Source organism: Octadecabacter algicola (genome assembly GCF_021532625.1).
GTDB lineage: Bacteria > Pseudomonadota > Alphaproteobacteria > Rhodobacterales > Rhodobacteraceae > Octadecabacter > Octadecabacter algicola.
Genome location: NZ_JAKGAR010000003.1, coordinates 453,718 through 510,675, shown reverse-complemented (window position 1 = coordinate 510,675; position 56,958 = coordinate 453,718). Strand labels below are relative to the sequence as shown.

Genomic DNA, 56,958 nt, shown 5'->3' with positions numbered 1-56,958 from the left:
CCGGCACCATTTGGTGCGACCGCGGTAATCGTTCCGTGCTCAAGTCCAGTGGGGATCGCTTTCCACGAGGTTTTTCGGGTCGTCAGTTGTTCAACGATCTCGGTTGTCACATCCGGCAAAGCGTCCGTACTTAGGTCAACATCCGAAACCGCCCTTTCTAACACCGTGTCCCGCACACACCCGCCAACCGCATAGATCTTGTGTCCTTGATCTTCGAATGCCGCCATCAAAGTTTGCAAAGCTTCGTCCACCAACCAACGCGGCTGCCCGATGTTCGTTAACGCGCCAGAGGCGTCCCAAAACGATTGCTTTCCATCGCTCATTTAGCACCCTCCGCCAAACCTCGAAGAATGCGCGCAGTTGCTCCCCAGATGTAATATGGCCCAAAAGGCACCACGTAATACTGACGTTTTTGTCCGCGCCACCAACGACCCTCGACTGAATAGTTGTCAGTATTCAGCACATGAACCAGTGGCACGGTAAAAACCTCGGCCACCTCTCCTGGTTCTGCAACGAAGTCTAAGGCTGATGGAACCAAACCTACAACCGGGGTTATCGCATAATTTGTCACGGTCTCATGATTTGGCAGTGTTCCAATCACTTGGACGGACTCCGGCCTAAGGCCAATTTCCTCATGGGCCTCCCGCAGAGCAGTATGTGCCAAGTCGCGATCGGTGTCGTCCTTACGCCCCCCCGCAAACGCGATCTGCCCAGCGTGATGTTTCAGCTGGGCAGATCGTTTTGTCAGAATGAGTTGGCCATCCATGCTTACCGCCACCAAGACAGCAGCAGGTTTTAAGATGCGCGCTTCAGGCGACGCCAGTTCCGGATTAAGATCAAAATCCGAAGACGCTTGCCGCACGTTTTCGACTGCACGACGAAGCGAATGTTCTAGAGCGTCAGGATTTAGCATCTGGGCCTTCGGTCGCCTCGAACCCCAGCGTGTTTGGCTGGAATTCGTAGTGGGCACCGCAAAACTGGCAGTCCGCAGTAACGGTATTCTCGTCCGTCGTCATATGAGCGATATCTCGAGCCGAATAGATCGACAGTGATTGGCGCACCTTTTCGGGCGAGCAGGAACATCCGAATTCGACGGGCTGCGCGTCAAAGACCCTTGGTTGATCTTCGTGAAACAATCGCACCAACAGCTCCGTAGGCTGCACACTTGGGCCGATCAGTTCCAGCTCTTCCGCTGTTCTCAGATGGGTCGTAGCGCGGTTCCAGTTTTCGCCTTCGTCTTCATCTAAGATGTCGGTTGCGCTTAGCAATCCTTCTTCGCCTGTTGCATCATCCGCAACCGATGGGGAGGCCTTAGGCATGGATTGCAGCATGATCCCACCCGCACGCCACGACTCTTGGCCGCCCGGCACGGAAGACTTGCCGTACGTAAGTTGAAACGCCGTAGGCAGTTGCTCGCTTTGTGCAAAGTACGCTTCCGCACAAGCAGACAGAGACCCACCAGCGATTGGAGTAATCCCTTGATACGGTGTCGTCCCCTCACCTTGATCGATGAGAATAGCAAAGTAGCCCTTGCCGATTTGCGAGAACGCGTCGCCCGTTGGGTCAATCTTGTCTTTATCGTAACTCGCGTACGCGCGGATTTTTCCGGGTTTCCCATCTTTCGTAGGGCCATAGTAATCCGTCGCAATTAATCGCGCTGGGCCATCGCCGCGGACTTGTAGTGATAGCTTCCAACGCAGTTTGATCGTTTGGCCGATCAACGCGGTAAGTAAAGCCATTTCTGCAACCAAGGCTTCAACGGCTGGAGGATAATTATGTTGGGAAAGGACTTGATCCAGCACACCATCGAGACGGGCCACACGACCACGAATGTCAGAGTCGTCGAGCTGGAATGGCAGGACGGTATCGTCCCAAGCAATTTTAGATGCAGTGTTCATAGGGCTTTCCTAACAAGTCGAGGATTGGCATACCGCGTCCATATAGGTGCCACAAGACAGGCAAAAAGGGTAAGATGCGAAGATACGGCGATCGAGTTGACCCCGCTATGCGCTATAGGCCGCGCCCAGGCGCATATGTGATCCTTCAAAGAGGGAATGATTTACTGCTAACAGAGCAAGATGGCGCACGCCTTAAGCACCCTGAAATACAGCTGCCTGGTGGCGGAATCGATGCGGGTGAACATGTTATTCCAGCTTTGCACCGTGAAGTGATGGAAGAAACCGGTTGGCGCATGACGCGCCCAACGCGGATTGGCGCATACAAACGCTTTGTTTACATGCCGGAGTACGACATGTGGGCGGAAAAGATTTGCGCGATTTATTGGGCCGAACCGACCTATTGTTATGGCCCGCCATTGGAAGAATTGCACACCGCCATTTGGGTCCCAATGCGTCAAGCCCCTACCCTTCTAAGCAATGAAGGCGACGCTGACTTCGTAGCCAGCTTGCTCTAACCCAGAAATCGGAGTAACCCGCTGGCGATCAACGCTTAGGAGTTCTCCAATGTCTGCACCCAAAAAAGTCGTACTTGCCTATTCAGGTGGCTTGGACACGTCAATCATTCTGAAATGGCTGCAAACGGAATACGGCTGCGAAGTCGTAACATTTACCGCCGACCTCGGTCAGGGCGAAGAACTGGAACCCGCCCGCAAGAAAGCGTTGGACATGGGGATCCCTGAAAAAAACATCTACATCGAAGATGTTCGTGAAGAGTTTGTACGCGATTTTGTCTTCCCAATGTTCCGTGCAAATGCCGTCTACGAAGGCCTTTACCTTTTGGGTACGTCAATTGCGCGCCCTTTGATTTCAAAGCGACTGGTTGAGATCGCTGAAGAAGTTGGTGCGGACGCCGTGGCGCATGGCGCGACGGGCAAAGGCAACGATCAAGTGCGCTTCGAGTTGGCCGCATATGCGCTGAACCCAGATATCAAAGTGATTGCGCCATGGCGTGAATGGGATTTGTCCAGCCGTACAAAACTTCTGGAATTCGCTGAAGCGCATCAAATTCAAGTGGCCAAAGACAAACGCGGCGAAGCGCCGTTTTCCGTTGATGCAAATCTGTTGCACACATCTTCCGAAGGCAAAGTTCTGGAAGATCCTGCTGAGATCGCGCCGGATTACGTTTATCAACGCACAGTTGCGCCTGAAGATGCACCTAACGATCCTGAGTTTGTTGAGATCGGTTTTGAAAAAGGCGACGCAGTTTCAATCAACGGCACCGGCATGTCACCTGCCGAAATCCTGACCAAACTTAACGAACTTGGCGGCAAGCACGGATGTGGTCGCCTTGATTTGGTTGAGGGCCGTTTCGTCGGCATGAAATCTCGTGGAGTCTATGAAACACCAGGCGGCACGCTGCTTTTGGAAGCACACCGTGGCATCGAATCGATCACGTTGGATCGCGGCGCGGCACACCTGAAAGACGAGCTTATGCCTCGTTATGCGGAACTGATTTACAATGGCTTCTGGTATTCGCCAGAGCGTGAAATGCTTCAGGCCGCAATCGACAAGTCACAAGAACATGTGACCGGAACAGTAACGCTGAAGCTCTACAAAGGCTCCGCAAAAACCGTCGCACGTGCGTCTGAGTTCAGCCTCTATTCCGAAGCACATGTTACGTTCGAAGACGATGCAGGCGCATATGACCAGAAAGATGCCGCGGGATTCATTCAGTTAAACGCGCTGCGCCTGAAACTACTCGCTGCACGCGACAAGCGTACAAAATAAGCGCTAGCAGAGCGATCAACATTCGTTAGATCGCTCTGCTGGCCCAGTTTGAGCCCTGCTGGAAAGTTGCGAGTGGTAAACTGCGCGTGAGCACACGCTGCAGTGAATTGCGCACGATCACCTTTGCCGCGATTGTTACTGGCAAAGGAGATATTCCATGATGACGACGTCACGAAAATTAAAAACAATCGCGTTGGCCGCGGCCATCGGTGCTGCAACGTTGATGCAAGCCGGCAGAGTCGAAGCACGCGACATGCAAACGATTACTGTCGCGGGCGGGTGTTTCTGGTGCGTCGAAAGCGACTTTGAAAAAGTTCGTGGCGTGGCAGAGGTGACATCAGGCTACACTGGCGGTTCGACAGCGAACCCAACATATCGGCAAGTAACTGGTGGCGGAACCGGTCATTATGAGGCGGTCGAAATTCGCTATGACGCTGATCAGGTCAGCGCACGGCAGATTTTTGATCTGTTCTTTCGGTCTGTAGATCCAACGGATGCAGGTGGACAGTTTTGTGATCGCGGCGATAGCTATCGGACCGCAATTTTCGTCTCTAACACTGCAGAACAGCAGATCGCAGAGGCCGCACTCGCGTCTGCTCAATCTGCTCTTGGTCAGCGAATAGTGACCCCGATCCTACCATTGTCCGCGTTCTATGATGCGGAAGAGTACCATCAAGATTATTACAAAGGGCAAAATCGAGTTATCACACGCGGTGGCATTAAAACTGAGGCCGAAGCTTACGCATTCTACCGTGAGGCATGCGGCCGTGATGCGCGGGTCGAAGAGCTTTGGGGCCGCAACGCTCCGTTTATCAACCACTAAACGCTTGGACATCCGCCAGATCAGGGATCACGTCGGCAGTGCCACGCCGCGTGACCATGATTGCCGCAGCCTTTGATGCGAACTGCATTGCTTGAAGGATGGGTTGACCGCGGTCGAGCCCAGCCAGAACATATCCAGTAAAGGTATCGCCCGCCCCAGTGGTATCAACAGGTGTCACTTCAAACGACGGAACATGAACGGGGCTTTCTTCGCCGAACCACTTCGCACCCTTTGCGCCTAGCGTCACAATGATGTCTTTGACTGGCAGATCTTCTGGTCCCTGCCCTGTCGCGTCCCGCAACTGATCAGATTCGATTTCATTTAGAATAAGAAAATCAAGATGAGGCAGAAGCGACATGGTGACCTCTGCATCAAATGGCGCCGCAGCATAGGCCGTTCTTAAACCCATCTTTTTGGCGAGCTTCACGGCATCAAGCTGCATGTTCACTTCGTTCTGTGTAACAAACCAGTCGCCTGTTTTTGCCAGTGTTAGAGACTGGTTCAGAGTTGCCTGAGGGATCTCGCGGTTCGCACCAGGGTAAACAACAATACCATTCTCACCATCATCTGCGACAAAGATCATCGCATGGGCTGTTTCAGTTTCTATGAATTTTATGGCGCGTGTATCAACGCCATACTCCATCAATCTATCAACCGCCCAGCGCCCATCAGGCCCAACAGCACCAATATGCGCAACATGTGCACCCGCTCGCGACGCCGCGACGGACATGTTTGCCCCCTTACCGCCCAAGAATACCTGTCGTGACACGGCGTCCAACGTTTCACCTGGCGCCGGTATATGTGGCACTCCATAAACGTAGTCCGCATTGATTCCACCAAGGTTCCAAATGGTCATTGTTATGTCGCCGTGCTCGACGCAAGGACAGCCATGTTCAAAATGTCGTTCACCGTGCTGCCCGTAGAACATATCTGGATTGGTTTATCGATGCCCGCCAAAATCGGCCCAATCACCGTCGCACCAGCCATTTCCTGCATCAGCTTGACCGAGATCGAAGCAGAGTGACGAGCCGGCACAACCAGAATGTTGGCTGGTCCAGTTAGACGGCAAAACGGGTAGTGTTCCTGCGCCTTGGCATTCAACGCAACATCGACGGTCATCTCGCCATCGTACTCGAAATCAACGCCGCGAGCGTCAAGTACGTCCGTTGCAAGGTGCATCTTCTCTGCTCTTTCAGATACCGGGTACCCAAAAGTCGAAAAAGAAGCGAACGCAACGCGAGGTTCAAGACCAAGACGACGCGCGATATGGGCACTCTGTTCAGCGATATCCGCTAGTCCATTTTCATCGGGCCATTCATGAACAAGCGTATCAGAGATAAGAACAATCCGGCCTTTGTTAAGCACGGCGGTAACGCCAACTGCACCATCTTGGGGACCCGCATCAAAGACGTGGTTAATCAACTCAAGAACATGGGCAGATTTACGCGTCGCACCAGTTACCATTCCGTCCGCATGACCATGTGCAAGCATCAAAGATGCAAAGACGTGACGATCACGCGATGCCAGACGATGAATATCGTGCCGATCATAACCTTTGCGCTGCAAACGGTCGTAAAGATAGGATTTATAGCTGTCCAGGTGCTCAGTGTTTGCTGCATTCACAACACGCAATTCACGTACCGCATCCCCAAGGCCAGCTGCGATGAGCTTCTCTTTCACATCATCTTCTCGCCCGACCACAAGAGCACGCCCAAAGCCTGAGCGTTGATATTGAACAGCCGCCCTAAGAACACGCGGATCGTCGCCTTCAGCAAAGACAATCGTATGTTGGTTCGCACGAGCACGCGTGTTGATCCCACGTAGAATACTTGCCGTTGGATCCATGCGAGTCTTGAGAGATTCCTCATACCCTTCGATGTCGACGATAGGGCGACGCGCAACACCAGTATCCATCCCTGCGCGCGCAACGGCTGGCGGTACAACATGGATCAAACGGGGATCAAATGGCGTTGGGATGATGTAATCTCGTCCAAAGGTTAGCTTCTTACCATATGCCATCGCCACTTCGTCTGGGACGTCTTCGCGGGCGAGCTGGGCAAGCGCATGAGCGCAAGCGATCTTCATTTCATCGTTGATCGCTCTTGCGTGGATGTCGAGAGCGCCGCGGAACAAATACGGGAAGCCCAACACGTTGTTTACCTGATTGGGGTAATCACTGCGACCTGTCGCAACGATCGCATCGACCCGTACAGCGTGAGCTTCTTCCGGTGTGATCTCTGGATCAGGGTTCGCCATCGCAAAGATGACTGGATTATCAGCCATATCGGCAACCATTTCCGGCGTAACAGCGCCCTTGGCCGAAACGCCCAGAAACACGTCCGCGCCTTTCATCGCGTCTTCAAGACTGCGTAATTCAGTTTTGACAGCATGGGCGGACTTCCATTGGTTCATGCCGTCGGTACGACCCTGATAGATCACCCCCTTTGTGTCACAAACGATACAATGCTCGTGTTTGGCACCCATGGACTTCAACAACTCAATGCATGCGATACCCGCAGCGCCTGCCCCATTGAGCACGATCTTAACGTCCTCAATTTTCTTGCCCGAGATATACAAGGCATTGATCAAGCCAGCAGCGCAAATCACTGCTGTTCCGTGTTGGTCATCATGAAAGACTGGGATGTCCATTTCTTCCTTGAGCCGTTGTTCGATGATGAAACATTCCGGCGCTTTGATATCTTCGAGGTTGATGCCGCCAAACGTCGGCCCCATGAGGCGGACCGCATTACAAAACGCATCTGGGTCTTCAGTATCGAGTTCAATGTCGATCGAGTTCACGTCAGCGAACCGTTTAAACAGAACCGCCTTACCTTCCATCACTGGCTTTGAGCCCAGCGCGCCTAGATTTCCAAGGCCCAAAACAGCCGTTCCGTTCGAAATCACTGCAACTAGGTTGCCTTTGTTGGTGTAGTCATATGCCAACTCAGGATTCTCGGCGATGTCTTCACATGGAACAGCCACACCCGGAGAATACGCAAGTGATAGATCACGTTGAGTGGTCATAGGAACAGTCGCGTTGATTTCCCATTTGCCCGGTGTGGGTTCCAAATGGAACGCTAGAGCGTCCTCTCGTGTGATCCGATTGCTGGCCATGTTTCTCTCCCTTAAGTCTGAGCCTTGATAGGGGGCGCGAATGTTCCCCGCAATGGGCGGATTTTGGACTTTCGTCGCTAACATATGGCCATTAGGTTGCATCAGCGGCCATTGGGGGGACACATGAGCAGCACTGTGACGCCGATGATGGCGCAATATCTTGAGATCAAAGCCGACCATCCGGACGCGCTGCTGTTTTATCGTATGGGCGATTTCTATGAATTGTTCTTCGATGACGCTGTTGCAGCGGCTGGGGCGCTCGATATTGCTCTCACGAAACGTGGAAAACACTTGGGCGAAGACATCGCGATGTGTGGCGTACCGCATCATGCCGCCGAAGGGTATTTTCTAACTCTGATCCGCAAGGGACATCGGGTTGCAGTTTGCGAACAACTTGAAAGCCCCGCTGAAGCAAAGAAACGCGGTTACAAATCCGTCGTTAAACGCGGTGTAACGCGGGTCGTTACGCCCGGAACTTTGACTGAGGATGCATTACTTGATGCGCGTCGACACAACTTTTTAGCAGCCTATGCTGATGTGCGCGGGGAAGGGGCCTTGGCTTGGGTTGATATCTCTACAGGAGCGTTTTCAGTCCTGAGCTGCAAAGCGTCCGAACTTGGGCCGGAATTGGCGCGTTTGGGGCCCAAGGAAGTACTTCTGAGTGAAGCTGGTGAAGACGAATTCAGTTCGATCATCGAAGATTCTGGCGCTGCTGTCACGACCTTGGGTAATGCGGCATTTGATAGCACGAATGGTGAAAAGCGCCTTATTAGTGTCTATTCTGTCGGATCTCTGGAAGGTTTTGGGGCTTTCGACCGCGCCGAAATCGCAGCGATGGCAGCAATTGTCGAATATCTTGAGATCACTCAAAAAGGGAAACTGCCGCTGCTACGTCCACCAATCCGTGAAAAGCGCGAAGCTGCTATGCGGATCGACGCAGCGACGCGTAAATCTTTGGAGTTGGTCCGTGGGATGAACGGTGGGCGAGCAGGGTCATTGCTATCCGTAATTGACCGTACATCAACGTCAGCAGGGGCACGACTGCTGGAACGTCGACTTTCCTCGCCCTCTCGCGATTTAGGCCAAATATCCGCCCGCCATGATGCAATCTCGTGGTGCTTGGAACGGGCTGACGTCGGTGCTTTGCTAGAAGATCGGTTGCGCGAAGTTCCCGATCTGGATCGTGCATTATCACGCCTTTCCCTTGAGCGCGGCGGACCTAGAGATATGGCAGCCGTACGCAACGCAATCAGCCAAGCGGGGCTGATTTCTGACGCACTACCCTCCGAAATGCCCGATGTCTTGGTGCAAGCTGCCAAAGATCTAACAGGGCAGGAGCCATTGTTGGATTTGCTAGACTCCGCACTCGTTGCCGAACCGCCACTGCTTGCCCGCGATGGTGGGTTCATCGCGACAGGGTACGACACAGAACTGGATGAATATCGTTCTTTAAGGGACGAAGGCCGGTCTATTATTGCCGGTTTGCAAGGGCGCTATGCCGATGAAACAGGCGTCTCTGCACTGAAAATCAAACACAACAATGTTCTAGGCTACTTTGTCGAAGTGACAGCCACCCATGCGGAAAAGATGCTCTCTGCGCCGCTGTCAGAAACCTATATTCATCGGCAAACCACAGCAAACCAAGTTAGATTCACCACGATCGAGCTGTCAGAATTGGAAACCCGGATCCTGAACGCTGGTGGCCGGTGCTTGGAAATCGAAAAACGGCTCTATTCCACCTTAAGTACCGAAATACTCGGCCAATCTGCGCCGTTGTTTACTTTGGCCCGTGGTTTGGCGGAATTTGATCTTAGCGCGGCACTGGCACGACTGGCACGAGAAGAAAATTGGGTTCGTCCGATCCTGACAAACGAACGGGAATTCACGATCTCCGAAGGCCGTCATCCGGTTGTAGAGGCAGCACTTGCACCCAGCGGTACTCCGTTCGTGGCGAATGATTGTAACCTTAGTGATGAATCTATCTGGCTGCTCACCGGTCCGAACATGGCTGGTAAATCGACTTACCTACGGCAGAATGCGGTGATCGCGATCCTTGCGCAGATGGGGGCATTCGTTCCAGCAAAGGACGCCAAAATCGGAATTGTTAGTCAGATTTTCAGCCGGGTTGGCGCGTCCGATGATCTGAGCAAGGGACAATCGACATTTATGGTAGAGATGGTTGAAACCGCAGCCATTCTCAATCAGGCAGATGACCGCGCATTGGTGATCTTGGACGAAATCGGCCGTGGCACGGCAACGTATGATGGCCTGTCGATCGCATGGGCAACACTAGAACACCTGCATGAAGTAAACCGGTGTCGCGCTTTGTTTGCGACACACTATCACGAAATGACTGGGCTGTCTGACAAGCTAGACAACGTAGCCAATGCGACGGTGACGGTGAAAGAATGGGAAGGCGACGTAATCTTCCTACATGAAGTCAAACGTGGCACCGCAGACCGATCCTACGGTGTACAAGTCGCCCGTTTGGCTGGCCTACCCAAAACTGTTGTCGACCGCGCGAAGGTGGTGCTTGAAGCGTTGGAAAAAGGCGAGCGTGAGGGACAGCAAAAAGCAGTCATCGATGACTTACCCTTATTCAGTGCGACTCCAGCACCTGTTCCACAAAAAACCGCGCCATCCGAAGTGGAGGCGCGGCTTAAAAACGTGTTGCCAGATGATCTTTCGCCCAAGGATGCCTTGGATTTGATCTACGAGCTTCGTGGGTTGATTAAGACTTCGGAGTAGAAGACACGCCAACCTGTGCAGGACGCAACAAGCGGTCATGCAACATGAAACCAGTGTTTGCCACTTGGATGATGTCGCCAGCCTTAGTGCCGGGTAGGGGGGCTTCGAACATTGCTTCGTGGAACTGTGGATCAAACTTGTCGCCGACTTCCGGGACGATCGGATCAATGCCGTGCTTCTTAAAGACGCCAATCAGTTCGCGCATTGTAAGCTCAACGCCTTCCAGCAAAGCCTTGTCGCCTTCTTTGCCGTCTTCTTTCGCCATCTGAAGCGCGCGCGTCAGGTTGTCATAAACCGGCAGCAAATCGCGAGCGAGGCGAGAACCGCCGTAGTTTTCAGCTTCGCGCCGATCGCGATCAGCCCGCTTGCGCGAATTTTCTACATCAGCGAGGGCCCGCATATACCCATCTTTGAGCTCAGCGATTTCAGTCTTTAGAGCTACAATATCGTCACTCTCGGCGACCATTTCATCCAAGGTCATTTCGTCTTCTGGACCGAGATCGGTTTCCGCCATGATGTCATCAAGAAATTGGTCGTTGTTGTCTTTGTCAGCCATAATCCAGCATTCCCTATCCGCGGTCCTGAATCAGTTTCCCGACCAGCTGCGCGGTATAATCCACGATGGGCACAATGCGCCCGTAGTTGAGGCGGGTGGGTCCAATGACACCAACCGCGCCGACGATCTTTCGATCAGCGTTCATATAAGGAGAAACCACCAAAGATGAACCCGAAAGTGAGAAAAGTTTGTTCTCCGAGCCAATGAAAATGCGAACGCCTTCGCCTTGGTCCGTCAATTCAAGGAAATCAGCGATATCACGTTTGCGTTCGAGGTCGTCAAACAGGGTACGAATCCGGTCGAGATCGGCTTCATCCTCGTCTGTGATCAAGTTTCCACGCCCACGAACAATAAGTCGTTCGGTTGATTCGCCCTTGTTCTCCCACATCGCAGCACCCGTATTGATGAGCTCGCGAGCTAAAACATCGATTTCTTGGCGTCTATTCTGCACTTCATGGGCAATTGCGTTGCCGAGTTCAGACAAAGTTCGGCCCTCAGCTACGAAGTTAATAAAGTTCGCTGCTTCTCGCATTGATGAGGGAGTCTGCCCAGGTGGTGGAGTGAAGACACGGTTCTCAACATGTCCATCAGCGAACACCAAAACAACAAGCGCACGGTCCGCGGCAAGACTTACAAATTCGACGTGCCTAATTGGGGCTTCGTGTTTTGGGGTGAGAACCAGACTTGCGCCGTGAGTCACCCCAGAGAGTGCCGACCCAACGCGGTCAAGCAAGGTCCCAACGTCGTCATCATTACCGCCAAGTGTTTGATCTATTTTAGCACGATCATCACCATCCATGTCACCGACCTCAAGAAGACCGTCAACAAACATACGTAGCCCTTGTTGAGTAGGGATCCGACCAGCACTGATGTGAGGGCTGTCTAGTAAGCCTAAGTGTTCAAGGTCTTGCATAACATTGCGAATGGTCGCGGCGCTGACTTGTTCAGAGAGGCTTCGCGTTAGCGTTCGTGAACCTACCGGCAGGCCAGATTCTAGATAACCCTCAACAACACGTCGAAACACCTCGCGAGAGCGAGCGTTCATGTCATCAAGATTGGGCAATTGATCAGACATCGTGGCAATCCTTGGGGCGAGGGTAGTTAGACCCCTGTGCGCGACAAAGGTCAATCGGGGTTGGAATTACGAGCGTCGCGGCGTATCCGATGAGAAACCTAAGAAAGGACATGCAATGCGCCCCTCCGGAAGAAAAATCGACGAAATGCGGAAAGTTTCGATCGAAACGAATGTTACACGCCATGCGGAAGGGTCCTGCCTTATTAAATGCGGCGACACTCATGTGCTTTGTACTGCTTCAATTGATGAGCGCGTTCCATCATTTATCAAGAACTCTGGCCTTGGTTGGGTCACGGCTGAGTATGGGATGCTGCCTCGTGCAACGAACACTCGGATGCGACGTGAAGCAAAGAACGGTCAAAGCGGTCGAACTCAGGAAATTCAGCGTTTAATTGGCCGCTCATTGCGGGCAGGTGTGGACCGTGTTGCATTGGGCGAACGGCAAATCGTTGTCGATTGCGATGTCATTCAAGCAGATGGCGGAACGCGTTGCGCATCAATTACGGGTGGTTGGGTTGCTTTGAAATTGGCCGTAAACAAGTTGATGAAGGCGGGTGATGTTACATCGGATCCATTAGCGGTGCCTGTAGCGGCAGTGTCTTGCGGTGTTTATGCGGGTCAGTCAGTTCTTGATTTAGACTATCCAGAAGACTCAGAAGCTGGCGTGGATGGAAATTTCGTCATGTCGAGCGACAAGCTCATCGAAATTCAGATGTCAGCTGAAGGTTCAACATTCAGCCGTGATCAAATGAATGCGATGATGGAACTGGCAGATAAAGGCATTGCTGAATTGAGTGCGGCCCAGATTGCGGCAGTCAGCTAATGAGAAAGTTCAACGGAACCGAGCTTCTGATCGCGACACACAATCAGGGAAAGCTGGAGGAGATTGCCGATTTGTTAAAGCCCTTTGGCGTTTCGGTTTCTTCAAATGCGGACCACGGGCTTCCAGAACCAGAAGAGACGGAAACCACTTTTACCGGAAACGCGCGGATCAAGGCTCGTGCTGCGGTTGCTGCAACTGGATTACCAGCCCTTTCGGATGACAGCGGGATTACCGTTGATGGCTTAGGTGGAGCACCAGGAGTCTACACTGCTGATTGGGCCGAAACGCCCAACGGCCGTGATTTTGTTATGGCAATGACTCGAACTTGGAATGAACTGGAAGAGCGCAAAGCGTCGTTTCCACGGTCCGCACAGTTTCGTTGCTGTTTAGTTTTAGCTTGGCCAGACGGACACGATGAAGTCTTTGAAGGCGTAATGCCTGGTCAGCTCGTTTGGCCAATGCGGGGCGATCAAGGCCACGGATATGACCCGATCTTTCAACCCGACGGTTACGACATTACGTTTGGAGAAATGGATCGTTGGGAAAAGAACAAGATCAGCCACCGTGCCGACGCGTTCAAGAAATTGATCGAGGGCTGTTTTGCCTGAAGGTGGCTTTGGCCTATATATCCACTGGCCATTCTGCCAAGCGAAATGCCCGTATTGCGATTTTAATTCCCATGTAGTGGCATCGATAGATCAAGTGCGATGGGCGGCAGCCTTCGAAACAGAGATCGATCGTGTTGCAGCGCTTACCTCGGATAGAGTTTTGAACTCTATCTTTTTTGGCGGTGGCACTCCAAGCCTCATGGATGTTTCGACGGTTGAGCGAATTCTGAACCGCGTCCGGAAACATTGGAGGCTCGCCAATGACCTTGAGGTCACCTTAGAGGCCAACCCGACATCCATCGAGGCCGACCGGTTTGCAGGTTATCATGGAGCAGGGGTGAACCGCGTTTCAATTGGCGTACAAGCGCTAAACGATCCGGATCTTAAGGCCCTTGGGCGACTACATTCAGCCGACGAAGCCTTGTTAGCCATCGACCTCGCTCGAAACATTTTCGAGCGCGTTAGCTTTGACCTGATTTACGCAAGACAAGGGCAATCAGTTTCACAATGGGAAGAGGAGCTTTATCGCGCCCTTAGTTTAGATCCCGACCACTTGTCGTTGTATCAATTGACCATCGAGGACGGCACAGCATTTGGAGATCGGTTTAAGCGTGGTTTGCTGCGTGACTTGCCAGACGAAGATCTTAGTGCCGATCTTTGGGATACCACACAAGGGATTTGTAATGCTGCGGGGCTTCCGGCGTATGAGGTGTCTAATCATGCGAAAGAAGGTCAGGAAAGTCGGCATAACCTCATCTATTGGAACTCCGGAGATTGGGCCGGAATCGGGCCTGGTGCCCACGGTCGATTGACCGTGAATGGCGATCGTTTCGAGACTGTTTCAGCCAAAATGCCCGGAGACTGGATTGGACGCGTCGAGACTGGATCCGGCGGCGACTTGATCAATAACCCTCTGTCTTCAGAAGCGATTACAGAAGAGCGTATCTTGATGGGATTGCGGATGAGCCAGGGCATCGTGTTACCTGAGTCATGGATTCATGAAAAAACAAACCTAATCAATGACTTAAAAGAAATTGGTCACCTAGATTGTAAGTCGAACCGGCTAACCGTAACAAATCAAGGTCGGCCAGTTCTGAACGCAATTATTGCCAACCTTTTGTCGGATTAGCTTCCTGACAAAAGGCGGAGGAGATCATCTAGTTGCTCAAGGTTCCGGTAGTTCAAGACAATCTGCCCGTTTTCTTTTCCGTCAGCGTGAGAAATGCTGACCTTCATACCGAGATTCGCTCCAAGTTCGTTTTCAATCTGCACCGTGTCTGCATCTTTAGGCGCAGGTTTTTTGCGCGCTGGCATTGTCAGCTTTGACTTGTCTTTCTTACTCAATCTTTCTGCGTCGCGTACTGAAAGGCCCTTTTTGACTATCTCCGCAGCAAGAGCGTCTGCGTCCGGGTGACCAACCAGTGCCCGTGCATGCCCAGCAGATAATCGGCCGTCTTCAAGAAATGCTTGAACGCTACTTGGTAAGGTCAACAAGCGGACAGAATTCGCGATGTGGCTCCGGCTTTTCCCAAGAGCTTTGCCCATCTCGTCCTGAGTTCGTCCAAACTTCTCCATCAATTGCTTATATCCAGCAGCTTCATCGATGGCGTTAAGATCAGAGCGTTGGATGTTTTCAATGATGGCAACCTCAAGGACCTCCACATCATTGAAATCACGAACAATTACAGGGACTTCATGAAGCTTGGCACGCTGGGCTGCACGCCAACGTCGCTCACCAGCTACAATCTCATAGGCGCCGCTATCGGAATCTCTTTTACGTACGATGAGAGGTTGAATAATCCCTTTCTCGGCGATCGAGGCTGTCAGATCGGACAGGGATTCCTCATCAAACGTGCGTCTAGGCTGATCTGGATTTGGATAAACTTGATCGATCGGCAACGATTGTTCTGACCGCAGTGGGCGATCAGAAGGAGCATCATGTGTTTGATTAACATCGGACATCAATGATGAAAGACCTCGTCCAAGGCCTCGATTTGGGGACTTTGGCTTGTTCATTTCGATCTCCTAGTTTTCAGGGGCGTTTCTTTGGCGATGATTTCCGCCGCGAGAGCGAGATATGCGACAGAACCTTTTGAAGTAGGGTCATAATCGATCACGGATAACGCGAAAGAAGGCGCTTCACTCAACCGCACATTTCTTGGAATTACTGTATTAAACACGAGTTCACCTAGATTTTCACGCGCGTCAGCTTCGACTTGTTGGCATAAATTATTGCGCTTATCGAACATTGTCAGGACAACACCCTCAATACGTAGGTTCGGGTTTGCCGTTTGCCGGACCTCGCGGACGGTCAGCATCAGCTGCGAAAGTCCTTCTAGGGCAAAGAACTCGCTTTGAAGGGGCACAACGACGGAGTTAGCCGCGATCATCGCATTTACAGTAAGAATGTTCAGCGATGGCGGGCAATCTATCAGTATGTAGTCTACATCAAGCTGATCTAAATCTGGGTGATGCAGCGCATCGTGCAGCATGTAGCTGCGTTTCTCATTCGACATCAAGCTAATATCCGCAGAACTTAGATCAGTTGTTGCTGGAATAATAAGTAGGTTGGAAACTTCTGTTTCTTGTGCACACTCGGTTGGAAACGCGTCACCGGTTAACAGATCGTAAGTTGTTATATTTCGATCTGCGGATTCTACTCCCAATCCAGTTGAGGCATTTCCTTGTGGGTCAAGATCAATCAACAAAACTCGACGTCCCGCCTGTGCAAGTGCCGCTCCCAAGTTTATTGTCGTTGTTGTCTTGCCGACTCCACCTTTTTGGTTAGCAACCGCAATGATTTTTGGCTGGGTTGTACGACTAAGATTCACTGGGGCGTATCCTTGAAATTTCGAGAATTCTCGCATCTGCGTTAGTTTCGCTTTGATGAGCCGACACGTCAAAATGCCAACCTTGTCGTGCTAGGTCTAGCTCTTCCTGATAGCGCGCTCCCTTAGAAAAAAGGGCTATACCATCGGGTTCAAGGAGTTTTTCGGCAAAAGACAACAATTCTGAAAGCGGCGCGAGGGCGCGCGAACTTAGAACTGACGCATGCTCAATCTGAACTTGTTCAATCCTGTCATTTAGCACATTCAGATTTAGTGACAACTCTCGACGTACTGTATTGAGAAAGAGGCATTTTCGTTTATCGCTTTCGATGAGTGTCATTGGGCGATCTTCAGGGTCCAAAATTGCAATTACCACCCCAGGCAGACCCCCACCGCTTCCCATGTCAGTCCAATTGCGCCATCTGGGAGGAGCATATTGAAGGATTTGCGCGCTATCGGCGATGTGACGCGTCCAGATCTCTGATACCGTATTCGGTGCGATGAGATTGATGGACTTAGTCCACTTTTCAAGTAGCATAGAAAAATGGTCTAGCTTCTCCATTGTTTCACGTGAAACATCGAGGTCAGCAATTACCCTGCCAGACTGTGTCATGATGCCTTATCCAGTTTTTCCAAACGCTTGACCTCAGCTGCAACCAGCATCAAGGCCGCTGGCGTAATCCCATCGATCCTAGCCGCTTGTGCCATATTATCCGGCATCGCCGCCTTTAGTTTGGCTTTCAATTCATTGGAAAGGCTGGTTATGACGTCATAGTCCAAGTTGTTCGGGATAACTTTTTCTTTGTCACGGTTCAAAGCCGCGACGTCATTACGCTGACGATCAATATAATGGGCATAAAGAGCATCTCTCTCCAGCTGAACAGCCAAATCTTCTGGTATTTTCAGTAAAGATTTATCCAATAAACCTAACTGCTTAACTTCTGTACCCGCAATAGTTAGTGCTTCGTACAAACTACGCTTGGGGCCATCAACGCTGATCTTGACGCCAGCTTCATTTAGCTGACGGGACGAAAACGAGCTGACTTTCAGCATTTCTTTGTATGTCAAAAGCGATTCCTTCTTCTCACTGAAGGCTTGCCACCTGACAGCTTCAACGCAGCCGACTGTATTTCCGAATTCCGTGAGACGCTGATCAGCATTATCCGCACGAAGGGAAAGTCTGAATTCCGCACGAGATGTAAACATTCTGTACGGTTCGGATACTCCACGAACGGTCAGATCATCGACCATGACCCCAATATAAGATGTTGACCTATCAAACTGCACCGCCGCTTTCTCTTGAACAACCGACGCAGCATTCAGTCCGGCCACTAGCCCTTGTGCAGCTGCTTCTTCATAACCAGTAGTACCATTGATCTGCCCGGCAAGATAAAGTCCCGGTAGCTTCTTAAGCTCCAAAGCCAAGCTCAGACTACGCGGATCTACATAATCGTACTCAATCGCATAGCCAGGCTGGAGAATCTCAGCTTGTTTAAGCCCTTTTATAGATCGAACATAATCTTCCTGAACGTCAATCGGCAGAGACGTAGAGATACCATTCGGATAAATTACGTCGTCTGAAAGGCTCTCTGGCTCAAGAAATATCTGATGTGAGCTCTTGTCTGCGAAACGGACAATTTTGTCCTCAATTGACGGACAGTATCTCGGTCCAACCCCATCGATATGGCCACCGTACATCGCAGAGCGAGATAGGTTCTTCTCAATTATATCATGGGTTTGAGGGTTCGTGTGGGTGATGCCGCAGGAAATTTGTTTCGCAAACGGACCTCTGTGTAAAAAAGAAAATAGCTCTGGTTTTTCGTCTGCGCCTTGTTCCTCTAGCTCAGACCAATCAATTGTTCGTCCATTCAAACGAGGAGGCGTACCAGTCTTTAGGCGCCCCATAGGTAAATCTAGCTCCGCAAGCCTTTCAGCCAATGCGATAGATGGCCTATCTCCCATCCGACCACCGGAACTAGAAACATCTCCAATATGAATTACACCACGAAGGAATGTGCCCGATGTTAGAATAACTGCTTGTGCGTTAACCTCCGACCCGTCCTTAAGGACAACACCAGCTATCCTACCAGCATCGATCGACAGATCTACGACTTCATTCTCCGAAACGGTCAGATTGGACCGATTCGCGGTTAAGTCCTGCATAGATTGCCGATAAAGCGCGCGATCCGCCTGAGTTCTAGGTCCCTGTACAGCTGGGCCTTTTTTACGGTTAAGCAACCGAAACTGAATTCCAGCATGGTCAGCCGCGCAACCCATTACACCATCTAGAGCATCAATTTCTCTAACTAGATGCCCCTTACCCAATCCGCCGATCGCTGGATTACAAGACATAACACCAATATCGCTCGCGCGCATGGTTATTAATAGAGTTCGCACACCCATTCGGGCAGAAGCATGGGCAGCTTCTGTTCCGGCATGTCCACCGCCAACTACAATTACATCAAAATCCGAGTGTTTCACGTGAAACAATCCTTACTTTCCGATACAGAAACTTGAAAAAATCTCACCTAGAACGTTTTCTACATCAATCCGGCCAATGAGGCTATCCAAAGAACGGATAGCGACACGAAGATCTTCAGCCAACAAATCCACTGGCTTATCACCAGCTCCTAATGACCTCGAAACATCAACAAGAGCACCCGCAGCAGCTGTCAGCGCTTTTTCATGACGAGAACGAGTCGCGACACCGGCACCCGCAATCAGGTTACCTAAATATAACGAAACCTGCTCTAGTAGCTCATCGACACCTTGTCCGGTCACACCGGAAATGCCCAAGATAGACGGCTCATCAGCGCAGCTATCTACCTTAGATAAAACAAAGATGTCCAAACCATCGGACCCTGATACCCGTTCGGAATCGCTCGTCTCAAGGAGATGGATTCGTACATCTGCTGCCGCAGCCCGTTCCCGACCACGCGCAATTCCAATCTCTTCCAATTCATCATCCGACGAACGTAATCCAGCCGTATCCAAGACTGTTAAAGCCAAGCCATCCAGATCCATTCTTACTTCGATCACATCACGCGTTGTGCCGGCTATATTCGACGTTATTGCAGCCTCTCGACCGGCCAATCGGTTAAGTAATGTGGATTTTCCTGAGTTTGGCGGTCCAACCAATGCAACTTCGAATCCATCACGGACCCTTTCACGAACCCGCACCCCAGATGCTTCGTGCTGTACTTCTTTGGAAACCGAGTCGACCAACTCGTTCACCTCAGGATAAACATCAACAGGGACCTCTTCATCGACAAAATCAATTGTCGCTTCCAGTAAAGCCGCTGCTCGCAACAGCTTTTTGCGCCATCCATCAGCGAGGTCACCCAATGCGCCATTGAACACACGAACCGCTTGACGCCGTTGGCTCTCAGTCTCTGCATCAATCAGATCAGCTAACCCTTCAACTTGAGCAAGGTCCAATTTCTCATTATCTAAGGCCCGCCGTGTAAACTCGCCAGCTTCGGCCTCTCTCATTCCAAGTTGAGACAAGCGAGACAAAACGGCTGCAACTATAGCCGGAGAACCATGTGTTTGCAGTTCTACAACCTGCTCACCTGTAAAGCTGCGCCCTTTTGCAAAGCTAATGGCAAAAGCCTGATCAATTAGGACGCCATCTGCCGCGACTAATTTAACAAGTTTTCTATCATGGGTACCCAACGTCGCACCCATCTTTGCACAACCCGTTAGTGCATCTGGGCCAGACACGCGAATGATTGAAACGCCAGCTTTACCGGCTGCTGATGCAAGTGCGAAAATCGTATCCATCATATTAACCCATTGTTTATAAACAATAAGTTACGTGTTCATAGAGTCAAAGAAGTCCGAATTTGTCTTAGTTTGTTTCAACTTCGAAATCAGGAACTCGATAGCGTCAGTTGTTCCCATCGGGTTTAGAATCCGGCGCAGCACGTAAGTCTTTTGCAGATCAATTTTGTCGACCAAAAGGTCTTCTTTCCGCGTACCAGATTTCAAAATATCCATCGCTGGGAAGACACGTTTATCGGCAATCTTACGATCTAATACGATTTCGGAGTTACCGGTCCCTTTGAATTCTTCAAAGATCACTTCGTCCATCCGGCTACCTGTATCGATCAATGCAGTCGCAATAATAGTAAGCGATCCACCTTCTTCAATATTTCGCGCAGCACCAAAGAAGCGCTTAGGACGTTGTAAAGCGTTAGCATCAACACCACCTGTCAGAACCTTACCAGACGAGGGAACTGTCGTGTTAAAGGCGCGACCAAGGCGCGTGATTGAGTCCAGCAAGATAACAACGTCCCGCTTATGTTCTACCAAGCGTTTTGCTTTCTCGATCACCATCTCGGACACAGCAACGTGACGGGACGCGGGTTCATCAAAGGTAGAAGAAACAACTTCACCCTTAACCGAACGCTGCATGTCCGTAACTTCTTCGGGGCGTTCATCAATAAGCAGAACAATCAAATAGCATTCTGGGTGATTTGCCGCGATCGAATGCGCAATATTTTGCAAAAGAACCGTCTTACCAGTCCGAGGCGGCGCAACGATCAAAGACCGCTGACCTTTACCAATCGGCGCAACCAAATCGATAATTCTCGCAGAACGATCTTTGGTCGTAGGATCTGCTGTTTCCATCTGCAGACGTTCATCTGGATAGAGAGGTGTCAGATTTTCAAAAGCGACTTTATGGCGAGCCCGCTCTGGATCTTCAAAGTTGATCTTCTCAACCTTAGTCAACGCAAAATAACGTTCAGTATCCAATGGAGCCTTTATTACGCCCTCAACCGTGTCGCCTGTACGCAGGGCATGCAAACGGATCATATCAGGAGAAACGTAAATATCGTCTGGGCCGGGTAAATAGTTTGCTTCCGGAGATCTTAAGAATCCGAACCCGTCTTGAACCACTTCCAAGACACCGTCACCGCCGATAACCCAGTCATCCTCAGCTCTCTCTTTGAGGATCGAAAACATCATGTCGCCCTTGCGCATGGTCGACGCGTTTTCGATTTCCAGCTCTTCAGCCAAAGCCAGCAAGTTTTTTGGGCTCTGCGCTTTGAGATCAGCGAGATTCAAGCGGTCAGTAACCACTGTTTCAGATATGACGTCATCTGACATAAACTAAGTCTCCGACCACTATCATGGTCTTTTTAATATTGGCTTGGAAAAACACTCTTCGAATGAAGGTTGAACCGTTGCTAAGCTTTCTCAGCCTCTCTGTCAAATCCGCTGTTCGGCTTGATGAGGCTGGGTGTAACGCTCGTTTCACTTACTCTTAAGAAAGATTCTTAAAATAGATGATAGTAGCAGTAGTACTGGGGACAACTCAGAAAACTGCAGTCATCCACATAGTTGTCCACGGTTTTCAGGTAAAAAGTGCTACTTTCAAAACTAGAAAGTGACACTTAAATTATTGATAATAAACATTTATATTACTGTTCTGGCTATTGAGAAATTTTGAATCCTGAGTCCAACACAACTTCATCCACAAGTGCGATTCTTCCTTATCCCTTATGGATAAACAATCTGGCTGTAGGGACAGGCTGCATAACTTTTGTCTGGAAGGGCAGGTGTTGCTCTTACTCGGAAATCATCCCATGACGTGTGCACGTATTCATTCACGGGGATATCCACATGTCTGACCGCATTATCTTGGCTTCAACATCGGAAATTCGAGCCCGATTATTGCGAAATGCAGGTGTCGACTATGACATCATACCAGCGCGAATCGATGAAGATTCGATTAAAGCCGCATTAGAAGCTGAAGATGCGCCTCCACGTGATATCGCGGATACACTTGCTGAGATGAAGGCTCGTAAGATTGCCGATAAAGGGCAAGAGGGTTTGGTTCTGGGATGTGATCAGGTTCTTTCCTTCAAGGGTAAGGTTTTGTCCAAGCCAAAAAGCCAAGCCGAAGCTCTCGCTCAACTGACCGAGCTGCGGAATGAAACCCACCAACTTCTTTCCGCTGCCGTCATTTATGATGGTCAAAAACCGGTATGGCGACATGTTGGCGTTGCACGTTTGGCTATGCGAGATTTTTCCCAAACCTATTTAGAGGATTACCTGACACGCAACTGGGACAGCATCCAAACGTCTGTTGGCGGTTATAAGATAGAAGAAGAGGGCATTCGCCTGTTTCGTATGATACAAGGCGATACCTTCACGATTCAGGGACTGCCCCTTTTGGAACTCCTATCTTATCTCGTTTTACGCGGAACACTGCCCCAATGACTGACCAAAACATCCCTCTTGCTGCTGTCCTTGGCCACCCGATTGTGCAATCGAAATCACCCAAGCTGTTTCGTCATTGGTTGAAAACCTATGATCGAGCCGGACATTACGTTCCCATCGACGTCTCTGAAGCAGATTTTCAATCTGTTGTCAGAACAATGCCAAAAATGGGATTTGTTGGCTGTAACGTAACAGCCCCGCATAAACTCGCTGCATTGGAATTAGCCGATCTTGCGACAGACCGTGCAACTCTGATCGGTGCCGCAAATACTCTTATTTTCCGCAAAGATGGGAAAATCCACGCGGATAACACTGACGGCTACGGGTTCATTGCCAATCTTAAACAAGGTGCACCAGGTTGGGCTCCTTCGATAGGGCCAGCAGCTGTTCTCGGCGCTGGTGGTGCAGCACGTGCTGTAATTGCGTCCTTGATTGAAGTGGGCGTTCAAGAGATTCTTTTGAGCAATCGGACACGCCCGAACGCCGAAGCACTGAAATCCTCGTTTGGTTCTAAAGTAACCGTCGTTGATTGGGTGCAAGCCGGTAATATGCTTGAGAATGCTGCCACAGTGATCAACACGACATCACTGGGCATGCAGGGCAAACCCGAACTACGTGTTCCACTCGATGGGCTGCGGCGCGGTACAGTTGTGACCGATCTGGTTTATGCGCCGTTGAAAACGCACCTTCTTCAAGAAGCGGAAGCTGCAGGCTGCGTCGTCGTCGATGGCTTGGGTATGCTGCTTCATCAAGCCGTGCCCGGATTTGAACGTTGGTTTGGTGTGCGCCCAGAAGTAGATGTGAATACGCGAGCGGCAATTTTATCATGACCTTCGTTGTTGGACTTACTGGGTCTATTGGGATGGGTAAATCTACGACAGCTCAGATGTTTTCGGACATGGGCGTACCGGTTTGGGATGCTGATGCTGTGGTACGTGGATTGTACCGTAAAGGCGGTGCGGCGGCCGATTTGGTTCGGTGCCACTATCCTGAGGCCATGGAGGCTGGCGCTGTTTCCAGAGACAAACTTCGGGAATTAATCGCAGCGGATCCAAAAATTCTTGATCACATCCAATCCCTTGTTCATCCTCTCGTGGCTGAGAACCGAGCAGCTTTTCTGAAAAACCCTAAAAACGAGATAGTCCTGTTAGATATTCCACTGCTTTTTGAAACCGGAACCGACGCTGAGTGTGATGCTGTCGTCGTTGTGACTGCACCCGCTGACATTCAAAGGCAGCGCGTTCTTGATAGGGGTGAGATGACCGAGAAGGACTTTCAATTGATACTGTCCCGTCAGTTGCCCGACAGTCAAAAGCGCGAACGCGCGAAGTGGGTCATTGAAACCTTGTCCATGGACGCGGCGCGCCAATCGGTCAAAGATATCCTTGCTGAGATTAAACAGGAATTGGCACATGCGTGAGATTGTTCTCGATACCGAAACCACAGGGTTTGATCCGGGGGAAGGTGATCGGCTTGTTGAAATTGGCGCGGTCGAACTTTTCAATCACATGCCAACTGGTCGCACGTACCACCAGTACATTAACCCAAAACGTGACATGCCTGCTGGCGCGTTCGAAATTCACGGTATCGGACCTGATCTTCTTAGCCCTCCGCAAGACCCAAAACCGGGGCAAGTCATCCTGAAAGACAAACCTGTCTTCGCTGACGTTGCTCAGGCGTTTCTTGATTTCATTGGCGATTCGATATTGGTCATCCACAATGCGGCATTCGATATGAAATTCCTGAATGCAGAACTCGGATGGCTTAATCGCCCGCCACTGCCAATGGATCAGTCGTTGGATACGCTTGCGATAGCACGGAAAAAGTATCCGGGTTCGCCAGCGTCTTTGGATGCGCTTTGTCGTCGTTTTGGTATCGATAACTCGAACCGAGCTCTGCACGGCGCGCTGCTCGATAGTGAGATTTTGGCCGAAGTTTATCTGGAGCTTATCGGCGGGAGGCAGCCAGACTTGGTGCCAACTTCGCAGGATACAACCAAGACGAAGACAACAGCGTCCAGCAATTGGCGTCCTAGCCCACGCCAGACACCACTAGCACCAAAAATAAATGCGGCGGAAGCCGAAGCCCACGCCGCATTCATTGAAAAACTGGGCGAAGATGCCCTTTGGAAGAAGATTTAAGCGTCAGCTGTCTTCTGCTGCTCAGCTTGCTGTTGCGCACGTAGCGCAAGCTGCTGGCGGTAGATCGCTACGAAATCAATCTGTTCCAAGTTCAGTGGTGGGAAACCGCCATCACGTGTCACATCGCTAACGATGCGACGGATGAACGGGAACGTCATGCGTGGGCATTCGATCATAAGGTAAGGGTGCATTTGCTGCTCTGGTACGCCTTCGATTTCGAAGATGCCGGAGTATTCCAGCTCAAGCAGGAACAATGACTTGTCGGATCCAGCATTGGTGGATGTGACCTTCAGCTTTGTGATGATCTCGTACTGATTATCAGCACCGCGTTTACGCGCATCAAGGTTCACCTCAACTTTGATTTCAGGCTTCACTTCACCATCAACGCCTTTTTGCGCCATGATGTTTTCAAATGAAAGGTCGCGAACAAACTGGGCAAGGATACGCTGTTTGATTTGTGGTGCAGCTTCTGCTGCGCCGTTTGGAACTGTGTTTTCTTCGGCCATTTGGCTCTCCGGATGTCAGTAATTTTATTGTTCAATCTGGTCGTGTGTAGCAGGGCTGAGACGGGGCCTCAATCTTTAGTCCAGCCAGATGGACCACGCGCCTCGGAATTTTCAGGATCGACCTGTTCGAACTCCCCATCAATGACGTGATCGTCGGTTTGGCTTCTACTCTGGCGCATATCCGGACCCATTTGAAAACTCTGAACATTAACGCGACTGCGCATGTAGCCGTAAACAGCGGTCCGCACAGCGGGAACGAGGAGCGAAAAGCCGATAAAATCGGTGAAAAACCCAGGTGTCAGTAACAGTGCCCCCGAAAACAGGATCATCGCCCCGTGGGCAAGATGTTCAGTCGGGTCCTGCAGGTTGGAAAAGGAACCACGCAAGTTTGTCATCGCTTGGGTACCTTGGGAGCGTACCATGTAAGCCCCAAGTACTGCTGTTGCGACCACAATAAACAGGGTCCAACCCAAACCAATTGCACCGCCAACTTGAATAAACAACGTTATCTCAAGCAGTGGAACGCCAATAAAAAGCAATAGAAGTAGCATGATCTCTCCGAATTTATCGCGGTAAGGTGGACTTGGCCCATCCCCAACCTTACATAAGGCTGGCAGGTGGTGTTTACCACTTGTACGGCCCTTATTCGGAAAGAAACCCACATGAATTCGCCTGTTATTCAGCTTTTGGTTCTCGCAGGTATTGCGATATTCCTCATCTTGCGCTTGCGCAGTGTGTTGGGGACTCGCGAAGGATTTGAAAAACCGCGTGTGCAATCATCCCAAGCACCATCGCGTCGTTCTGCACCGGACCTTGAGGTCATTGATGGTGGCCCAGACCCAGATATCACTGATTATGTTGATGCAGACAGCGAGAGCGCGAGCGCATTGGCTGCCATGAAATCTGCTGATCGTAGTTTCAACGTCCGTGAATTTGTCCGTGGCGCGCGCGGTGCTTATGAGATGATCTTGACTGGGTTTGAAAACGGGGACCTATCCGAAATCAAGCCGTTCCTGTCAGACGACGTCTACGAGGCCTTTGCTGGTGTTATTGAATCCCGTGAGAAAAGCAATCTGAGCGTTGATTTCAATTTCATCGGAATTTCTGAGACCACATTGGTGGACGCTGACTATGACGCGACATCAAAGAACGCAGAAGTCTCCGTTCGATTTGTGAGCGAAAGTACATCCGCCGTTTACGATAATGGTGGGGATTTGATCGAAGGATCACCAACGGACATCAAAAAGCAACGCGATGTCTGGACATTCGGCCGAACAATGGGAACTGGCGACCCGAATTGGTTCCTTGTCGCCACGGGCGAATGAAACTGAAAGCGGCCGTCGTCGGGCTGTCGCTCTTCACCGCGGAGGGTGCGATGGCAAACCCGACCTATCAACTGTTGAATTTCGATGATCTTTCGGGTTGGTCAGATGATGACCATTCTGCTGCGATGGATGTTTTTCTCAGCACTTGTGGCGACATGAAGGATCCAAACTGGGCATCGCTTTGCGCAGTTGCAGGTTCTGGACAAAACCCCAAAGCATTTTTCGAGCGGTTTTTTACGCCGGTGATGATCGATGACGGAAACGACGCGCTGTTTACGGGTTATTTTGAACCAGAGCTAAGAGGGTCACTGAATCGTGGTGGGCCATATCAGTATCCACTTTATCGGCTGCCCCCGGTTCCTGGCCAGATGTCACGACGGGAGATCGAAGAAACCAATGCCTTTGATGGCATGGGCCTTGAAATCGCGTGGATCGATGATCCGGTAGACGTGTTCTTTTTGCAGGTACAGGGTTCTGGCCGTGTGAAACTCGATACCGGTGACGTCATTCGTGTTGGTTATGGCGGCGCAAATGGCCGAGAATATTCTTCCGTAGGGATGGAGCTTGTTGCACGTGGGATTTACCAACCTCACCAGGTTTCCGCAGATGTGATCCGCAATTGGGTTCGCAACAATGGCGAAGAGGGTCGCCAACTTTTGTGGGCAAATGAAAGCTATGTCTTCTTTCGAGAGGTCAATGAAGTTCCACCAGAGCTCGGACCACTAGGCGCTATGAACCGAAGTGTCACGCCAATGCGAACTGTTGCGATTGATCCCAGTTATGTCCCATACGGCGCGCCGGTCTGGATTGAAAAGAGTGGTGATAATCCACTGAACCGTCTGATGGTTGCCCAAGATACGGGTTCCGCAATCAGAGGCGCGCAACGGGCTGATATCTTTTTTGGGACTGGCGATCAGGCAGGCCGTGATGCTGGCCGCATCAAAGATGGCGGACGCATGATCGTTCTTATGCCTATCCAAACCGCAAATGCGCTTTTGCCGGACATTATCGAATGAAAAAAGCCAGAAACGTGTCGGCTGAAGAACGCGCGCTTTGGGAAACTGTCGCGAAACGTACAGAGGCCCTGCAAAAGCCGGTTTCCAAATTGGTGCGCGCTGCACCGATCAAACCTATGCCAGAAATAAGTAACCGAGCGCCGCGCCCGATACCCGCGTTCAAGGTTGGTCAATCCGTAGATCACAAGGGCGACCATGATTTGTTGCCGTCGCTTGGGCAGCAGTTACGTTCCGACCCGGTTCAGATGGACAACAAAGCATATGGACGGATGAAACGGGGTAAGCTTAAGCCTGATGCGCGAATTGACCTGCATGGGATGACCATGGCGCAAGCGCATCCCGCCTTGACTGGATTTATATTGCGGTCCGCAAGCGCGGGGCATCGTTTAGTTTTGGTTATTACGGGTAAAGGGAAAAATCGGGACGATGGCGGTCCGATACCTACGAAATTTGGCGTGCTACGCCATCAGGTCCCTCAGTGGCTCAAGATGGCGCCATTGGCTGGGTTGGTGATGCAGGTTACTGAAAGTCACATCCGCCACGGTGGACAAGGTGCATACTACGTCTACCTAAGACGAAGCCGCTGAACGCCGCGCGACTGATACAGGATAGAGTAATAAAGCAGCCGCTCCGAAGAACGTTGCCGCGTAGCCGAGCATCTGAACTTCAAAGCCGACGCCATTGTCGATGAGCCAACCACTCACGCCCGGGCCGAGTGCAGACCCAAGAACCATCAGTGCCATTGTGGTTGCTTTAATGGATCCAAGGTGGCGTGTCCCAAAGAACTCTGCCCAACAGGCATTCAACAAGGTCGCTTGTCCCCCGCCAGCCGCGCCCATTAGGACAATCGCAACTGCAGTCCAGACCAAGCTGGGCGCGTACCAATGTAAGACAAACGCGAATGCATAGGGGATGAGGTAGAACGGTAGCAATCTAACAGCGCCGATCCGATCAACTGCCCAGCCATAGAACACTGTAGACAGAAAGACGGTAACTGTGCCGAGCGGAAAGATCGCGACCAATGAAAGATGTGTCCAGCCTTTGATTTCAGCAAAATGAACTTGGTGAAACCAAAATGCAGTTCCAAAACCCGAGAATGACATAACGGCTGGGGCCATCGCCCAAAACACAGGGTGACGTAGGGCTTCTGCACGCGTCCAGTGCCGACCGAAAAGCCCTGCTGTTTGTTCCGAGGATGAAATAGCCTGTGGTGTGCGCTCAAGGCGTAGGAGGGCGAACAATACCGGCATCATCGCGACGCAAAACAAAGCACATCCCAGCCAGATGAAACGCCAATCAACAATGGATTTCATCCAGACCATCAAAAGCGGTAGGGTCGCTTCGCCGAGCATGTAACCCATTGCAGCGACAGCCAACGCACGACCGCGCGCCGCGACAAACCAACGTGCCATTGCAACTGTTGCAACTTGGGTCGTCATGCCTTGGCCGAAGAATCTTAAGAAGAATACCAAAACGGGAAGAAGAGCAGCTACAGGGTTGAGAGCCATTAAGGTACATGAAAGCCCCAGCAGCAGAATAACAGTGATCCCCAACTGCCTGACCCGAAACCGATCCGCCAATCCACCCGCGAAAACCATCACAGCTGCTGAGGCGCCGGTACCGATCATGTAGATCAAACCCCAATCGCCATTGCTAAGACCGTATGCCTCTCGAATTTCACCACCGAAGATCGAGATAAAGAAGGTTTGCCCAAAGCTCGAGAGAAACGACAACAACGCCCCCGTCGCAAGGAAGGGAGCGTTCTGTCTGATAAATGCTAGGTATCCGCTTTCGGCCATAAGGCCTTATCCGCCGATCGCGACGAACAAGAAAGCGCTAAAGTACGTAACGACTTATGTCGGTAGACCGTGCAAGTTCACCAAGATGTTCTTCGACGAATGCAGCGTCTACCTCAATCGCTTCTCCGCCTCGATCCGGCGCATTGAATGATAGGTCTTCAAAGACCCGTTCCATAACCGTGTAAAGACGCCGCGCTCCGATGTTTTCTACGCTTTCGTTTACTTCCGCCGCGATCCGCGCAAGGGCAGCGATACCGTCATCGTTAAACGAAACAGTGACTTCTTCAGTCCCCATGAGCGCTGTGTATTGGCGCGTCAGCGCATTGTCGGTTTCCGTAAGGATACGAACAAAATCGTCTTCGGTTAGGGCCCGCAATTCTACGCGGATCGGGAGACGGCCTTGCAATTCCGGCAGGAGGTCGGACGGTTTCGCAATATGAAATGCACCGCTTGCAATAAACAGGATGTGGTCCGTTTTAACGGATCCATGTTTGGTGCTGACCGTGGTGCCTTCGATCAAGGGCAATAGGTCACGCTGAACACCTTCGCGGGATACATCAGCTCCACGAGCGTCAGAGTTACGACAGACCTTGTCAATCTCATCGAGGAAAACGATGCCATTTTGTTCAACAGCCTCAAGCGCCTTTTTGGTGATGGCTTCATCGTCCAAAAGTTTGTCTGCTTCGTCCGCGATCAAAAGGTCGTAGCTGTCTGCGACGGTAACCTTCTTGCGGGTTGTGCGCCCGCCCAAAGCTTTGCCAAACATCGCGCCTAAGTCCATGCCGCCCATACCTTGCGGTTGACCTGGAATTTCAAAACCACCCAACGGGTTGGACGTATCGGCCAGCTCTAGTTCGATGATCGTTGAATCCAGCTCGCCAGTCTTGAGTTTCTTGCGGAACATCTCGCGCGTGCCTTCACGTGCATCGTCGCCAGCGATGGCATCGATGACGCGTGCTTCGGCGGCTTCGCGTGCGCGTTGTTTCACGTCTTCGCGCATATAGTCGCGGGTTTCTACGATCGCCGCTTCGACGAGGTCACGGATGATTTGTTCTACGTCGCGGCCGACATATCCAACTTCTGTAAACTTCGTCGCTTCCACTTTAATAAACGGCGCACGAGCGAGTTTAGCCAAGCGGCGAGAGATCTCGGTTTTGCCAACGCCTGTCGGCCCAATCATCAGAATGTTCTTTGGATAAACCTCATCGCGAAGATCATCGCCCAATTGTTTACGGCGCCACCGATTGCGCAGCGCAACGGCGACAGCGCGCTTTGCGTCGTTCTGACCAATAATGAAACGATCGAGTTCGGAAACGATTTCACGGGGTGTTAGGTCACTCATGCTTTGATGCTTTCTACGGTCAGATTACCATTGGTATAGACACAAATGTCAGATGCGATGGCCATTGAACGGCGGGCAATTTCTTCTGCGCTTAGGTCTTGATCCATCAATGCGCGCCCCGCGGCGAGCGCGAAGTTTCCGCCTGACCCGATCGCTGTAACGTCGAATTCAGGTTCAAGTACGTCGCCCGCACCTGTAATGACAAACAAGTCCCTACCATCTGTCACGATCAACATCGCCTCAAGCTTTTGAAGATATTTGTCGGTTCGCCAATCTTTGGCGAGCTCGACTGAGGCGCGTGCCAATTGACCTGGTGTTGCTTCAAGTTTTTTTTCAAGACGTTCAAGGAGCGTAAACGCATCCGCGGTGGAACCGGCAAAACCGCAAACTACATCACTGCCACCGACTGTGAGACGACGCACCTTTGTTGCAGTGCCCTTCATTACTGTTTGCCCGACAGACACTTGCCCGTCACCCGCGATGACCACTTCGTCATCTTTGCGTACACCGATAATTGTTGTCATGCCGTGTCCTTACGTTGCTTGTGAATTATATGGCGACGCAATTGGCGCGACACAAGGTTCCATGAAAAAAGGGCGCCCCATTGGGACGCCCTCGAAGTCAATAAATCCGGTTTAGATGCTTTCTTCGATCCAACCCTGAAGCGCAGCTTTTGGTGCCGCGCCGGTCTTGTTGGAAACGACTTCGCCGCCTTTGAACAGGAACAATGCCGGAATGCCGCGCACGCCCATTTGAGCAGGAGAATTCGGGTTGTCGTCAACGTTCACTTTGACGATTTTGACTTTACCTTCCATTTCGGCCGACAGCTCTTCGAGCGCTGGGCCAATCTGCTTACAAGGGCCACACCATTCCGCCCAGAAGTCTACGACCACTGGAATGTCGGAATTCCGAACTTCGGCGTCAAAAGTGTCGTCTGTTACTGCTACGGTCGCCATTTGGCTGCTCCTTTAAGGGATTAATTCGTTGAAACGGAAAGTATGAGCGCACCACGTGGTCGTCAAGGCGTGGTCACATCTTTGAGAGCATCATCAAGTTGATTGGTAGACAGTTCGCTTGTTTCGCCCGATTTGGTCCACAAGAGGATGCAACGGATTACGTGATTTGGATACACCAATGACAATGCGTCACGGTAGGCTGCCATTTGACGGATCAGGCCGGCAGGAGTCTCTTTGGGCGTGTTGGGAATTATCCGGTTTGATTTGAAATCGATGGCGACGACTTCGGTGGCGGTTATGATCAATCTATCGATGATGCCAAAGACCCGATCTCCGGAAAGAGAACTGAGATTGGCCGAAATCGGAACCTCTGCGAGGCCTGAATTGAAGATCCAAGACAGCTCGGGTTGCGCAATTAGGTTCAGCGCCTCCTCTATGATCTCGGTTGGGTCGCCAATGAGCCCTATGTCTGGATGGTTTTGAACCAAAGTCTCTGCAATCTCCCGCCGACTTTCACCGCTAACCTCCGGCAAATGCTCAAGTAAAAGGTGACTGATCCTTCCCCAAGCCAGCGCAAGATCAGACGCATCGGTGTGTGTTTCACCAGACATGATCTTGGCGCCACCCAACTCCGAGGGAGATCGAGTGGATTGGCGATCTGGGACAGGCGGAAGAACATCGCCGAAGCCTTTTTCAGGCGCTGGGCCTTGGGGATTAGCTGTTTGTTCGAATAGATCGCCATCGTTCCAGCCGGGGCGAGACAGTCTTTTGATTGTTGCAAAAGGAGCCTCATGGTCAACGGCGTCTAGGTGAGTCATCGCACCACTGATTGTAGAATGCCAAGAGTCGTGGTCTTCGCCAACCTTCCCAGCCGCAGCCACAATCAACCAGTTTTCAGCGCGGGTCATAGCGACATAAAGAAGACGCCGTCGCTCTCGATCTTGCGCCAACAACATGTCTTCTTGCACGTCACGCAGAGGTTGAGGCATGACGTCTGCTTTAGGTTTCCAGAATACGCCACCATCAGACTGAAGCAAATCTCCCCGAAGAGATCGCGCACGACTTCCTGTATCGGGAAGAATGACAATCGGTGCTTCCAGACCTTTGGCGCCATGAACGGTCATTACCCGAATTCGGTCCCCCGCAGAATCCATTTGTCGTTTGATTGTAACGTCTTCGGATTCTAGCCATGTCAAAAACCCTGTCAGGCTTGGTACCGCTGATTGCTCATAACCCAGCGCCTGAGAAAGCAACGCGTCGATGCCGTCTTCAGCTTCGTGTCCAAGACGCGCGAGTAGATTTTGGCGACCTTTGTGACGCACCAACAGGCGATTAATCAGATCATAGGGTCGCAAGAAATCGGCGTTGTTTCGTAAGTCGTACAAAATGGAAAGTGTGTCTTTGTGTTGACCAGATGTACGCAACGCCTCCCATAGGGATTGCCCTTTCGGACGAGGTTGAGCAAGATCGTAGAGCTGTTTTTCCGTCCAACCAAATAGCGGAGATTTCAGTGCAGCGGCCAGTGACAGGCTGTCTTCCTGCAAAGCAACAAATTGTAGAAGGGCAGAAATGTCTTTTACGGCAAGCTCTCCAGCTAATTTCAATCTGTCGGCACCAGCAACCTCCAATTCAGCGGCTTTACACGCGGAAATGATCTGTTCAAAAATCCCGCTGAGGCGACCCTGCACAAGGATTAAAAAATCACCTGGTGTAATTCTCCGTCGGCCCCATTTTCCGTCCTTTTGGGTCGGTAAAGTTTCCTCGGCCAGCATGCGTTTGATCTCAGCGGCGACCCGATGGGCCAGCACGACTTTATGATTGGTGCGCCCTTTTAGATCCAGCGGGTCATCCCATTCGCGTTCTTCTGGTTTATCTGACGGCTCGACGATGGGCCAAACATCAACGCGTCCGGGCATGTCGTTCTTGAACGCGAGATGTTTGATTTCATCACCTAATCCTTCTGACATTTCATCTGTGAAGGTTTGGTCCACCAACCGTAAGATTGCTTCTGACGATCTGAAAGAATAGAGCAGTTCGCTCGTCTTAAGTTGCTTCTTAACCTTTGCAAGCTCTCCGTCGAAGTGATCGCGCATACGGTCAAAGCCTTCTGGGTCCGCGCCTTGGAAGGAATAGATAGATTGCTTTTTGTCACCAACGACAAAGACAGTCCGGAGCCGTTCAGGCTGTGCCCCTTCTCCAGTGGAAAATTCCTGAGTAAGAAGCCGCACAATATCCCACTGATCCGGCGATGTATCTTGAGCTTCATCGACCAGCACGTGGTCCACGCCACCATCCAGGCGGAACAAAACCCATTGCGCTAATGCGGGGTCTTCGAGGAGAGACTTTGCTTTGCTGATCAGGTCATCGAAATCCAATGCGGCACGTTGAGTTTTCTTTTGCTCGTACAGCCGCACAAACGGCTCGGCGAATGTTAGTAACGCTCGTGTTTTTTCAAGCGCGTTGATGCGGCAGATGAAATCATACGCATCGGCGGTGCGGTCCATCCACGCATGAACGTCGTCCGAAAGATGAGCTAAAGCCTCGACTGCTTTTGTATGTTTCGACTGAGGCCAGTTACGCGACTTACTTGTCTTGTCGGCTGCATATAGCAGCAACGAAAACGTCCCTTCTAAAGATGCCATGTCTGGGTTGGCCAGATTTAGCTTCTTTAGATTCGCAGCAAACGTTTGATAGGTTTTTGACGTTGTCGCGCTGGCTTCGATCAGGTCATCAACCAACCCATCTTCGCCGCCGACAAACCCGACATCAACTGCGTCCTGAAGTGTTGTGCCCTTGGGCACGCCAAACTTGATCGCTAAATCATCATCCGACTGCGGTCTAATAAATGCCGACTTACGGCCAGTAATCGCCGCGAGAAAACTGCCGACATCCGCCCCTGTGTAGTGTTCCGCAAACCTCGCGACAGCATCTGCATGAACGCCCATCGCCATTTCATCCAAGACCTCTTCGCGCAATAACTGCGCAGCGCGGTCTTCCATTTCCTTGAACTGCGGACTCACCTCAGCCTCTAACGGGAAGCGTCGCAGAACGCCTGCACAAAACGAATGGATTGTTTGGATCTTCAATCCGCCAGGCGTTTCGATGGCGGCGGCAAAAAGCGTCCGCGCCTGACCGAGATAATCGTCTGAAACCGAGGTCGTCCCGCCCAGATCAATCAGTTGTTGTCGCAACTCTTGATCGGGCATCATTGCCCATTCACCCAGTCTTTTGAAAAGGCGGTTCTGCATCTCGGACGCCGCCGCCTTGGTGTAGGTTAGGCACAACACATTCTCCGGCCGTGTCCCTCCCAGCAACAAACGAGCCACGCGGTCGGTGAGGACGCGCGTCTTGCCTGATCCGGCATTGGCTGAAAGCCAAGTGGACTGGGTAGGGTCTGCTGCTTCGATCTGGCGTAGCGTTGCGTCGTTATGCGTCATGCCAAATCCTCCACAACGGGATCATTTGTTTCATCCCATTCGCCGTACCTTGCGAGGTGGTCGTAGTCGCCTTCAAACGTAAGCGTCTCGTTTGCGCGTCGTGATGTGTAGCCTTTCGAGGGGTCCATCCACTTGGCAATCAGGCTCTCGAAGCGGGTCAAAATCTCTTCGGTAGATGTGTCCTTCAACGGCGCGTCTTGGTCTTTCAAACCACTCCCCAAACCGATGTATACTGCAGCTTTGGTGCGTGTGACGCCGAGCGGTTTGAAGGCACCTTTTTCTACCATGGCGGCTTCTAGCAACAGCTGCTTATCAAATTCTTTTTGCTGTTTCTGAGTAGGGGGATTGCCTGTCTTATAGTCATATATCAATGCTTCCCCGTCATCAGACAAGTCGATCCTATCGGCCGTGCCAGTTAGCGAAAACCCGATCTTCGGAAAGTTCAGTTCGCCCCACATTTCGGTGTCTACATTGGTAGAACTCGCCTGACGTTTTTGTTCCTCAGCCAAGAAATGAGGTACGAAATATGCGACCCTTGCACGCCACATCGAACGGGCAGCGGGCCATGGACAATGCTTCAACAAAACCTCGTCTGCAATCTGCATGAACTGTTCGGTCGCATTGATGTCACTTGGATCAACCGCATCCTTTATGAAACGCTCAAGGATTTCATGGACGATTACGCCCCTTAAAGGAGCGTCGGCAGACTGAGACAATGGGTCAAGCGAATTTAGTTTTAGTATTTTGCGGGCATAGATCGCGTAAGGATCGCGGATTAGCGTCTTGATCTGAGTTACAGACAATTGATTGGGACGTGCAGCGGCAGGCGGTGCAGGGGACGGGCGCGGGGCAGGGTCTATTGTTTGTTCGGGTGCCGCGATGGCCTCTGCGAGCGCAAGAAATGCATCCCCACGAGCGCGCATCCTCTTTAAGCATTCTGGTCCGTCTTTCGCCGTCAAACCGCCCAGCAAATTGGTCAGCCGATTCACCCAGCGACTTGGCACGGTTTCAGCTTCATCGGAACGAATGGCTCGGCTCAGAACCACCTTCTTGGCGCAGACCGCTTGCTGATAATCATGCGCGCTTAACCCGATCCGACGTTCAGGCAGAAGCAAGTTAGCTTGCATACGTAATGGCCGGTTCAGCCAAGGATCGGGGGTTGGCGCCTCGGGCCATGTACCTTCGTTCAACCCAGCTAGAATAACAATGTCCGCTGCCTGTACCCGGGCCTCAAGCGTACCCCATATTAGAACTTGAGGGTGTCCTTTGTCGCGGTCACGTACTTCACCACCTGACAAAACAGAATTGACAAGTTGTCGGTATTCCCGCGGAGTCATCTCTCCGCCAGCATCGGCGTGAGTTCGCAATTCTGACATTACCCGAAGTGCTTCGCGGCCTGCTGGTTTTAGCCAGACTTCCCCAGAGCCCTCTGCGCGCGGTCCCGCAGATAAATTTTCTGCGACCCGCCAGTGCTGGTCGACAATTCTTCCCAATGGCCGTTGGTCCGCCCCATTTAATCCCATAATGGCGTCGCACACCCAGGCAACCCAAGCTGGTCGATCGGGGTGGCGATCAGCCGTGGCAATCGCCCATTGGGTTAGGCTTTCATGTGTTGGGAAGGGTGGGCCATTCCGGCGCAATTCCATTTCAAGGCTGTTGGTATGGAGGTTATGTTGACCGCGATCCGAGCTACCTGAGTTGCTAAGTGGGTGACGCAATAGAACCAATAGACTCTCCGCCGACAAAGGTTCGCAGAAAAGCTCTGCGACATGTCGTAAGAACCGTCCGGAGGCCGTCAATTGAAGCGGCAGACCTGCGCTGTCGTCAGGAACAATATCCCAACGATCGAGAGCAGCGGTAACCTGACGTGTCAGCACTCGATCTGGTGTTATAAGCGCTGCAGTTTCACCATCTTCAACGGCTTGGCGCAGCTGAACCGCAATAGCGTCTGCCTCGGCTCGGGGGGTTGGGGCCTCGATCAATGTCATATCTTGCGTTGCCGCAAGCAGATCACCCAAGGCGGGCCCGTCTTTGATCCATTGATCAGTGACGGGTGCGGGTCTTAACGAAAGAGAAATCAAAGCTGTTCGATCAGCTCTTTCATTCATTGTGCCATGCCAAATCTTTAGGCTGTTCACCGGTATGTCGAGCGCGTCACAGAATGCTTTGAAACGGTATTGGGGGTGATCTTCGCCGCCATCCAGCGGATCAAGTTTGTCCCAAACTGCATCTGGTAGATCCAAGTCCACACCGGGCAAAACAACAGCCCCTTGCGGCAGCTTTGCCACTGACTGCATGAACATTGATGTCGCACCTCGGGACCCCGTGGAGCCCGCTACAATGATTGGATACTGAGGAGGCGAACCTGCCCAGCGTTCGATTTGTGCTTCCACGACACGTCGTTGGCGTCCTTCGACGTCCAGTTGAGTGTCGTTATCAAAATAGCGCTGCACGAGTTGAATGAACGATAGCGCGCGTTGCCAGTGTCCAGACTGGTCGGTGACGTCCAAGCCCGCGATTGCATCTGGGGGCACGCCTTCGCCCTGCATCTCTCCCATCAAGGCGACCAAGCTATCAGCTAGATCAAATGCCGCGGTTTGCGCGGCAAGTGTCGGATCAGCGGCCAACAGCCCTTTGACAAGCTGCGCCACTTCTAGCCGCCTTTTCAACGGCGCAACTGCTGGAGGAATATCGTTTAATCCAACGTCTGAACCGAGATCAGTGACAAGTCGTATCTTTGGCAACAGCAGAGCATCCCCACTATGGAAAAGCTCAATCAGGCGCCGTTGCATACGGCGTGTGTTTACAAAAATCTCAACCTTGGCCACGTCTTCAGGTGCGAGCGCTTCAAATCGTTTACGAAGGCCATCGTGCAATGCGGTGGTAAAATCCACGCCTAAAGGAGCCGCAAAAACACGCGGCCCTTCCGTTGGGCTAAACATCAATTTTTCCTTCTAACATCGCCTCAGCCAACGGGATGCTTTCGGGGCGCCCCACATCACACCAATCACCGTCATAGACAGCACCGAACATGCCACCCCGAGCCAACATCCCACCCCAAAGACTCCACATTGAGAAGGCGTCTTCCTTGATGTCCGCCAGTCGATCTGTGTGGATGATTTGAACGCCGGAATAAACAAAATCAGAACCACGTGACAGTCGGCCTGTCGCACCGATATCGAAATCACCAGACCCTTTATGGCCAACGGCGGCGTGGCGCGGAATCATAAGCAACAAAGCTTCCATTTCTGGTCGCCAAACTTGGGATAGAACACTCACTGGATTTGAACCTCTCCAGCAGGCGTCGGTGTTCATGGTGAAAACCGGATTACTATCCAACAGCGGCATGGCTCGTTTGAGGCCGCCCCCCGTTTCGAGCAATTGATCTGTTTCGTCAGAAACCAGGATGCCGGTGCCAGCCAGGTGGGCTTGAATTTGATCGGGAAAGTAGTGTGTGTTGACGACCCGTCGGAGCTCATCACACCAGACAAGCGCATGATCAAGGAGGGGTCGGCCAGCAACTTTGACCATCGGCTTAGGTTGGGTGTCCGTGAGGGGCGCCATGCGTGTACCGAGGCCAGCAGCAAACAAAAGAACGGCCGTTGGCTTACTCATACGATGTCTCCTTCGGGAATCTTGAACGCCCGCTGCACAAGGGGTGCAAGTCGGGCAAGGCACGGCGCTTCAAGGTCGGTTTTTAGGTGGTCACGCACGCGTGGGATTAGGTCTAGATAGCCGATCTTACCATCGCGGCGCGCTAAACGCTCGAAAATCCCTAAGATCCGCAGGTTTCGCTGCACGGCCATGACGTGAAAAGCCAGAAACATTTCTTCGCCGCCCCCTAACCGTTCCACTAGCGGATCAACCAAATTTGGATCAACGTCACGCCGTGCATCACGCAAGAGCGACGCAAGATCGTAAGTAGGGTGTGTGATAAACGCATCCTGAAAGTCGAGCAGCCCAACGGATCCGTTATCGATTTCGTTTGGTCGCCAGATTAGGTTTTCAGCATGGAAATCGCGTAGAGACAACGTCGCAGGGTTTGGAGAAACAGAAGATAGGAGCGTGGTCAGTTCTGATTTTATGTCCTCAGCAAGGGACGGGGACTTTTCGATTGCGGCCCATTCAAAACCAATGTCGATCATTTCGGCGCCTACAGTGGGTGTCATTTGCTGTAAGCCAGCAAGAGGAGGTGTTCGCCCTAGTTCGATCAAGACATCAACGGCAGCGTCGTAGAGCCGTCGTTCATCGTCTGGATGTTCTTGCAGGTGACGGGCAAAATCGATCTGACCCAAGTCTTCAAGAACCATAAGCCCAAGAGAGCTGTCCCAGTTTAGTATCTTGGGTGCGCAAAGCCCTATGTCGACTAAATGTTTGGAAATCTCGACAAATTGAGCCTGACTTCCACAAACGTCGGGTTGAGCATCCATAAGGATCACGCTGTCACCTGACGGGTTCCTGAGTCTTTCGTAGCGACGCGCAGATGCGTCGCCGGTCATGGCATGCCTTTGCCATTTCGCCCAAGGGGACTGTTCTAGCCAATCTGATACAATTTCGCTACGCATCTTCTACAAACACCCGCATTCGATTTGCCCACGTTTCATCAAAAGTAATGGTACAAAGGTGGGCGTCATCTGAGATTTCAAGATAGATATCCAGTGCAGTGTTGGGAACCATATCACCAAGAAGCTCAGGCCATTCAATCAAGCAAATGTGGTCCTCGAACGCGTCAACTAGGCCAAGTTCTACGGCTTCTTGTGGGTCGCCTAATCGATAAAGATCGGCATGCCATATCTCGACATCGCCGTAATCGTAGGATTGTACCAATGTGAACGTCGGTGACGGAACTTCAACGTCGGGTCCAAGAATCGCGCGTATAAAAGAACGAGCCAGCGATGACTTTCCTACGCCGATTTGCCCACGTAACAGGAAGCAATCTCCCGGCTCTGCAATTTGGGCGAGGGTTTGCCCCAATTGGGCAGTTTCGGACTCTGATTGGAGCCTAAGTATGGTTGTGGTTTTTGCCATGAGCCAACATTATGCGGCATGGTTTTCCCTGCAAGCGTAATCAGCTTGTCAGAGTCTGGCTCTCTTGTAATTTCAGTGTTTCGATCTGTCCATCCGGCTGGTTCTCATTGGCTGATGGAATAAAGGTAATTTGATGATTGCCATCGGGCAGTGGAGCGTAATGGCAGATAACTTCCACATGACTATCCAACCAAATGCTCCCGTTCCAAGGCATGTCAGAAGAACGACGCGCCAGCGTTTCCTTAAGCTTCAACCAAACAGGAGATGGCGCAGACATTGCTTGCCATGTTTCTATTTCATCTGTGAAATCCTGATTGCTCACAGAGCCACCCTGTCGAGGCCCCCAGAGTTGACGATAGGCGGAGTTTGCTAAGATCAGCGATCCTGAAGAAGAAAATACAACGACGGGGACTATAAGGTTGTCGATCGTGGCCGTTGTTGTGTCGATCTGGGATCTATACTTACGTGTCAGGGAAACCTCATCGCTAATATCTTCCAACAATACAGCGATGGCGCCATTTGGATGTGGATTGCCAGTTACCCGCAGTGTTTGCCCATTTGGGAGTGACCACATTTCATTGTAGCTACCTTGTTCAGCAGCCGCTTCCAATGCGGCGACCTGATCACGCCAAGTCTTATAGTTTTTTGGTTCTGGGATCATATTTTGGTCTCGCAAACGATCGAGGACCGAAAAAAGAGTTGGCCGATTGATGAGGAACTCTGCTGGAAGACCGGTTAGATCGATCAATGCAGGGTTGAATAGGACCAAACGTCGATCTTCGTCAAAAATTGCCAAACCAACAGAGAGTTGCGCGAACGTTTTTGTAAGAGTCTGAACAAATGTTCGTTGAGCTTCACGGGCTGCAACCACTGCTGTGGCATCGACCGCGAAGTGGATGGTGTTCGTGCCGCGTTTGAGACTGGTTACTTCGTACCAGATCGGATCATCGGAGTCGGGGGCATCAACACGCTTCAGGTCGATCAAGGGCGCATTGCCAGCGGGAGCGATGGAGTCGTCAAAAACAGCGCGCGGTGGCCACGGCAAGATATCATGAGGGCCAACTGGATAGATTGCTTCCGAAAGTTCGATATAGGCGCGGTTCGCCCAGACTAGCACGCCTTCTGCGTCGCGTTTCCAAATCAATTGAGGGGAGTCTTCACCGATGCTCCGTAGAGTTTCCAACTCATGCTCTAACGCTTCGGCCGACAAAGGGTCGAGTGTTTCATCTGGGTGAATTTGGTCCTGAACCAAGGTAATTCGGGCAATCCCATTCCAATACTCGGCTTCGATCCAACCATGCTGATTATCATTCGCTGTAATGGTCTTCTTTCCCACGCTAGCAAGGTCGCTGCATTGGGAACGCATATGCGGAAACCGAGCCGACAAGAGAGACAATAGGTTTTCCCAATCCGATCGCAAATTGTCACCGTGGGACATTAGTGAGCGCGCACGCGGCGTCAGATCAATAAGGTGATCATCATCAAACAAGAAGGTTACGGTATCTTCTGCTTCTGTCAGAAGTGCCCGTGCCGCGATTGAAGAGGTTCTATTTAAGCGGACCCAAACCAAGAGCAATGCACAGGCAATGGCCGCACCGACAAAAACAGCGATACCAATATCTAGAAAACCATATCTTTCCATCGCGACCTCCGACTTCTCGAAGGCCACGATGAGTTGATTTGGTTAATTACGCGTTAAAACCTAGGTGATTGGCGTGTTGTCGCCTAACGCCCCTTGGGATGCCTCAATGCTTGCACGAGGCCACTGAACGCTAATAAGTGCGCCACGCTCCCGCCCTGATCCACTTTGCGGTCCGGCATTCGCAAAGCTTATTGTGGCACCTGATCTCTCAAGCAATGTCTTGGCGATGAACAAGCCAAGTCCCATGCCTTGATAACCGGGTCGCTGTCCACCGCGGCCGTCGGCTCGTCGACGTCGAACGAACGGGTCTCCGATGCGACCCAATACAGACTGCGGGAACCCTGGCCCATCATCGTTGATCTGCAAAGTCAGCAAATTGTCAGTCCACGAAACGTTTACCCGTACGGTACTCTCTGCGAAATCGACTGCGTTCTGTACAAGGTTTCGGACACCGTGAATGATTTCGGGGCTGCGCGTTATAGTGGGCTGTCGCCAGTCACCTTCATTTGGTGGGTTGATAGAAATCCTAACCACCTTACCGCGGTCTAAGTGCGGCTCGCTCGCTTCTCGGATAACTGTTTCCCAAAGGGCATGCCGCAGAAGGTGATCTTCCTTACCAGCCCGCCCCATCGATTGGAGAATATCGCGACACCTGTCTGCTTGTTCACGTATTAGACGAGCGTCTTCCTGTAGTTCTTCTTTGCCCTCAAGTTCATCAACAAGCTCACTGCTGACGAGCTTAATGGTTGCTAACGGTGTACCCAATTCATGTGCTGCCGCAGCGACGACCCCACCAAGGTCTGTCAATTTTTGCTCCCGCGCTAACGCCATTTGTGTTGCGGCTAAGGCTTCCCCCATCGACAGAGTTTCCTGCGTAACCTGTCGCGCATAGACAGCGACGAACACGACGCCGATCATAAGGGCGACCCAGAAGCCGAACACGAATAAATCGGGTAACAAAAGTTCGAACCCACCCGCCGTTTTTATGGGCAAGCTTTGGGAACGTAAAAGCGTAATAATTGCTAAGGTGATTGCCCCCAAAACCATCGTACTGCGTAGTGGCAAAACGGTAGATGCCACAGTTACAGGAGCGAGGATCAGTAGAGTAAACGGGTTGTTAAGCCCGCCTGTCAGATACAACAACACACCTAGCTGCAAGAGATCAAATCCGATCATAAGACCTGCTTCACCTTCTGCGAGACGGCGGCTTTCTGGATACAAAAACATCGATACCAGATTCAAAAGAACCGGGAGTGCGACGACGACTGCGATCAACCCGATCTCGAGGGATAGACCAAACACGTAGATTGCGACCAATATCGCACCGATTTGTCCAATGACCGCGAACCATCGCAATATAACCAGTGTACGCATTCGTACCCAGTTGCTTCGTTTGTGACTTTCGAAAACTTCGCGCTGGGGCTGCGCCATAGTGACCTGTCTCGCTTTTGTGACTTTACCGCCGCTATGGTGCGCACAATAAGAGTGCAACCGCGACTGCTTTTTTAGGATTCCCATGTCAAAGACTTACGCTATCGCCGCCGGTGCCGCTGTTGTGGCTTTGTTAGGCGGGACACTCGCCGCAACTTGGAAATCTTCCTCGGACGATATTTTTGCACATTGTAGGAGCAGCCAGGTTGCGGGTGGCGCCATTGGTGGCCCGTTTGAGCTCATAGATGAGAATGGCAACACTGTCACCGACGCCGACATTATCACAGGCCCGACGTTGATCTATTTTGGCTATACCTTCTGCCCAGACGTCTGTCCGCTGGACAACATGCGCAATGCACAGGCAATCGAAATTCTCGATGAACAAAACATCGAAGTGACGCCCGTTTTCATCAGCATCGATCCCGAAAGAGATACTGTTGATGTCGTTCGTGATTTCACGGACAATTTCCACGAGCGCATGATTGGTCTTACAGGAACGCCAGAACAAGTACGGGCCGCGTCGCAGGCGTATCGGACATATTACAACAAACAAGAGGGTGACGATGAGTATTATCTCGTTGATCACACGACGATGTCCTATTTCATGTTCCCTGAAATTGGGTTGGTTGAATTTTATCGCCGTGATGTCACGCCAGAGCAAATGGCCAAAAGCCTTGCTTGTTTTGTTGATGCCGCAAGCTGACATGGAGTTTGACGCTCTCGACGCCGAACGGTAGGTTCGTTTGAACGAGGAGGAGCGGCACATGGAAGTGAACCCTATTGGCGATGACAATACCCTGCTGTTGGTTGACGACGACGAGCCGTTTTTGCGTCGACTTGCCAAAGCAATGGAAAAGCGTGGGTTTGCCGTTGAGACTGCGGATTGCGTAGCCGCTGGCAAAGCCATCGCAACAGCACGCCCACCTGCATACGCTGTCGTTGACCTTCGTCTTGAAGATGGAACCGGTCTTGATGTTGTTGAAACACTTCGGGAGCATCGACCCGAAAGCCGTATTGTTGTCCTGACAGGGTATGGCGCTATTGCGACCGCCGTTGCGGCTGTGAAAATTGGCGCCACTGATTATCTGTCAAAGCCTGCAGATGCGACTGACGTAATGAATGCACTTCTGACACCAGAAGGGGCAATTCCTCCAGCTCCCGAAAACCCTATGTCCGCAGATCGTGTGCGTTGGGAACATATTCAGCGGGTCTACGAATTGTGCGACCGCAACGTCTCAGAGACCGCGAGACGATTGAATATGCACCGCCGGACGTTGCAGCGGATTCTCGCGAAACGCAGCCCGCGTTAACACTGAAAAACCCGATATGGGTCTGGTATGGGTCTGGTATTGTTTAGATCTGGTTCTCGATCGTTTGAACATTGAGCCATTTCACGAATGTGTCCCGTGCGGGGTTCACCACCTCAGGGCGTATCAGGACGTGATAGGCGACCGGGCTGTCGACCTCTTCACATAGTTTCACCAAGGCGCCGGATGCAATGTGGCCAGCGGCGACAGGCGCGGGGAGGATCGTGACGCCAAGACCGGCAAGAGCTGCTTCGCGGGACAGTTGACCGGTGGCAAAATAGGTGACGTTTTCTTCGTCTAGGTCGATGCCATTCTCGCAGACCCAAAGCCGTTCTTCTGACCTGTTATCGTCCAGCAACCAACGAGACCCTTTGAGGTCTGCGAGGCAGTTAGTTTTGCACCCCTTTAGATAGTTGGGAGCAGCGACAGCCGTGTGGCCAGCGGGCATGAGCGGAACAGAATGAACACCAGCCCAATTCCCATCACCGTAGCGAATTGCGACATCGATGTTGTCGCGGCGGATGTCGATCAATTGCATTGACGGGATAAGTTCAACTTCGATGTCTGGGTGTGTGTCCCAGAATGACCCAATGCGGGGCATTAGCCAGTTGGCGGCGAACGACGGGGTTAATGACACACGGATGGCGCGGGTTTTGGTTTGGTTCAAAAGGTCGGTGGAGGCCGTGGCAATAAGACCGAAGGCTTCGGATAGGCTGTCGGCCAGTTGACGGCCCTGCGCTGTGGTGGACATGCCTCGGCCGTCCCGTTGCATAAGTGATTGACCGAAATGGTCTTCAAGCGCGCGGACATGTTGACCAATGGCGGCATGTGTCACGTTAAGGTCGCGCGCGGCAGCAGAAAAGCTGCCGTGGCGTGCTGCGGCTTCAAACGCACGCAGCGCCATAAGGGAAGGGATGTCATGCCAATTCATATGAAAGCTAGGCTAACATATGAGAAATCTTCCTGACTAGGGGAAATCGCAAGTTAGCCATATCTGTTGGCTATCGAGACAAACCAAAGGAGACTGACATGCTTACTCTACTTGCAGATGCTATGTTCACAGCGACTTTAAAACGTCGTGGCGACAACATCCCTGACAACGCCAAGGACTACGCAGATCATTACATTCCAAAGCGCCGCCGTAACCCGAATCGGCAAGCGCGCGCACACAACCCGTACCGCGATCTTTGGTGAGGGTTTGGCGGGGCCGGCGTTCCCTGATGCTGGCCCCGTCTTCTCAGATCCTTTTGGCTCCGGCGGAGTTTCTTAAATAGGAAAATATACCTTGGTGACTACTCCGGTTGCGACCATCCGACGTCCTTCGTGGCAATTGAACTTTGTGCCAACGACTATTCGGGATTTATGAAATTTGATCATATCCCGAGCGAGGATGTGCATTTGTGCAGGTAGGGTCCCTGATAGTGGAATACCTTTTGAGATGGGCACACCATGATCATCTAAAAAGTTTGGCCAAATCATGTAGATTGGATCGTCCGGCGCTCTATCTGCGTAACCGAGATCCCACCGAATAGGGTTGTGCGGAGGGATCGTTCTTCCGCCCTGTTCTGGTCTTAAGATCGTGATCTTCGCTTCGAAATCGGGCGGTAGTGAACAAATGTCATCGGTCATGGGAGTCTTTGGCTTCTCGGTGTACGAAGAATCAAAGCGAATACCGCTTGATGATCTTGTCGACGACCTTGCCCGACTTGCGGGTGTGGGCGGCTTTATCAACTTCGAAATCCTCGAACCCCATTTTGGAATAGAAAGCCAAGGCGCCGGTGTTGTCTTCGGTGATTTTGGCAAGGATGGCGGTGCCGCCGCGGGTGCGGCAGTCCTCTTTAGTTTTAGCCATGAGCGCCGCGCCAGCACCGCGCACCGGATTGTTGCGGTCAGTGAAGGTCCCGACGGAATATAGACCCTGTTCCACTTCAAATGCAGCTTGGAAGCCGATGATTGTACTGTTGTAGAGAATCACGTTGGAGACGGGCGGCTCGTTGCAATAGTGTTCGAGGAAATGTTCCTCGGTGTAGGGATCTTCATAGGCGGTGGTGCCACCAGCGGCGATGATCGGGTTAAGGATGGCAACGCATGCTGGGACGTCGTCAGCGGTCATCGTACGGGTTTCGAATGTCATAATTGATCCATTAGCTCTGCATGTCGTTGGGTGAATTCTGCTCGAACTTCGACAGGTGGACGCAGGCGAATGGCCAAAGTTTTCACGATGTTTGCGTCAGGTTTGCCGAAAAACTTATCTGCCTCAGTTGTCGTGAAACCAGCGATCTGCACCGCTTCGAGCCATGCACTAATCTTGTCCGCCTTCTTAATCTGTTTTTTGATCGCGACAGGAACCTGTGCGGGTAACCCAAAGCGAATGTGGATCGCAGCCATGAGCCGGTCGTCCAATGCTTCGTAGCCCGGACCAACAGCGGCTTTTACGGGGCTGATCATATCGCCAATCACATATTCAGGCGCGTCATGTAGCAAAGCAGCCAATTGCCATCTGATACCCGCCGCAGGGTTCATGATCGCGAAAATGCGTTCAACAAGGAGAGAGTGTTCAGCCACAGAATAGGCAAAATCACCTTTGGTTTGGCCATTCCAGCGGGCCACAAAGGCCAACCCGTGAGCAATGTCTTCAATCTCGATATCCATAGGAGTGGGGTCCAGCAGGTCTAACCTGCGACCCGACAACATTCTTTGCCATGCACGTGCTTGTTTCATGCCGATTGGATAGCACAGCGTTTGAGCCATGCAAGCAGCGGGTAAGGCAAATGCCGATGGCCCGTTTGAAAGCCCCTTAAAGATTGAAAGGGGGACAAGAATGGGCTGAGCTGCTGATTGAACCAAGCCATTTACAGTGATAGGCGGCTCTCAAACAACAGCAGGAGCCTCTGAAATGGCAAATGACTATATCGTTAAAGACATCTCTCTTGCTGCATTTGGCCGCAAAGAGCTGGACATTGCTGAAACCGAAATGCCAGGTCTCATGGCATGTCGCACTGAATATGGCGAAAGCAAACCTTTGAAAGGTGCGCGGATCGTCGGATCGTTGCACATGACCATTCAGACGGCGGTCTTGATTGAGACCCTTGTTGAGTTGGGTGCCGACGTGCGCTGGGCATCATGCAACATCTTTTCAACGCAAGACCATGCGGCTGCTGCGATTGCTGAAGGCGGCACACCTGTGTTCGCGATCAAAGGGCAGTCGCTAGAAGAGCATTGGGACTACCTCGACAAGTCATTCGCATTTCCAGAAGGCGCGAATATGATCTTGGACGATGGTGGCGATGCGACACTCTACATCTTGCTGGGTGCACGTATGGAAGCCGGCGAGGACGTTTTGGCGGTGCCAACATCGGAAGAAGAAGAAGTCATCAAAGCGCAGATCCAGAAACGCATGGCCGCCACTCCGGGTTGGTTTACCAAAACTCGCGGCGACATCTTGGGTGTCTCCGAGGAAACGACTACGGGCGTTCACCGTCTGTATGATCTCCACAAAAACGGACAACTGCCGTTCCCGGCGATCAATGTAAACGACTCCGTAACCAAGTCGAAGTTCGACAATAAATACGGGTGTAAAGAATCTCTGGTCGATGGCATTCGTCGCGCAACCGACACGATGATGGCGGGTAAGGTTGCTGTCGTCATGGGGTACGGTGATGTCGGCAAGGGTTCTGCTGCGTCTTTGGCGGGTGCGGGCGCACGTGTAATCGTTACAGAAGTCGATCCGATTTGCGCGCTTCAAGCGGCAATGGATGGTTTTCAAGTTACGACATTGGATGATGTTGTCGAAACCGCAGATCTCTTTGTTACGACGACGGGCAACAAAGACGTCATTCGCATCGAACATATGCGCCGCATGAAAGACATGGCGATTGTTGGCAATATCGGCCACTTCGACAATGAAATTCAGGTCGCGGCGTTGAAGAACCACAAGTGGACCAACATCAAAGAACAGGTCGACATGATCGAAATGCCAAATGGCCATCGGTTGATCCTGTTGTCCGAAGGTCGCCTTTTGAACCTTGGAAATGCAACGGGGCATCCATCATTCGTAATGTCTGCATCGTTCACGAACCAAGTTTTGGCGCAGATCGAATTGTTCACAAAGGGCGACGAGTATCGGCCTGGTGTCTACATTCTGCCAAAGCACCTTGATGAGAAAGTTGCCCGTCTGCACCTTGATCGGATTGGCGTGAAACTGTCAAAACTCAACCCAGAGCAAGCAGCCTACATCGGTGTAACGCCAGAGGGTCCGTTTAAGCCAGAACACTACCGGTACTAAGGTCGAAACGTGACCGAAGAACCCGAAGACAATGTAGAACGCGAGGCCCCGAAACGGTCTCGCGTTTCGCGTTGGGCGATCTTCCGGTCGGTGGTTAGTTCTATCTTTCTCTTGGTCATAGCTGGTGGCATCTTGGGTACGCTTGTAGCTCTTTTTCACCCTGACACACCGTTGCCCGACGAATGGAACCCTAGGGTGCCATTGTCCGTTGCTGATCCGGTCTCACCTCTCACGACATGGAAGCTGCGCACAGCAATTGATGACCCAACACAATGCGTTGCCATACTGTTGGACGCCGCACAGGCTGCTTCAATTGATCCGATTGAGGAGTCCGCCGATTGTCATGTGCGCAATCGCGTGAACCTTACTCGTGTTGGCGATGCCGAGATCAATGAAATTGCAACGTCCTGCGCAATCGCTTTGCGGACTGCAATGTGGGAACGGCACGGGGTCCAACCTGCGGCTCGCGACATTCTTCGCAGTGAAGTTACGACCATCCGCCAGATCGGAAGCTACAACTGCCGCCCAATAAGAACCACCCAAGGTTCATCTACGAGATGGAGCACCCATGCGACCGCCGAGGCGATCGACGTCACTGGGTTCGACTTTTCTGATGGGCGCCGAATTAGACTTATTGAAGATTGGGGCGACGGGACTGAAGAGGCTGATTTTCTACGAGCGGTACGAGACAGCGCATGCAAATGGTTCGCAACGACGCTTGGCCCTGACTACAATGCGCTACACGCAGATCATTTTCACCTGCAGTCGCGTGGTCGTGGGCTATGTAGATAGGACGGGTATGGGGAACCTCAACAATATTTTCCCTTTGCGTAGGGTGAATCACAGACTAACCTTCCCCCAGCGCCAGATAATTGGCCAAAACAGGACAAGGTGGGAGAATACCATGAGCAAACGTGACGACCTGATCGCGAAATACGCAGACGACCTGAAAAACAAATGCGGCATGTCTCCGGACATGGATCTTTTGACTAAAGTTACGATTGGCTGCGGTCCGTCGATCTATAATGCTGACGCATCCACAGTCGCAGGCAGCCAAGCCTCCGAGCTGGAAACCGTAAAGAACAACTTCTTGATAAAGAAGCTAGGCCTTGCAGATGGACCTCAGCTGATGGAAGCGATCAACGCTGCTATCGAAACTTACGGTAAATCCGAGCGCAGCAAGTATCGTGCCGTGATTTATTACATGCTGACAAAGCATTTCGGAAAAGAGTCTGTTTACGGCTAAACGTCCGATATTCTACTGAAATAGTTGAAGCGCCTGCCATTCGTTTGGTGGGCGTTTTGCATTTGAATTGCATCTTACAGGCTATCTTGTTGCGAGAATCCTGTCTTAGCGGGTATCACTCAAGAGCGGCCAGGATGGCCCAGAACCAGTTTCAGATACACGTGTGGTGGCTCTTCGGAGTACATGTGGGTGAGAGAAAGGGTCTGGGCATTTGCTCGGGCCCTTTCAATTTTCAGATCAGAACAATGCCAAAACAGCGCCGATCACAGCGCAACCAAAAGTCGCATAGCCACCGTCGATAAGCGTCAATTTGAAAGGGCGGCTCGTGTAGCCATTGTTGATCATGATCCATGGGCTGATAAAGAACAGGCCAATTCCAAGGCCGGAAATCAGGCCTTTTCCAAATGTTTCGATCCCCGAGAGAGCAAAGGTGTGGCGCATCATTCCCGAAACGACGACCATTGCAATCAAGGCCATGACATAAGGCAACATGGTGTCGCCTTCAGGCCGCCCGTCTTCGCCTTTTTTAATGTTCGCAGCTTCCATCCAAGGATTGGCAAGCGCCATGTACCAAACAGCACCAAATGCAAACCCAGCGATTGCCGCGACGATTACAGAAACAAATCCCATTAGTTCCTCCCATTCTTTGTTGTGAAGGGATGTTGGGCCTCTGAGGGTCAAAAAGCTAGGGTTTTGTTCTGCCAAGGTCGCATATGATGCCCCACTCATCTTCCGTCACCGGTTGTACGGAAAGACGTGAGCTTCTGACTAAAACCATCTCGCTAAGCCGTTCATCCGACTTAATTTGATCGAGTGTTACGGTCGATTCGAAAGGGCGTACTGCCTTGATATCAACGCAGTCCCAACGATCATCGTCAGTTGTGCTGTCCGGGTGAGCTGCGGCGCACACCTCAACTATTCCAACCACGGACTTCTCTTTTTGAGAATGATAGAAGAAGCCTTTGTCTCCAACCTTCATCTCGCGCATGAAGTTGCGGGCTTGATAATTGCGCACGCCATCCCACTCTTCGCCTACGTCTCCTTTGGCGACTTGGTCGTCCCAGCCCCAAGTGGAGGGTTCTGATTTGAAAAGCCAGTAGCGCATCACCCGATGACCTTTTTCCATTCCTCGATGCGAACTTTCTCGAACAATCCTGCCTTGGCGTACGGGTCATTGTCTGCCCAGTTCTGCGCTTCTGCCATGGTCTCAACATTCATAATAATCATGGACCCGCACATGGTTCCATCTGCGTCAAGAAATGGACCGGCCATTTCAACAACACCTGTTTCTGCAATATAAGCGAGGTGGGCGTCACGGTTATCGAGGCGAATTTGCAAAGCACCTGCTTTGTCACGGGTGATAAGAGCTACACGCATTATTGTTCCTTTCGAAGAGGGCGCGCCAACAGCGTCGCCAAAGCGGTTTCTGGGTCGATCTTTCCAGAGGATAAATCAGCGACCACACGGCAGATCGGCAGATCAAGGTTATGTTTTTCAGCAAGGTTAGTGACAGAAACCGCAGTTGCGGCACCTTCAACTGTCGTGCTGGAATCGAATTCTTTTCCGGCCCCGACTGATAATCCAAATCGGTAGTTCCGGGAGGCATCCGATGTGCACGTCAATGCGAGATCACCAAAGCCCGAAAGCCCTGTTAAGGTCTCGGGGTCGGCGCCAAGGGCTGCACCTATGCGACGCATTTCGGCAAATCCTCGAGTGATTACGGCTGCGCGGGCGCTCTCACCAAATCCTGCTCCCATGCAGACACCGCAGGCGATCGCGATGACGTTCTTTAAAGCGCCACCCAATTCAGCGCCAACAACGTCGTGGCTCAGGTAGAGCCGCAATGTTGGAGTCGAAAGACAGGCTTGGAGGTAGGCGCCTTCATCGTTGTCTTTGCAGGCAAGTGTAAGCGCCGTTGGCAGGTGGCGCGCAATATCGGCGGCAAAACTAGGCCCAGTTAACATCGCTGCGACAGCATCGGGTACGTGGTTTTCAATTTGTGCAACGGGCCCGCGCAGTGTCGCTTGATCGATACCTTTGCAGCAAGCAACCAACCGCTTGCCTGCCAACTCGGCCGCATGTTCGGCCAGCCAAGCACCAGCTTTCTGAGCAGGAATTGCCAGTAGAATGGTGTCCGCGGCAAAGACTTCGGATAAGTCAGACGTAACAGTCACATTTTCGGGAATTATGAGATCAGGTAGACGCGCTGCGTTCTCTCGGCTTTCTTGCATCTTGGTCGCAGCCTTTGCATCCCGTGCCCAAAGCGTAACAGGCCCATTAGCTGCCAATGCTATCGCAAGGCCTGTGCCAAATGCGCCTGCACCGGCGACTGCTATTTTCATGCCTTTGCCCCCTTTTTCCCACTACCGAGCATCGATGGGCTTGTTTCATCCAGTGGCCAACGGGGCCGAGCGGACAGTGTAAGGTCGTCTGCCTTTCCGTTAGTAAAGCGAACGAGCCCCGCATAAGCAATCATCGCGGCGTTGTCAGTGCAAAGAGAAAGGGGCGGGGCGACAAAAGTAGTCTCTGTTTCTGCACAAAGTGTCTCTAGGCCATTTCGGATCGCGCTGTTTGCAGCAACGCCGCCAGCAACTGCTAACGTCGTAACGTTTGGGGCGATCGCCCGAGCGGCCGCCAATGCGCGGCGCGATTTCGAGACTAGGACATCTTTTATAGCGGCTTGGAAACTGGCGCACAGATCTGAGCGCACAGATATCGGTAATCCGCCGTGTTCGGCGATTACTTCGTTTCGGGCACGAAGGATCGCTGTCTTCAGACCGGAGAACGACATATTGCAGTCGTCGCGATTGAGAAGAGGTCGCGGCAGGGCAAAGGCTTTTGCGTTGCCATCTTTTGCGGCCTGTTCGACCGCCGGACCTCCAGGTTGAGAAAGGCCGAGAATACGTGCTGTTTTATCGAAGGCTTCGCCGGGTGCATCATCTATCGTACCACCCAGCCGCGTATAATCATCGTGGTCCTTCACCAGCAGGAACTGGCAGTGACCGCCTGACACCAAAAGCATTACATAAGGAAAGGTGACCTTATCTGTTAGCTGTGGGGTCAATGCGTGACCCGCAAGGTGATTTACCCCGAGCAGGGGTAAGCCCGTTGCGGCACTTATTCCTTTGGCGCACATGACACCGGACAGCACGCCGCCGATCAATCCAGGCCCACTCGTTACGGCGATCGCGTCGATATCTGATAGCTTTAGGTCCGCGGCATTCAGTGCATCCTCAACCGCATAGTCGATCTTTTCCGCGTGCGCGCGGGCTGCGATTTCAGGCACGACGCCGCCAAAGGCTTTGTGGTCCTCTGTCTGGTCAAATACTATTGCGGACAAAACTTTGGCCTCACCGGCGACACCACGCACGACTGCCGCAGCGGTATCATCGCAACTGCTTTCGATGCCAAGAATGGTAAGAGGTGTAGGTTTGTTCACGGGTTGGCCTGCTTGCGTCTGGACATGAGGCAGGTAACACTTGGCTGCAATCCCTACAATGCTTCTAGAGGTGTCGCCGTGCCCTGCTTTGACAATCCGATCGTTCTAGCGACGCGCCCTCAATTGAGCAGCGAGCAGTTTCTCGCAGCACTAAAAGAGTGTGCGGGCCCGTTTCAGCGGCTCATTAGTCCCGCGTTCGAGTATTGTGGCACTGGCGCGGTTGTCCCGGCTTTCGAAATAGGAATCTTTACGTCGCGCGCAGGGGTGTCATTTGCCCCAAAGGGTGATGGGCGTATTGCGTACTGCGTGGGTAATAGCACCGCCGAAGCGGCGGAAGATGCCGGATACAGGCCAATCAGCGCGAACGGGACGGCGTCAGAATTGACCGAGCTGATTCTAGAACACGAACCTAAGAAGCATATGCTTCATCTTAGGGGGGAAACTTCTGTAGGAAATGTCAAAGAAAAGCTGGAGATTAGCGGACTAAGCTGCCAAGAGGCCGTGCTTTACCGCAAAAAACTGTGCAGCCCAAAAACAGAAGCAATCGAAGCCCTTACTTCACGGGATGCAATATTACTTCCTTTGTTTTCAGCCGAAACAGTCTCTATTATTGCGGATTGGGGGGTGGATTTGGGTGTTGCCCATGTCACTGCAATAAGCCCAGTTGTGGCAGGCGCCGCTGAGGCACTGTCGCCGGCGTCCATAATTATTTCTAAAGCGCCAAATCAATTGGAAATGGTAGCGGCAACATCTCGTTTGATCGCTTGAGGGTCCGAATGGCCCGCGCTAGAGTACATTTGGTGAGCGATGAAACTCAAATTGATGTGGGTAGGGTAAGGCACGTGGCGAAGTCGTCTAAGACAAAGACCAATAAATCAAAAACCAATAAGACCGTTGCTGATGAGGTTGAGGTTACTGAAGCTGAAGCCTTGGCTGAAACACCTGTCGAGGCGGAGGACGGTAATGTGACTGTCGATGCTGACGCGGCCACTGACGATTTTCCAGACGATGAGGAAGACTTCGACCTCTTAGCAGACGAAGACGAGAGTGATCCTTTGGATATGGAGATCGTCGAAGACCCGATCGATATTGAGGAATTCGAGGTTGCCGAAGAGCCCGAAGCTTTCATCAATGAGCTGCAACCCGCGACAAAGCAGTCTTCCGGCTTTATGCCTATGGCGCTGGGTGGTCTTGTGGCTGGCGCAATTGGATATGGTGTCGCGACTTACTTCCCGATGTTCGGTAGCAATGATGATCTAACGGCACAACTGTCAGACCAAGCTGAGCAAATCGCCGCTTTGGAAGACCAGATTGCCAATATCCCCGCACCAGACCTGAGTGGACTTGAAGGTCAAGTTTCTGATCTGAGCACACAAACTACCGCGCAGATTGGTGATTTGAGTAACGATCTGACTGGGCAGATTGCGGCATTCGAGGGCCGCCTGGATGAACTGGAAAAACAACCGAACGCCGATGGAACGCTCTCGGATACTGCCCTTGCTGCATATGAGCGTGAATTGGAACAATTGCGCGCAGATCTCGAGGTCCAGCAACAGTCTGTTATGACGGCTGCCGCGCAAGCTGAGGCGGACTTGGCCGCTGCTCGTGCGGAGGCAGAAGCACTAGAGCAAGACGCGCTTGCAGCTGCTGAAGCTGCGGTCGCTCGTGCCGCGTTGAACCGTGTCGCCACAGCCGTAGAGACTGGCGCGCCTTTCGCCGATGCATTGAGCGACCTGAACGACGCTGATTTGCCTGCCGCGCTTACAGCCGCTGCGGATACTGGTGTCGCGACAACCGCCCAATTGACGGCTGACTTTCCTGCCGCTGCGCGCGCGGCATTGGCAACTGCCCGTTCGGAAGGCGTTTCCGATGACGCGGGAGGCCTAGGTGGTTTCTTGCGCAGCCAGTTTGATGTGCGCTCGACTTCACCACAAGAAGGGACCAGCCCTGATGCTATTCTTTCAAGGGCTGAAGCTGCTGTAAAAGAAGGGCGTGTTTCTGACGCGCTTGCTGAACTCGAAGCACTGCCAGAAGTGGCACGTGCTGATCTGACAGACTGGACCGCCCGCGCCACAGAACGTGCAGACGTTTTGAACGCAATCGCGACCCTGTCTGAAACCTATAACTAGTCAAAGGCTGCCCTGATGCTCTGGTCCCTTATTAAGATTTTGGCGTTTGTCGCCGTTGTTATGGCCGCGACCTTTGGCGCGACAATGTTGATGGATATGGATGGCAGCGCCACGATTGATATCGGCGGACAGGCCGCCACGTTCTCGGTGATTGAATTGGTCATCGGGTTGATCGTGTTGGTCGCTCTGATCTGGTTAATGTTCAAACTGATTGGACTGGCCGTTGCGACGTTCAAATTCTTAAATGGCGACGAAACAGCAATCTCGCGTTATTTTTCGCGAAACCGCGAGCGCAAAGGGTATGAGGCGCTTTCTGAGGGCATGATGGCTTTGGCATCAGGTGAAGGTCGTCTGGCGATGGCGAAAGCCAACCGTGCAGAGAAGTTTCTTGAGCGTCCCGAGCTAACGAACTTGCTTACAGCACAAGCGGCCGAGCTTGCTGGTGATCGCAAGACAGCCGAGCAGACTTACCGAAAACTGTTGGAAGATGACAAAACACGTTTTGTCGGCGTGCGCGGTATCATGAAACAGAAGCTGGAGGACGGCGATACTGATACGGCGCTGGTCCTTGCCGAGAAGGCTTTTGCGATCAAGCCAAAGCATGTTGAGACACAGGATACTTTGTTGCGCCTTCAGGCCGAAAAGAGTGACTGGAAGGGTGCGCGTGAAACGCTGACGGCAAAGTTGAAAACGGGTCAGTTGCCGCGAAATATTCATAAACGCCGCGATGCGGTTCTCGCATTGTCCGAGGCCAAAGGGATTTTTGAAGAAGGCCAGACGATCGAAGCGCAAGAAGCTAGCATTGAAGCCAACCGCATGTCTCCTGATCTGATCCCTGCTGCCGTAATGGCGGCACAGGCATACATTGAAAAAGGCAACGCTCGTGCAGCGAGCCGTGTTCTGAAAAAAGCGTGGGACGTTGCCCCGCACCCAGATTTGGCGGCGGCTTTTGCGGCGATTGTTCCCGATGAAACACCTGCAGCGCGACTGAAACGGTTCCGGGCTTTGACCAAAGTGCACGCAAACCACGCCGAAACCAAAATGCTGCTCGCTGAGCTCCATATCGCTGCTGAAGATTTCCCCGAAGCGCGCCGTGCAATCAGCGAACTTGTTGCTGAGCAACCAACAGCGCGGAACCTGACGCTTATGGCTGCGATTGAACGCGGCGAAGGGGCCGATGACGCAGTCGTTCGTGGCTGGCTGGCAAAGGCGCTGACTGCGACCCGTGGCCCGCAGTGGATTTGTGACAATTGCCAACACATCCATCCGGTATGGGCGCCTATCTGCGGGAACTGTTCGGGCTTCGATACTTTGACTTGGCGTGAGCCACCAAAAGGCGAAGTTGCAATGCCAGCCGGTGTTGAAATGCTTCCGCTGATTGTCGGTCAGGTTGAAGCGCCAGTAGACGTCACCGACGTTGTGGATGCGGAAATTGTAGGT

The 56,958-nt window shown here is 51.9% G+C and carries 57 protein-coding genes (2 of these 57 cut by a window edge); 23 read left to right on the top strand and 34 right to left on the bottom strand.

Going from position 1 to position 56,958, the window contains the following annotated elements; translation table 11 throughout:
- The 3 genes in view from L0666_RS13715 to hslO are tightly spaced (each overlapping or abutting the next) and all read right to left on the bottom strand, a layout consistent with a single transcriptional unit that may run on beyond the window.
- Window positions 1-323: the 5' portion of a CCA tRNA nucleotidyltransferase gene (locus L0666_RS13715; protein WP_235261952.1), read on the bottom strand. It extends 919 nt beyond the left edge of the window; the window shows 323 of its 1,242 coding nt (coding positions 1-323); the start codon lies at window positions 321-323; the stop codon falls past the left edge of the window.
- The gene (locus L0666_RS13710) at window positions 320-913 is read right to left on the bottom strand and encodes a CoA pyrophosphatase (protein ID WP_235261951.1); all 594 of its coding nucleotides are present in this window, start codon (window positions 911-913) and stop codon (window positions 320-322) included. The genes L0666_RS13715 and L0666_RS13710 overlap by 4 nt, the downstream gene beginning before the upstream one ends.
- Window positions 900-1,898 (bottom strand): Hsp33 family molecular chaperone HslO, encoded by a 999-nt coding sequence (gene hslO / locus L0666_RS13705; RefSeq protein ID WP_235261950.1) that lies wholly within the window; start codon window positions 1,896-1,898, stop codon window positions 900-902. Before hslO ends, L0666_RS13710 begins: the two co-directional genes overlap by 14 nt.
- A 74-nt stretch (window positions 1,899-1,972) precedes the next feature.
- Here hslO and L0666_RS13700 point away from each other — a divergent pair, with 74 nt between their 5' ends.
- The 3 genes from L0666_RS13700 (at window position 1,973) to msrA (ending at window position 4,509) form a co-directional block, all read left to right on the top strand.
- Window positions 1,973-2,413, top strand: coding sequence for an NUDIX domain-containing protein (locus L0666_RS13700; RefSeq protein ID WP_235261949.1), 441 nt, complete (start codon window positions 1,973-1,975; stop codon window positions 2,411-2,413).
- A gap of 49 nt (window positions 2,414-2,462) precedes the next feature.
- On the top strand, window positions 2,463-3,686 hold the full coding sequence (locus tag L0666_RS13695) for an argininosuccinate synthase (protein ID WP_235261948.1): 1,224 nt from the start codon (window positions 2,463-2,465) through the stop codon (window positions 3,684-3,686).
- Window positions 3,687-3,846: 160 nt separating this feature from the next.
- Window positions 3,847-4,509, top strand: coding sequence for a peptide-methionine (S)-S-oxide reductase MsrA (gene msrA / locus L0666_RS13690; RefSeq protein WP_418887996.1), 663 nt, complete (start codon window positions 3,847-3,849; stop codon window positions 4,507-4,509).
- Here msrA and L0666_RS13685 read toward each other — a convergent pair.
- Together L0666_RS13685 and L0666_RS13680 are read right to left on the bottom strand one after the other, a co-directional pair.
- Entirely contained in the window at window positions 4,499-5,365 is an 867-nt protein-coding gene (locus L0666_RS13685; RefSeq protein WP_235261946.1) for a ribokinase, read from the bottom strand. The genes msrA and L0666_RS13685 overlap by 11 nt on opposite strands.
- Window positions 5,366-5,367: 2 nt before the next feature.
- Window positions 5,368-7,623 (bottom strand): NADP-dependent malic enzyme, encoded by a 2,256-nt coding sequence (locus L0666_RS13680; RefSeq protein ID WP_235261945.1) that lies wholly within the window; start codon window positions 7,621-7,623, stop codon window positions 5,368-5,370.
- A 123-nt stretch (window positions 7,624-7,746) separates the two neighbouring features.
- On the opposite strand from L0666_RS13680, the gene mutS reads away from it, so the two are divergent.
- Complete coding sequence (gene mutS / locus L0666_RS13675) at window positions 7,747-10,371, top strand: DNA mismatch repair protein MutS (RefSeq protein WP_235261944.1); 2,625 nt, start codon at window positions 7,747-7,749, stop codon at window positions 10,369-10,371.
- On the opposite strand, the gene L0666_RS13670 is transcribed toward mutS, so the two are convergent.
- Window positions 10,355-10,927 carry a nucleotide exchange factor GrpE gene (locus L0666_RS13670; RefSeq protein WP_216035886.1) on the bottom strand — a complete coding sequence of 191 codons (573 nt, stop codon included), beginning with the start codon at window positions 10,925-10,927 and terminating at the stop codon, window positions 10,355-10,357. The two genes, mutS and L0666_RS13670, sit on opposite strands and share 17 nt — an antisense overlap.
- Before the next feature lie 13 nt (window positions 10,928-10,940).
- Window positions 10,941-12,002 carry a heat-inducible transcriptional repressor HrcA gene (gene hrcA / locus L0666_RS13665; protein ID WP_235261943.1) on the bottom strand — a complete coding sequence of 354 codons (1,062 nt, stop codon included), beginning with the start codon at window positions 12,000-12,002 and terminating at the stop codon, window positions 10,941-10,943.
- A gap of 115 nt (window positions 12,003-12,117) precedes the next feature.
- Here hrcA and rph point away from each other — a divergent pair, with 115 nt between their 5' ends.
- The 3 genes from rph to hemW are packed head-to-tail and all read left to right on the top strand — an operon-like array spanning window position 12,118 to window position 14,562.
- The gene (gene rph, locus L0666_RS13660; RefSeq protein WP_235261942.1) at window positions 12,118-12,825 is read left to right on the top strand and encodes a ribonuclease PH; all 708 of its coding nucleotides are present in this window, start codon (window positions 12,118-12,120) and stop codon (window positions 12,823-12,825) included.
- Window positions 12,825-13,433, top strand: coding sequence for an RdgB/HAM1 family non-canonical purine NTP pyrophosphatase (gene rdgB / locus L0666_RS13655; protein ID WP_235261941.1), 609 nt, complete (start codon window positions 12,825-12,827; stop codon window positions 13,431-13,433). Before rph ends, rdgB begins: the two co-directional genes overlap by 1 nt.
- The gene (gene hemW, locus L0666_RS13650) at window positions 13,426-14,562 is read left to right on the top strand and encodes a radical SAM family heme chaperone HemW (protein WP_235261940.1); all 1,137 of its coding nucleotides are present in this window, start codon (window positions 13,426-13,428) and stop codon (window positions 14,560-14,562) included. The genes rdgB and hemW overlap by 8 nt, the downstream gene beginning before the upstream one ends.
- On the opposite strand, the gene L0666_RS13645 is transcribed toward hemW, so the two are convergent.
- From L0666_RS13645 to rho, 6 genes are read right to left on the bottom strand one after another with little or no spacing between them, the layout of a single operon-like run.
- Window positions 14,559-15,449 (bottom strand): ParB/RepB/Spo0J family partition protein, encoded by an 891-nt coding sequence (locus tag L0666_RS13645; RefSeq protein WP_235261939.1) that lies wholly within the window; start codon window positions 15,447-15,449, stop codon window positions 14,559-14,561. The two genes, hemW and L0666_RS13645, sit on opposite strands and share 4 nt — an antisense overlap.
- Window positions 15,446-16,264 (bottom strand): ParA family protein, encoded by an 819-nt coding sequence (locus L0666_RS13640; protein ID WP_235261938.1) that lies wholly within the window; start codon window positions 16,262-16,264, stop codon window positions 15,446-15,448. Before L0666_RS13640 ends, L0666_RS13645 begins: the two co-directional genes overlap by 4 nt.
- Entirely contained in the window at window positions 16,254-16,874 is a 621-nt protein-coding gene (gene rsmG / locus L0666_RS13635) for a 16S rRNA (guanine(527)-N(7))-methyltransferase RsmG (protein ID WP_235261937.1), read from the bottom strand. Before rsmG ends, L0666_RS13640 begins: the two co-directional genes overlap by 11 nt.
- Window positions 16,871-18,751, bottom strand: coding sequence for a tRNA uridine-5-carboxymethylaminomethyl(34) synthesis enzyme MnmG (gene mnmG / locus L0666_RS13630; protein WP_235261936.1), 1,881 nt, complete (start codon window positions 18,749-18,751; stop codon window positions 16,871-16,873). The genes rsmG and mnmG overlap by 4 nt, the downstream gene beginning before the upstream one ends.
- Window positions 18,752-18,754: 3 nt before the next feature.
- The gene (gene mnmE / locus L0666_RS13625) at window positions 18,755-20,044 is read right to left on the bottom strand and encodes a tRNA uridine-5-carboxymethylaminomethyl(34) synthesis GTPase MnmE (protein ID WP_235262218.1); all 1,290 of its coding nucleotides are present in this window, start codon (window positions 20,042-20,044) and stop codon (window positions 18,755-18,757) included.
- Window positions 20,045-20,074: 30 nt separating this feature from the next.
- Window positions 20,075-21,346 (bottom strand): transcription termination factor Rho, encoded by a 1,272-nt coding sequence (gene rho, locus L0666_RS13620; protein WP_235262217.1) that lies wholly within the window; start codon window positions 21,344-21,346, stop codon window positions 20,075-20,077.
- Between the two features lie 543 nt (window positions 21,347-21,889).
- Here rho and L0666_RS13615 point away from each other — a divergent pair.
- From L0666_RS13615 to dnaQ, 4 genes are read left to right on the top strand one after another with little or no spacing between them, the layout of a single operon-like run.
- A complete protein-coding gene (locus L0666_RS13615; protein WP_235261935.1) occupies window positions 21,890-22,489 on the top strand; it encodes a Maf family protein in 600 nt (199 codons plus the stop codon).
- The gene (locus L0666_RS13610; RefSeq protein WP_235261934.1) at window positions 22,486-23,319 is read left to right on the top strand and encodes a shikimate dehydrogenase; all 834 of its coding nucleotides are present in this window, start codon (window positions 22,486-22,488) and stop codon (window positions 23,317-23,319) included. The genes L0666_RS13615 and L0666_RS13610 overlap by 4 nt, the downstream gene beginning before the upstream one ends.
- On the top strand, window positions 23,316-23,909 hold the full coding sequence (gene coaE / locus L0666_RS13605; RefSeq protein ID WP_235261933.1) for a dephospho-CoA kinase: 594 nt from the start codon (window positions 23,316-23,318) through the stop codon (window positions 23,907-23,909). The genes L0666_RS13610 and coaE overlap by 4 nt, the downstream gene beginning before the upstream one ends.
- Window positions 23,902-24,630: a DNA polymerase III subunit epsilon gene (dnaQ, locus tag L0666_RS13600; RefSeq protein WP_235261932.1), complete on the top strand. Its 729-nt coding sequence runs from the start codon at window positions 23,902-23,904 to the stop codon at window positions 24,628-24,630. The genes coaE and dnaQ overlap by 8 nt, the downstream gene beginning before the upstream one ends.
- Here dnaQ and secB read toward each other — a convergent pair.
- Window positions 24,627-25,136 (bottom strand): protein-export chaperone SecB, encoded by a 510-nt coding sequence (secB, locus tag L0666_RS13595; protein WP_235261931.1) that lies wholly within the window; start codon window positions 25,134-25,136, stop codon window positions 24,627-24,629. The two genes, dnaQ and secB, sit on opposite strands and share 4 nt — an antisense overlap.
- A gap of 68 nt (window positions 25,137-25,204) precedes the next feature.
- Window positions 25,205-25,687: an FxsA family protein gene (locus L0666_RS13590; protein WP_235261930.1), complete on the bottom strand. Its 483-nt coding sequence runs from the start codon at window positions 25,685-25,687 to the stop codon at window positions 25,205-25,207.
- A gap of 111 nt (window positions 25,688-25,798) precedes the next feature.
- Here L0666_RS13590 and L0666_RS13585 point away from each other — a divergent pair, with 111 nt between their 5' ends.
- From L0666_RS13585 to L0666_RS13575, 3 genes are read left to right on the top strand one after another with little or no spacing between them, the layout of a single operon-like run.
- Window positions 25,799-26,461 (top strand): Tim44/TimA family putative adaptor protein, encoded by a 663-nt coding sequence (locus L0666_RS13585; protein ID WP_235261929.1) that lies wholly within the window; start codon window positions 25,799-25,801, stop codon window positions 26,459-26,461.
- Window positions 26,458-27,477: a murein transglycosylase A gene (gene mltA / locus L0666_RS13580; protein ID WP_418887989.1), complete on the top strand. Its 1,020-nt coding sequence runs from the start codon at window positions 26,458-26,460 to the stop codon at window positions 27,475-27,477. The genes L0666_RS13585 and mltA overlap by 4 nt, the downstream gene beginning before the upstream one ends.
- Window positions 27,474-28,064, top strand: coding sequence for a Smr/MutS family protein (locus tag L0666_RS13575; RefSeq protein ID WP_235261928.1), 591 nt, complete (start codon window positions 27,474-27,476; stop codon window positions 28,062-28,064). The genes mltA and L0666_RS13575 overlap by 4 nt, the downstream gene beginning before the upstream one ends.
- Here L0666_RS13575 and L0666_RS13570 read toward each other — a convergent pair.
- From L0666_RS13570 to regB, 11 genes are all read right to left on the bottom strand, one after another.
- Complete coding sequence (locus tag L0666_RS13570; RefSeq protein ID WP_235261927.1) at window positions 28,047-29,276, bottom strand: MFS transporter; 1,230 nt, start codon at window positions 29,274-29,276, stop codon at window positions 28,047-28,049. The two genes, L0666_RS13575 and L0666_RS13570, sit on opposite strands and share 18 nt — an antisense overlap.
- Before the next feature lie 37 nt (window positions 29,277-29,313).
- The gene (gene hslU / locus L0666_RS13565) at window positions 29,314-30,618 is read right to left on the bottom strand and encodes an ATP-dependent protease ATPase subunit HslU (protein WP_235261926.1); all 1,305 of its coding nucleotides are present in this window, start codon (window positions 30,616-30,618) and stop codon (window positions 29,314-29,316) included.
- Complete coding sequence (gene hslV / locus L0666_RS13560) at window positions 30,615-31,142, bottom strand: ATP-dependent protease subunit HslV (protein WP_235261925.1); 528 nt, start codon at window positions 31,140-31,142, stop codon at window positions 30,615-30,617. The genes hslU and hslV overlap by 4 nt, the downstream gene beginning before the upstream one ends.
- 111 nt (window positions 31,143-31,253) lie before the next feature.
- Complete coding sequence (gene trxA, locus L0666_RS13555; RefSeq protein ID WP_235261924.1) at window positions 31,254-31,574, bottom strand: thioredoxin; 321 nt, start codon at window positions 31,572-31,574, stop codon at window positions 31,254-31,256.
- 62 nt (window positions 31,575-31,636) lie between these two features.
- A complete protein-coding gene (gene addA / locus L0666_RS13550) occupies window positions 31,637-35,011 on the bottom strand; it encodes a double-strand break repair helicase AddA (protein ID WP_235261923.1) in 3,375 nt (1,124 codons plus the stop codon).
- Window positions 35,008-37,953: a double-strand break repair protein AddB gene (gene addB / locus L0666_RS13545; protein WP_235261922.1), complete on the bottom strand. Its 2,946-nt coding sequence runs from the start codon at window positions 37,951-37,953 to the stop codon at window positions 35,008-35,010. Before addB ends, addA begins: the two co-directional genes overlap by 4 nt.
- Complete coding sequence (locus tag L0666_RS13540; protein WP_235261921.1) at window positions 37,946-38,626, bottom strand: nucleotidyltransferase family protein; 681 nt, start codon at window positions 38,624-38,626, stop codon at window positions 37,946-37,948. The genes addB and L0666_RS13540 overlap by 8 nt, the downstream gene beginning before the upstream one ends.
- The gene (locus L0666_RS13535) at window positions 38,623-39,510 is read right to left on the bottom strand and encodes an aminoglycoside phosphotransferase family protein (RefSeq protein ID WP_235261920.1); all 888 of its coding nucleotides are present in this window, start codon (window positions 39,508-39,510) and stop codon (window positions 38,623-38,625) included. Before L0666_RS13535 ends, L0666_RS13540 begins: the two co-directional genes overlap by 4 nt.
- 58 nt (window positions 39,511-39,568) lie before the next feature.
- Window positions 39,569-40,039, bottom strand: a complete 471-nt coding sequence (gene tsaE, locus L0666_RS13530; protein WP_235261919.1) for a tRNA (adenosine(37)-N6)-threonylcarbamoyltransferase complex ATPase subunit type 1 TsaE — start codon at window positions 40,037-40,039, stop codon at window positions 39,569-39,571.
- 40 nt (window positions 40,040-40,079) lie between these two features.
- Window positions 40,080-41,681, bottom strand: coding sequence for a PAS-domain containing protein (locus L0666_RS13525; RefSeq protein WP_235261918.1), 1,602 nt, complete (start codon window positions 41,679-41,681; stop codon window positions 40,080-40,082).
- Window positions 41,682-41,741: 60 nt separating this feature from the next.
- On the bottom strand, window positions 41,742-43,112 hold the full coding sequence (regB, locus tag L0666_RS13520; RefSeq protein WP_235261917.1) for a sensor histidine kinase RegB: 1,371 nt from the start codon (window positions 43,110-43,112) through the stop codon (window positions 41,742-41,744).
- A gap of 85 nt (window positions 43,113-43,197) precedes the next feature.
- Here regB and L0666_RS13515 point away from each other — a divergent pair, with 85 nt between their 5' ends.
- Entirely contained in the window at window positions 43,198-43,815 is a 618-nt protein-coding gene (locus tag L0666_RS13515; protein WP_235261916.1) for an SCO family protein, read from the top strand.
- 61 nt (window positions 43,816-43,876) lie between these two features.
- The gene (locus tag L0666_RS13510) at window positions 43,877-44,422 is read left to right on the top strand and encodes an ActR/PrrA/RegA family redox response regulator transcription factor (protein ID WP_235261915.1); all 546 of its coding nucleotides are present in this window, start codon (window positions 43,877-43,879) and stop codon (window positions 44,420-44,422) included.
- A gap of 43 nt (window positions 44,423-44,465) precedes the next feature.
- Here L0666_RS13510 and L0666_RS13505 read toward each other — a convergent pair whose 3' ends face one another.
- Entirely contained in the window at window positions 44,466-45,350 is an 885-nt protein-coding gene (locus L0666_RS13505; RefSeq protein WP_235261914.1) for a LysR family transcriptional regulator, read from the bottom strand.
- A 98-nt stretch (window positions 45,351-45,448) separates the two neighbouring features.
- Between L0666_RS13505 and L0666_RS13500 the strand changes: the two genes are divergently transcribed.
- Window positions 45,449-45,613 (top strand): hypothetical protein, encoded by a 165-nt coding sequence (locus L0666_RS13500; protein WP_235261913.1) that lies wholly within the window; start codon window positions 45,449-45,451, stop codon window positions 45,611-45,613.
- Window positions 45,614-46,079: 466 nt separating this feature from the next.
- Here the strand turns inward: L0666_RS13500 and L0666_RS13495 are convergent, their stop codons facing one another.
- Together L0666_RS13495 and L0666_RS13490 are read right to left on the bottom strand one after the other, a co-directional pair.
- Window positions 46,080-46,553, bottom strand: a complete 474-nt coding sequence (locus tag L0666_RS13495) for a GNAT family N-acetyltransferase (RefSeq protein ID WP_235261912.1) — start codon at window positions 46,551-46,553, stop codon at window positions 46,080-46,082.
- Window positions 46,550-47,140 (bottom strand): HD domain-containing protein, encoded by a 591-nt coding sequence (locus L0666_RS13490; protein WP_235261911.1) that lies wholly within the window; start codon window positions 47,138-47,140, stop codon window positions 46,550-46,552. Before L0666_RS13490 ends, L0666_RS13495 begins: the two co-directional genes overlap by 4 nt.
- Before the next feature lie 175 nt (window positions 47,141-47,315).
- Here L0666_RS13490 and ahcY point away from each other — a divergent pair, with 175 nt between their 5' ends.
- From ahcY to L0666_RS13475, 3 genes are all read left to right on the top strand, one after another.
- Entirely contained in the window at window positions 47,316-48,704 is a 1,389-nt protein-coding gene (gene ahcY, locus L0666_RS13485; protein WP_235261910.1) for an adenosylhomocysteinase, read from the top strand.
- A 9-nt stretch (window positions 48,705-48,713) separates the two neighbouring features.
- On the top strand, window positions 48,714-49,496 hold the full coding sequence (locus L0666_RS13480; RefSeq protein WP_235261909.1) for an extensin-like domain-containing protein: 783 nt from the start codon (window positions 48,714-48,716) through the stop codon (window positions 49,494-49,496).
- 112 nt (window positions 49,497-49,608) lie between these two features.
- Window positions 49,609-49,950 carry a DUF2853 family protein gene (locus L0666_RS13475; protein WP_235261908.1) on the top strand — a complete coding sequence of 114 codons (342 nt, stop codon included), beginning with the start codon at window positions 49,609-49,611 and terminating at the stop codon, window positions 49,948-49,950.
- Between the two features lie 237 nt (window positions 49,951-50,187).
- Here the strand turns inward: L0666_RS13475 and L0666_RS13470 are convergent, their stop codons facing one another.
- From L0666_RS13470 to tsaD, 5 genes are read right to left on the bottom strand one after another with little or no spacing between them, the layout of a single operon-like run.
- Window positions 50,188-50,580, bottom strand: coding sequence for a DUF1761 domain-containing protein (locus L0666_RS13470; RefSeq protein ID WP_235261907.1), 393 nt, complete (start codon window positions 50,578-50,580; stop codon window positions 50,188-50,190).
- 55 nt (window positions 50,581-50,635) lie between these two features.
- Entirely contained in the window at window positions 50,636-51,055 is a 420-nt protein-coding gene (locus L0666_RS13465) for an EVE domain-containing protein (RefSeq protein WP_235262215.1), read from the bottom strand.
- Window positions 51,055-51,327: a YciI family protein gene (locus tag L0666_RS13460; protein ID WP_235261906.1), complete on the bottom strand. Its 273-nt coding sequence runs from the start codon at window positions 51,325-51,327 to the stop codon at window positions 51,055-51,057. Before L0666_RS13460 ends, L0666_RS13465 begins: the two co-directional genes overlap by 1 nt.
- Window positions 51,327-52,292 (bottom strand): NAD(P)H-dependent glycerol-3-phosphate dehydrogenase, encoded by a 966-nt coding sequence (locus tag L0666_RS13455; protein WP_235261905.1) that lies wholly within the window; start codon window positions 52,290-52,292, stop codon window positions 51,327-51,329. The genes L0666_RS13460 and L0666_RS13455 overlap by 1 nt, the downstream gene beginning before the upstream one ends.
- Entirely contained in the window at window positions 52,289-53,389 is a 1,101-nt protein-coding gene (gene tsaD, locus L0666_RS13450) for a tRNA (adenosine(37)-N6)-threonylcarbamoyltransferase complex transferase subunit TsaD (RefSeq protein ID WP_235261904.1), read from the bottom strand. Before tsaD ends, L0666_RS13455 begins: the two co-directional genes overlap by 4 nt.
- A gap of 24 nt (window positions 53,390-53,413) precedes the next feature.
- On the opposite strand from tsaD, the gene L0666_RS13445 reads away from it, so the two are divergent.
- The 3 genes from L0666_RS13445 to L0666_RS13435 form a co-directional block, all read left to right on the top strand.
- Window positions 53,414-54,157, top strand: coding sequence for a uroporphyrinogen-III synthase (locus L0666_RS13445; protein WP_235262214.1), 744 nt, complete (start codon window positions 53,414-53,416; stop codon window positions 54,155-54,157).
- Window positions 54,158-54,231: 74 nt separating this feature from the next.
- A complete protein-coding gene (locus L0666_RS13440; RefSeq protein WP_235261903.1) occupies window positions 54,232-55,518 on the top strand; it encodes a hypothetical protein in 1,287 nt (428 codons plus the stop codon).
- A gap of 15 nt (window positions 55,519-55,533) precedes the next feature.
- Window positions 55,534-56,958, top strand: partial view of a heme biosynthesis protein HemY gene (locus L0666_RS13435; protein WP_235261902.1) — the 5' portion only. The gene runs 42 nt beyond the window's last position; the window shows 1,425 of its 1,467 coding nt (coding positions 1-1,425); it begins with the start codon at window positions 55,534-55,536; its stop codon lies off the right edge, out of view.

Bases quoted from the DNA above. Each gene is read 5' to 3' on its own strand.
- L0666_RS13645 (WP_235261939.1), bottom strand. From the start codon at position 15,449: ATGAACAAGCCAAAGTCCCCAAATCGAGGCCTTGGACGAGGTCTTTCA.
- L0666_RS13515 (WP_235261916.1), top strand. From the start codon at position 43,198: ATGTCAAAGACTTACGCTATCGCCGCCGGTGCCGCTGTTGTGGCTTTG.
- mltA (WP_418887989.1), top strand. From the start codon at position 26,458: ATGAAACTGAAAGCGGCCGTCGTCGGGCTGTCGCTCTTCACCGCGGAG.
- L0666_RS13540 (WP_235261921.1), bottom strand. From the start codon at position 38,626: ATGAGTAAGCCAACGGCCGTTCTTTTGTTTGCTGCTGGCCTCGGTACA.
- L0666_RS13570 (WP_235261927.1), bottom strand. From the start codon at position 29,276: ATGGCCGAAAGCGGATACCTAGCATTTATCAGACAGAACGCTCCCTTC.
- secB (WP_235261931.1), bottom strand. From the start codon at position 25,136: ATGGCCGAAGAAAACACAGTTCCAAACGGCGCAGCAGAAGCTGCACCA.
- L0666_RS13475 (WP_235261908.1), top strand. From the start codon at position 49,609: ATGAGCAAACGTGACGACCTGATCGCGAAATACGCAGACGACCTGAAA.
- addA (WP_235261923.1), bottom strand. From the start codon at position 35,011: ATGACGCATAACGACGCAACGCTACGCCAGATCGAAGCAGCAGACCCT.
- rph (WP_235261942.1), top strand. From the start codon at position 12,118: ATGCGCCCCTCCGGAAGAAAAATCGACGAAATGCGGAAAGTTTCGATC.
- hslV (WP_235261925.1), bottom strand. From the start codon at position 31,142: ATGACAACAATTATCGGTGTACGCAAAGATGACGAAGTGGTCATCGCG.
- L0666_RS13535 (WP_235261920.1), bottom strand. From the start codon at position 39,510: ATGACCGGCGACGCATCTGCGCGTCGCTACGAAAGACTCAGGAACCCG.
- L0666_RS13575 (WP_235261928.1), top strand. From the start codon at position 27,474: ATGAAAAAAGCCAGAAACGTGTCGGCTGAAGAACGCGCGCTTTGGGAA.
- L0666_RS13495 (WP_235261912.1), bottom strand. From the start codon at position 46,553: ATGACATTCGAAACCCGTACGATGACCGCTGACGACGTCCCAGCATGC.
- L0666_RS13490 (WP_235261911.1), bottom strand. From the start codon at position 47,140: ATGAAACAAGCACGTGCATGGCAAAGAATGTTGTCGGGTCGCAGGTTA.
- regB (WP_235261917.1), bottom strand. From the start codon at position 43,112: ATGGCGCAGCCCCAGCGCGAAGTTTTCGAAAGTCACAAACGAAGCAAC.
- L0666_RS13710 (WP_235261951.1), bottom strand. From the start codon at position 913: ATGCTAAATCCTGACGCTCTAGAACATTCGCTTCGTCGTGCAGTCGAA.
- msrA (WP_418887996.1), top strand. From the start codon at position 3,847: ATGACGACGTCACGAAAATTAAAAACAATCGCGTTGGCCGCGGCCATC.
- L0666_RS13470 (WP_235261907.1), bottom strand. From the start codon at position 50,580: ATGGGATTTGTTTCTGTAATCGTCGCGGCAATCGCTGGGTTTGCATTT.
- rsmG (WP_235261937.1), bottom strand. From the start codon at position 16,874: ATGACACAGTCTGGCAGGGTAATTGCTGACCTCGATGTTTCACGTGAA.
- L0666_RS13670 (WP_216035886.1), bottom strand. From the start codon at position 10,927: ATGGCTGACAAAGACAACAACGACCAATTTCTTGATGACATCATGGCG.
- hrcA (WP_235261943.1), bottom strand. From the start codon at position 12,002: ATGTCTGATCAATTGCCCAATCTTGATGACATGAACGCTCGCTCTCGC.
- mutS (WP_235261944.1), top strand. From the start codon at position 7,747: ATGAGCAGCACTGTGACGCCGATGATGGCGCAATATCTTGAGATCAAA.
- L0666_RS13505 (WP_235261914.1), bottom strand. From the start codon at position 45,350: ATGAATTGGCATGACATCCCTTCCCTTATGGCGCTGCGTGCGTTTGAA.
- L0666_RS13610 (WP_235261934.1), top strand. From the start codon at position 22,486: ATGACTGACCAAAACATCCCTCTTGCTGCTGTCCTTGGCCACCCGATT.
- tsaE (WP_235261919.1), bottom strand. From the start codon at position 40,039: ATGGCAAAAACCACAACCATACTTAGGCTCCAATCAGAGTCCGAAACT.
- mnmE (WP_235262218.1), bottom strand. From the start codon at position 20,044: ATGGATACGATTTTCGCACTTGCATCAGCAGCCGGTAAAGCTGGCGTT.
- L0666_RS13700 (WP_235261949.1), top strand. From the start codon at position 1,973: ATGCGAAGATACGGCGATCGAGTTGACCCCGCTATGCGCTATAGGCCG.
- L0666_RS13685 (WP_235261946.1), bottom strand. From the start codon at position 5,365: ATGACCATTTGGAACCTTGGTGGAATCAATGCGGACTACGTTTATGGA.
- L0666_RS13680 (WP_235261945.1), bottom strand. From the start codon at position 7,623: ATGGCCAGCAATCGGATCACACGAGAGGACGCTCTAGCGTTCCATTTG.
- L0666_RS13455 (WP_235261905.1), bottom strand. From the start codon at position 52,292: ATGAAAATAGCAGTCGCCGGTGCAGGCGCATTTGGCACAGGCCTTGCG.
- L0666_RS13500 (WP_235261913.1), top strand. From the start codon at position 45,449: ATGCTTACTCTACTTGCAGATGCTATGTTCACAGCGACTTTAAAACGT.
- L0666_RS13525 (WP_235261918.1), bottom strand. From the start codon at position 41,681: ATGGAAAGATATGGTTTTCTAGATATTGGTATCGCTGTTTTTGTCGGT.
- L0666_RS13615 (WP_235261935.1), top strand. From the start codon at position 21,890: ATGTCTGACCGCATTATCTTGGCTTCAACATCGGAAATTCGAGCCCGA.
- rdgB (WP_235261941.1), top strand. From the start codon at position 12,825: ATGAGAAAGTTCAACGGAACCGAGCTTCTGATCGCGACACACAATCAG.
- L0666_RS13465 (WP_235262215.1), bottom strand. From the start codon at position 51,055: ATGCGCTACTGGCTTTTCAAATCAGAACCCTCCACTTGGGGCTGGGAC.
- L0666_RS13510 (WP_235261915.1), top strand. From the start codon at position 43,877: ATGGAAGTGAACCCTATTGGCGATGACAATACCCTGCTGTTGGTTGAC.
- trxA (WP_235261924.1), bottom strand. From the start codon at position 31,574: ATGGCGACCGTAGCAGTAACAGACGACACTTTTGACGCCGAAGTTCGG.
- ahcY (WP_235261910.1), top strand. From the start codon at position 47,316: ATGGCAAATGACTATATCGTTAAAGACATCTCTCTTGCTGCATTTGGC.
- hslU (WP_235261926.1), bottom strand. From the start codon at position 30,618: ATGAGTGACCTAACACCCCGTGAAATCGTTTCCGAACTCGATCGTTTC.
- hslO (WP_235261950.1), bottom strand. From the start codon at position 1,898: ATGAACACTGCATCTAAAATTGCTTGGGACGATACCGTCCTGCCATTC.
- addB (WP_235261922.1), bottom strand. From the start codon at position 37,953: ATGTTTAGCCCAACGGAAGGGCCGCGTGTTTTTGCGGCTCCTTTAGGC.
- L0666_RS13460 (WP_235261906.1), bottom strand. From the start codon at position 51,327: ATGCGTGTAGCTCTTATCACCCGTGACAAAGCAGGTGCTTTGCAAATT.
- coaE (WP_235261933.1), top strand. From the start codon at position 23,316: ATGACCTTCGTTGTTGGACTTACTGGGTCTATTGGGATGGGTAAATCT.
- dnaQ (WP_235261932.1), top strand. From the start codon at position 23,902: ATGCGTGAGATTGTTCTCGATACCGAAACCACAGGGTTTGATCCGGGG.
- L0666_RS13695 (WP_235261948.1), top strand. From the start codon at position 2,463: ATGTCTGCACCCAAAAAAGTCGTACTTGCCTATTCAGGTGGCTTGGAC.
- L0666_RS13445 (WP_235262214.1), top strand. From the start codon at position 53,414: ATGAGGCAGGTAACACTTGGCTGCAATCCCTACAATGCTTCTAGAGGT.
- L0666_RS13585 (WP_235261929.1), top strand. From the start codon at position 25,799: ATGAATTCGCCTGTTATTCAGCTTTTGGTTCTCGCAGGTATTGCGATA.
- L0666_RS13590 (WP_235261930.1), bottom strand. From the start codon at position 25,687: ATGCTACTTCTATTGCTTTTTATTGGCGTTCCACTGCTTGAGATAACG.